The sequence below is a fragment of the Azohydromonas aeria genome, assembly GCF_009760915.1.
GTDB lineage: Bacteria > Pseudomonadota > Gammaproteobacteria > Burkholderiales > Burkholderiaceae_C > Azohydromonas > Azohydromonas aeria.
Window position 1 is genome coordinate 55,037 of sequence record NZ_VIDQ01000022.1, and the last position, 42,002, is coordinate 97,038.

General features: G+C 71.6%; 34 protein-coding genes (1 of these 34 cut by a window edge). 8 read left to right on the forward strand and 26 right to left on the reverse strand.

The annotated features are described in order from the left end of the window. From recB to FJ694_RS15005, 3 genes are all read right to left on the reverse strand, one after another. Positions 1 to 229, reverse strand: the beginning of a protein-coding gene (recB, locus tag FJ694_RS14995) for an exodeoxyribonuclease V subunit beta (protein WP_157268050.1). Its footprint begins 3,431 nt before the window's first position; 229 of the gene's 3,660 nt are visible here — the first part of the coding sequence; its start codon is at positions 227 to 229; its stop codon lies off the left edge, out of view. Beyond that, the gene (gene recC, locus FJ694_RS15000; RefSeq protein ID WP_157268051.1) at positions 222 to 3,680 is read right to left on the reverse strand and encodes an exodeoxyribonuclease V subunit gamma; all 3,459 of its coding nucleotides are present in this window, start codon (positions 3,678 to 3,680) and stop codon (positions 222 to 224) included. The genes recB and recC overlap by 8 nt, the downstream gene beginning before the upstream one ends. Positions 3,681 to 4,204: 524 nt before the next feature. Next, on the reverse strand, positions 4,205 to 4,528 hold the full coding sequence (locus tag FJ694_RS15005; protein WP_157268052.1) for an H-NS histone family protein: 324 nt from the start codon (positions 4,526 to 4,528) through the stop codon (positions 4,205 to 4,207). Between the two features lie 1,118 nt (positions 4,529 to 5,646). Here FJ694_RS15005 and FJ694_RS15010 point away from each other — a divergent pair. From FJ694_RS15010 to FJ694_RS15020, 3 genes are all read left to right on the forward strand, one after another. Further along, complete coding sequence (locus FJ694_RS15010) at positions 5,647 to 5,970, forward strand: hypothetical protein (RefSeq protein ID WP_157268053.1); 324 nt, start codon at positions 5,647 to 5,649, stop codon at positions 5,968 to 5,970. A 283-nt stretch (positions 5,971 to 6,253) separates the two neighbouring features. Then, the gene (locus FJ694_RS15015) at positions 6,254 to 6,727 is read left to right on the forward strand and encodes a GFA family protein (RefSeq protein WP_157268086.1); all 474 of its coding nucleotides are present in this window, start codon (positions 6,254 to 6,256) and stop codon (positions 6,725 to 6,727) included. Positions 6,728 to 6,812: 85 nt separating this feature from the next. Continuing rightward, positions 6,813 to 7,679, forward strand: coding sequence for an SHOCT domain-containing protein (locus FJ694_RS15020; protein WP_157268054.1), 867 nt, complete (start codon positions 6,813 to 6,815; stop codon positions 7,677 to 7,679). 58 nt (positions 7,680 to 7,737) lie between these two features. Here FJ694_RS15020 and FJ694_RS15025 read toward each other — a convergent pair whose 3' ends face one another. The 5 genes from FJ694_RS15025 to FJ694_RS15045 form a co-directional block, all read right to left on the reverse strand. Next, positions 7,738 to 8,769, reverse strand: coding sequence for a lysylphosphatidylglycerol synthase domain-containing protein (locus FJ694_RS15025; protein WP_157268055.1), 1,032 nt, complete (start codon positions 8,767 to 8,769; stop codon positions 7,738 to 7,740). Positions 8,770 to 8,881: 112 nt separating this feature from the next. Further along, entirely contained in the window at positions 8,882 to 10,081 is a 1,200-nt protein-coding gene (locus FJ694_RS15030) for a CaiB/BaiF CoA transferase family protein (protein WP_157268056.1), read from the reverse strand. A gap of 77 nt (positions 10,082 to 10,158) precedes the next feature. Next, entirely contained in the window at positions 10,159 to 12,099 is a 1,941-nt protein-coding gene (gene ggt, locus FJ694_RS15035; RefSeq protein ID WP_157268057.1) for a gamma-glutamyltransferase, read from the reverse strand. 221 nt (positions 12,100 to 12,320) lie between these two features. Continuing rightward, on the reverse strand, positions 12,321 to 13,631 hold the full coding sequence (locus FJ694_RS15040; RefSeq protein ID WP_157268058.1) for a DUF2325 domain-containing protein: 1,311 nt from the start codon (positions 13,629 to 13,631) through the stop codon (positions 12,321 to 12,323). A gap of 18 nt (positions 13,632 to 13,649) precedes the next feature. Beyond that, entirely contained in the window at positions 13,650 to 13,949 is a 300-nt protein-coding gene (locus FJ694_RS15045) for a hypothetical protein (RefSeq protein WP_157268059.1), read from the reverse strand. A 9-nt stretch (positions 13,950 to 13,958) separates the two neighbouring features. Between FJ694_RS15045 and FJ694_RS15050 the strand changes: the two genes are divergently transcribed. Further along, on the forward strand, positions 13,959 to 14,552 hold the full coding sequence (locus tag FJ694_RS15050; RefSeq protein ID WP_157268060.1) for a hypothetical protein: 594 nt from the start codon (positions 13,959 to 13,961) through the stop codon (positions 14,550 to 14,552). Positions 14,553 to 14,751: 199 nt separating this feature from the next. Continuing rightward, positions 14,752 to 15,930, forward strand: a complete 1,179-nt coding sequence (locus FJ694_RS15055; protein ID WP_157268061.1) for a hypothetical protein — start codon at positions 14,752 to 14,754, stop codon at positions 15,928 to 15,930. A 70-nt stretch (positions 15,931 to 16,000) separates the two neighbouring features. Here the strand turns inward: FJ694_RS15055 and FJ694_RS15060 are convergent, their stop codons facing one another. After that, positions 16,001 to 16,441: an acyl-CoA thioesterase gene (locus tag FJ694_RS15060; RefSeq protein ID WP_157268062.1), complete on the reverse strand. Its 441-nt coding sequence runs from the start codon at positions 16,439 to 16,441 to the stop codon at positions 16,001 to 16,003. Between the two features lie 115 nt (positions 16,442 to 16,556). On the opposite strand from FJ694_RS15060, the gene FJ694_RS15065 reads away from it, so the two are divergent. Next, complete coding sequence (locus FJ694_RS15065; RefSeq protein WP_198320845.1) at positions 16,557 to 17,837, forward strand: nucleotide disphospho-sugar-binding domain-containing protein; 1,281 nt, start codon at positions 16,557 to 16,559, stop codon at positions 17,835 to 17,837. Positions 17,838 to 18,031: 194 nt separating this feature from the next. After that, the gene (locus tag FJ694_RS15070; protein ID WP_157268064.1) at positions 18,032 to 19,213 is read left to right on the forward strand and encodes a family 16 glycosylhydrolase; all 1,182 of its coding nucleotides are present in this window, start codon (positions 18,032 to 18,034) and stop codon (positions 19,211 to 19,213) included. Positions 19,214 to 19,469: 256 nt separating this feature from the next. On the opposite strand, the gene paaZ is transcribed toward FJ694_RS15070, so the two are convergent. From paaZ to FJ694_RS15145, 15 genes are all read right to left on the reverse strand, one after another. Continuing rightward, positions 19,470 to 21,515 carry a phenylacetic acid degradation bifunctional protein PaaZ gene (paaZ, locus tag FJ694_RS15075; RefSeq protein ID WP_157268065.1) on the reverse strand — a complete coding sequence of 682 codons (2,046 nt, stop codon included), beginning with the start codon at positions 21,513 to 21,515 and terminating at the stop codon, positions 19,470 to 19,472. A gap of 256 nt (positions 21,516 to 21,771) precedes the next feature. Further along, the gene (locus tag FJ694_RS15080) at positions 21,772 to 22,551 is read right to left on the reverse strand and encodes an ABC transporter ATP-binding protein (protein ID WP_375140219.1); all 780 of its coding nucleotides are present in this window, start codon (positions 22,549 to 22,551) and stop codon (positions 21,772 to 21,774) included. Continuing rightward, entirely contained in the window at positions 22,548 to 24,428 is a 1,881-nt protein-coding gene (locus tag FJ694_RS15085; RefSeq protein WP_157268066.1) for a branched-chain amino acid ABC transporter ATP-binding protein/permease, read from the reverse strand. The genes FJ694_RS15080 and FJ694_RS15085 overlap by 4 nt, the downstream gene beginning before the upstream one ends. Beyond that, positions 24,425 to 25,450, reverse strand: coding sequence for a branched-chain amino acid ABC transporter permease (locus FJ694_RS15090; protein WP_157268067.1), 1,026 nt, complete (start codon positions 25,448 to 25,450; stop codon positions 24,425 to 24,427). Before FJ694_RS15090 ends, FJ694_RS15085 begins: the two co-directional genes overlap by 4 nt. A gap of 68 nt (positions 25,451 to 25,518) precedes the next feature. Further along, the gene (locus FJ694_RS15095) at positions 25,519 to 26,682 is read right to left on the reverse strand and encodes an ABC transporter substrate-binding protein (RefSeq protein WP_157268068.1); all 1,164 of its coding nucleotides are present in this window, start codon (positions 26,680 to 26,682) and stop codon (positions 25,519 to 25,521) included. 241 nt (positions 26,683 to 26,923) lie between these two features. Beyond that, positions 26,924 to 28,090 (reverse strand): ABC transporter substrate-binding protein, encoded by a 1,167-nt coding sequence (locus FJ694_RS15100; RefSeq protein WP_157268069.1) that lies wholly within the window; start codon positions 28,088 to 28,090, stop codon positions 26,924 to 26,926. Further along, positions 28,087 to 28,818, reverse strand: coding sequence for a TetR/AcrR family transcriptional regulator (locus tag FJ694_RS15105; RefSeq protein WP_157268070.1), 732 nt, complete (start codon positions 28,816 to 28,818; stop codon positions 28,087 to 28,089). Before FJ694_RS15105 ends, FJ694_RS15100 begins: the two co-directional genes overlap by 4 nt. Positions 28,819 to 28,825: 7 nt before the next feature. After that, complete coding sequence (gene paaE / locus FJ694_RS15110) at positions 28,826 to 29,932, reverse strand: 1,2-phenylacetyl-CoA epoxidase subunit PaaE (protein WP_157268071.1); 1,107 nt, start codon at positions 29,930 to 29,932, stop codon at positions 28,826 to 28,828. Between the two features lie 22 nt (positions 29,933 to 29,954). Continuing rightward, a complete protein-coding gene (gene paaD / locus FJ694_RS15115) occupies positions 29,955 to 30,488 on the reverse strand; it encodes a 1,2-phenylacetyl-CoA epoxidase subunit PaaD (protein WP_157268072.1) in 534 nt (177 codons plus the stop codon). Further along, positions 30,482 to 31,264, reverse strand: a complete 783-nt coding sequence (gene paaC, locus FJ694_RS15120; protein ID WP_157268073.1) for a 1,2-phenylacetyl-CoA epoxidase subunit PaaC — start codon at positions 31,262 to 31,264, stop codon at positions 30,482 to 30,484. The genes paaD and paaC overlap by 7 nt, the downstream gene beginning before the upstream one ends. 16 nt (positions 31,265 to 31,280) lie before the next feature. Beyond that, positions 31,281 to 31,577 (reverse strand): 1,2-phenylacetyl-CoA epoxidase subunit PaaB, encoded by a 297-nt coding sequence (paaB, locus tag FJ694_RS15125; RefSeq protein ID WP_157268074.1) that lies wholly within the window; start codon positions 31,575 to 31,577, stop codon positions 31,281 to 31,283. Between the two features lie 37 nt (positions 31,578 to 31,614). Continuing rightward, the gene (paaA, locus tag FJ694_RS15130; protein WP_157268075.1) at positions 31,615 to 32,622 is read right to left on the reverse strand and encodes a 1,2-phenylacetyl-CoA epoxidase subunit PaaA; all 1,008 of its coding nucleotides are present in this window, start codon (positions 32,620 to 32,622) and stop codon (positions 31,615 to 31,617) included. A 65-nt stretch (positions 32,623 to 32,687) separates the two neighbouring features. After that, positions 32,688 to 34,007 (reverse strand): phenylacetate--CoA ligase PaaK, encoded by a 1,320-nt coding sequence (gene paaK, locus FJ694_RS15135; RefSeq protein ID WP_157268076.1) that lies wholly within the window; start codon positions 34,005 to 34,007, stop codon positions 32,688 to 32,690. 53 nt (positions 34,008 to 34,060) lie between these two features. Next, the gene (gene paaI, locus FJ694_RS15140; RefSeq protein WP_198320846.1) at positions 34,061 to 34,495 is read right to left on the reverse strand and encodes a hydroxyphenylacetyl-CoA thioesterase PaaI; all 435 of its coding nucleotides are present in this window, start codon (positions 34,493 to 34,495) and stop codon (positions 34,061 to 34,063) included. 19 nt (positions 34,496 to 34,514) lie between these two features. Beyond that, on the reverse strand, positions 34,515 to 35,315 hold the full coding sequence (locus FJ694_RS15145) for an enoyl-CoA hydratase-related protein (RefSeq protein ID WP_232540043.1): 801 nt from the start codon (positions 35,313 to 35,315) through the stop codon (positions 34,515 to 34,517). 326 nt (positions 35,316 to 35,641) lie between these two features. Between FJ694_RS15145 and FJ694_RS15150 the strand changes: the two genes are divergently transcribed. After that, positions 35,642 to 37,402 carry a PHA/PHB synthase family protein gene (locus FJ694_RS15150; protein WP_157268078.1) on the forward strand — a complete coding sequence of 587 codons (1,761 nt, stop codon included), beginning with the start codon at positions 35,642 to 35,644 and terminating at the stop codon, positions 37,400 to 37,402. A gap of 55 nt (positions 37,403 to 37,457) precedes the next feature. Here FJ694_RS15150 and FJ694_RS15155 read toward each other — a convergent pair whose 3' ends face one another. Beyond that, positions 37,458 to 41,075 (reverse strand): N,N-dimethylformamidase beta subunit family domain-containing protein, encoded by a 3,618-nt coding sequence (locus FJ694_RS15155; protein ID WP_157268079.1) that lies wholly within the window; start codon positions 41,073 to 41,075, stop codon positions 37,458 to 37,460. After that, positions 41,051 to 42,002: hypothetical protein (locus FJ694_RS15160; RefSeq protein ID WP_198320847.1), on the reverse strand; the 952-nt coding region annotated here is incomplete at its 5' end. The genes FJ694_RS15160 and FJ694_RS15155, both read right to left, overlap by 25 nt.

A 42,002-nucleotide genomic window follows, 5' to 3' on the forward strand; every position in this document is an offset into this window, starting at 1 on the left:
GGATGCGGTCCGACAGCTCCCGCGTCGCCGCGCGAGTGAAGGTCATGACCAGGATCTCGGCCGGCAGCAGCGGCCTGTGGAAGGCGCCGTCGCCGTCCTGCGGGCCGTGGCCCAGCACCAGGCGCAGGTACAGCGCGGCAATGGTCCAGGTCTTGCCGGTGCCGGCGCTGGCCTCGATCAGGCGGCTGCCCCAGAGGGGCAGGCGCAGCGGGTCGAGCAGTTCAGCCATGGGCCGCCTCCGCGCCGTCGCCGGCGTCGCCGGTGCCTTCGTCATCGTCGCCGGCCTCGGCCAGCACCCGCACCCCGGAGCGGGCCCAGGCGTCGAGCGGGCCGTAGAGCGTGGACGCCAGGTCCTGGAAGCGGCCGTCGGCCGTCAGCGCCTCGAAGTCGGGATAGAGCCGCGCCAGGCAGGGCTCCTCGGCCTCGCCCGCCACCGGGCCGAAGCCGCCGCCCTCGTACACCGCCTGCACCTCGTGCAGCTTGCCGTCGGCGACGAAGGCCAGCGCCGTGCGGCAAGCCAGCGGCAGCGGCGCCTCCATGCCCTGGCGCCACAGCGACAAGAGATCGCGCAGCGTCGCGGCCGCATCGGCCTGCGGCATCGGCTCCAGCGCCAGCACCGCGTCGCGCGAGACGATGCGCGCGCGCAGCGGCACGCCGCAGGCGCTGGCCGCGAGCTGCCGCACCCAGTGATCGACGAACTTGTCGACGCGCGCCGCGCCCTTCTTCTGCAGCTTGCTGGGCGACAGCTGCAGCAGCACCGGCGCGCCGTCGTCGGCCTGGCGCAGCTCGGTGAGCCAGTCCTCCAGCCGCACGCCTTCGTGCTCGAAGCCGAGCGCCTCCTTCGGCGCGGGCTGCCGCAACTCGCGCTGCAGCTTGAGCCACTCGCGGTGCATCCACTGCGCGGGTTTCAAAAGCTCGTCGCGCTGGCGCTCGCCCAGCGCGTTCATCGGCAGCCGGCCGCTGCGCTGGATGCGCCGCGCGCGCCGCGCGATCTCCTCGGCCGTGCAGTGCTGCGCGTCGGCCAGCAGCTCGCTGATCAGCACCCAGGCCTCCAGGCCGTTGATGCCGAAGGGCTCGCAGTCCTCGCCGGGCGCCGGGCCGTCGTCGAAGCTCACGCCCAGGCGCCGCACGAAGTACTCGGACACCGGGTTCTTCACGAAGGCCGCCAGCCGCGCCAGCGTCAGCGGCACGGCCGCATCAGGCTCGAAGCGCGGCAGCGCCGCCGCGGCCGATTCAGCGCCATCGGCCTCGGCATGGTGCGCCGCGCGCCACTCGCGCGCCCAGGTGCGCAGCGCGCCGCCGGACTCGAAGTAGCGGCGGCTGAAGGGCTGCAGCGGGTGCTCGGTGGTCAGCCGCTTCGACAGCTTCTCGCCCCAGCCGGCGTCCAGGTAGTCGCGCAGCTGCGACACCAGCACCGAGGGCGGCTGCTCGCTGTTGTCGCGCACGCTGCGCCCGCTCCAGCTGATGTGGAGCTTGCGCCGCGCCGACAGCAGCGCTTCGAGCATCAGGTAGCGGTCGTCGTCGCGGCGGGAGCGGTCGCCGGGGCGGCGCTGGCCGGACAGGCCCATCAGGTCGAAGTCGGCGCGGTGCGTGCGGCGCGGGTAGTCGCCGTCGTTCATGCCCAGCAGGCACACCACCTCGAACGGGATGGCGCGCATGGGCATGAGCGTGCAGAAGGTGACGCCGCCGTCCAGGAAGCGCCGGCGCAGCGTGGGCTCGTCCAGCCCCGCGAGCCAGCCCTCGCGCAGCAGCTCCAGCGGCACGGTCTCCTCGAAGCCGCCGGCCTGCGCCGCCTCCAGCCAGCCTTCGAGCGCCTCCTGCAGCAGCGCCAGCTGCTGGCGTTCGGCCTCGTCCACCGGCTCGAAGAAGCTCTCCAGGAGCCGGCGCGCGCGCTCGGCCCACTCGGCGGGCGTGGCCGGCGTCACGGCCTGCTCGTGCCAGCGGTGCAGCTCCTCGACCAGCACCGCCAGCGATCCGGCCGCCGCGGCTTCGAGCCCGCCGACCTCGCCGTAGGACTCGATCTCGCCCCAGGCCGCGCCGTCGCCGGCGGCATAGCCCAGCAGCATGCGGCGCAGCCCGAACACCCAGGTGTTCTGCGCGCCGCAGGCGGAAAGGCCCAGCGCGGCACGGTGCCGGTCGTCCAGCCCCCAGCGCACGCCCGCACCGGCCAGCCACTGCGCGATGCGCGGCAGCTCGTCCTCGGTGACGTCGAAGCGCCGCGCCAGCGCCGGCACGTCGAGCAGGTCGCGGATCTCGGTGAGCCGGCAGCGCTGCTGCGGCAGCCGCAGCAGCCACTCCAGCGCCACGAACAGCGGCACGTGGCCGCGCTGCTGCAGGTCCGCGATGCCGTAGGGCACGTGGCGCGCGTCGCCCGGCCCGTACTGGCCGAACACGGCGCGGATCGACGGCGCGAAGCGGTCGATGTCCGGCACCATCACCAGGATGTCGCGCGGGCGCAGCGGCTGCCCGCCCGGCGGCTCGGCCAGCAGCTGCAGGATCTCGTCGTGCAGCACCTCCACCTCGCGCTGCGCGCTGTGCGCGACGTGGAAGACGATGGAGCGGTCGGCCGCCTCCGGCGCGGTGCGCGGATGCTCGGCCAGCGGCAGCAGGTCGCGGATGGCGGCCTGCACCCGGCCCAGCAGCGTGGTGCCGGGGCCGTCCTCGGTGTCGAACAGGTCGATGCGCGGCAGGCTCGTCTCGCGGCCCAGCGCGTGCGCGTCGAAGGCGTCGAGCTGGCGCACGAAGTCGCGGCCCTGGCGGCCCCAGGCCGCCAGCAGCGGATGCGCGTGGGCGTGCATTTCCTCCAGCGACACGGCGGCCAGGTCGCGCCCGGCGCGGTGCTGGAAGCGGCAGCGCTGCAGCCGCAGCAGCTCGCGCCCGTCGATGACGTCGGCCCAGTGGTACTGGCAGGGGTTGACCACCGCCAGCAGCACCTGCGCGTGGCGCGACAGCGCGTCCAGCGCCTGCAGCATCTGCATCGGCAGCTGCGACATGCCGAACACCACCACGCGGCGCGCCACCGGCGCGCGCAGCGGCGCGTCGCCGTCGAGCGCGGCCAGGAAGCGGTGGTGGATGGCGGGACGCACCACGAGGCGCTGTGCGTCGTCGAGCTCCTCCAGCAGCGCGTGCCACAGCAGCGGCTGCCAGCGCTGGTCGTCGGGCAGGGCGGCGAACTCGCCGTCGGCGCGGCGCAGCCGGTCGTGGCCGGCGCCCCAGTCGTCGAGCCAGTCGGCGCGGTGCACCTGGTACTGGTCGAACAGGTCGGCCAGGCGGCGCGCGAGCTGCAGCCGCCGCGCCACGTCGCCGCCGGCCAGGAAGCGCGCCAGCGGCGCGAACTCCGGACGCTCCAGCTGCGCGGGCAGCAGCCGCATCAGGCGCCAGGTCAGCGGGATCTCGTCGAGCGGGGACAGCGACGGCACCGCGGCGCGGCCCAGCACCTGCCGGTAGGTGCGCCACAGGAAGCGCGCGGGCAGCTCCACCCGCGCCGCGGCGCAGACGCCGCGCGAGCGCGCCAGGGCCATCTTCAGCCACTCGGCCACGCCGTTGCTCTGGACCAGGAACACCTCGGATTCCAGCGGTGCCAGCGGCTGGCGCTGCAGCCAGTCCACCACGGCCTCCTTGAGCAACTCCAGCCGGTTGCCGTGCAACACCAGCAACCCCGTGCCGATTTCGGCGCTCATGAAGCCGACCTCCCCGTCCAGTTATTCAACGCGCCGCCGACGCCGTGCCGACGGCTGGCGATTTTGGCAGCCGCCGCCTGCGGCGCCCGTGGCCGATGTCTCGTTTTTGCCGCAATCCCGAGACTTGCCAAGGGCATTGCGGACGGCCCCGCGTGCGGCTTTTCACAACCCCCGGGAAACGCATTCCCGGCCGGGCCCTTCAAATCCAGTATGGCGCCGCACCACGCCCACCGCCGCACGAAGCTGCGCTGGATCAAATTCCCGCCACCGGCCCAGACCGCGGCGCCCAATGCGGCCCGTCGCGCGGGAACGATTGCTTACGGATTTGTCAAGTCGGTGGCCGGCATATCGGACGCGGGCGGCAAGTCCGGGGTTTGCAATCTTGTGTAATCACTGCGTCATGGCTGCGCCCCTGCCGTGAAAGCTGCGACCAAAAGCAAAAAGCCCCGCCGGGGCGGGGCTCTCAACACGGCCGGTGTGAAGCCGCGGTTATTTGAAGCCGGGGTCGGGCTTGCAGCCGGCAATCAGGCCTTGATGGCCAGGTCGTCGAGCGTCTTGCCGCTTTCCAGGGCCTCGGTGACCCATTTCGGCTTGAGGCCGCGACCGGTCCAGGTCTTGCCGGAAGCCGGATCGCGATACTTCGGGGCGACGGTGCCCGTCTTGCCGCCGGATTCACCCTTCTTGCCGCCGCTGCGCGTGTTGCTTTGCAGGTCTTCGATGCTCAGGTTGTTCTGGGCCATCAACTCCTTGATGGTGTTGATCGCTTCCGAACGGGAGCTTTCCTGCAGTTGCTTGATCTGGCGCTCGAGTTCCTCGCGCTGCTTCAGAAGGTCTTGAATGTTTGCCATACGCTTTGCACCTTGGTGAATGTCTTGGACATTTCTGATCTGGGGCGTGGTGCCCTGTCGGGCTTCCGCGCAAACGGATAATGCCACAGCTCAACCAAACGGGAACCCTTGGCACCGAAATTTTTTTCCCGTCACCCGCATTGCGGCGAACCCGCCCGGAATCCGCCAATACGGCATATGCCGCTTCCCGGGCAGTGCTGGCCCGCGTGGGCGCCGGAGTATGAATCGCATATCACGCCGGGTGCACCACCGTTCGGATTGTTGCTGCCTTGTGTGCAAGCGGTGAAGGCGGCCGGTGCCACCGGCAATGGGCGCCGTGGAAACGATCGAATCGAAACCGGGTTTCAAGGCCCGGTGAATCGCGCGGTGCCGGCAATGGTTTACGCAGTGGGGTTTCTCCGGCGCCGTGATTCGAAGGAGGGGCCGGCGTGACCGACGGCAACCCGGCAACGGGATGACGGTCCTGCCCGGGGGTGCCCTTTGCTCCCGGGCAGGACCGCGCCGGCTCGGAGCCGGCGCTGCACCGCGTTCAACCACCCGAAACCGAAATACGCTGGGTCGTCGTGATGGCACGGCAGCCGTGCAGCGCGAAGGCTGGCCTGCTGCCAAGGCCGGGCTCGCGGCACGGCCGGCATTTGCACTGGCTGCGGCAAGACAATTCACGGCCTGGCCGGTATCCCGCTGCCGACACAATTCGGCCAACATTGCGGCTGGCGAGGGCAGCAAGATGCGCTGAATCACCCGGTGCGGCAGGCGGAATTGCAGCGGCGCTTCGGTCGCCCACAGGTCCGCCGCCCCGCCAAAGCCGCGGAGATTGAGCCCGCTTTGGTAACGGTTTGCTAACCTTCGGCATCAGTGAAAGGAAGTCCCGACGCCCCGGATACTCCCGTTTGCACCTTGGTGCCATGGCACCGGGGCGTGAGAAGTTCACGTCGTCGCCGGTCTTGCGGATGTGGGCCGGGAAAATGACGTGGAAGGCGTGCGGTTTCGGGTTGAACGCGCACCACCGCGCTGCTAGGCGTGCGGCGCGGCCGGCACAGGCCATGGCAATCACAGCCCGTCACACACTGCCGCCGGGATGGATGGCGAATCGGGGGCGGCCCTCCCGATACTTGATCTTGAAAGCGCTGAAAGCCCACCGGCCCGGAACCAGGAAGCGTCGCCAATTCGGCGCCGGCCTTTCAGCGCCCCGAGGCATCGACGCAGAGGAAAACATGCGCAACATGGACGAAAGCGCCTGGACCGCTGGCTTCATGGCGGGCGGGATATTCGCCGCCCAGTGTCCCTACGTGCGTGGCTCGTTCGAAGCGCTGGATTGGTATGGCGGCTGGATCGAAGGCGCCGCCACCGCGCTGGACCATGGCGAATCCACGCCACGCTGCGGCGTGGCCGAGGCTGCAGCCCGGCGCCATTCGGACGGCATTCATACCCCGCGCCATTGAGTCGCGGCCGCGCCGCGACTGCGGTGGCGCCGGGGCCGGGCGCTTCCCGCCGCACGCGGCCGCTGCCTGACATATTGCAGCGCAGCAATATGGTCTGGTTCCCGGTCAAATCCGGTAGCCGGACCTGAAACCGGGCCAGGGCAAGGCGGCGAAACCGCCCGAATCCCGGAACAGGACTTCAGGGTCTTTTTCAGCACATTTCCAGCGTCCCTGACGGCAGGGCCCGCCGCCTGAAAGCGGCAAGATGGCGCTCATTCCGGATCTCGACGACGAGGTGCCCGCCATGCGACTCGAAGGTTCCTGCCACTGCGGCGCCGTGCGTTTCTCCGTGGAATCGCACGAGCCCGTTCCATTCATGCGCTGCTACTGCTCGATCTGCCGCAAGACCGCGGGCAGCGGCGGCTTCGCCGTCAACCTGGGCGCCGACCACGCCACGCTGCAGGTGCACGGGCGCGAGCACCTGGGCGTGTACCGCGCGCGCATGGAGGACGGGCGGCGCAGCAGCGGCGAGCGCCATTTCTGCCGCGAGTGCGGCACGGCCCTGTGGCTGTACGACCCGACCTGGCCGGACCTGGTGCATCCGCACGCCGGCGCCATCGACACCGCGCTGCCCGGCGTGCCCGCGGTCACGCACATGATGCTGGGCTCGAAGCCGGCCTGGGTCGAGGCGCACGTCAGGCCCGCAGACAAGAGCTTCGACGCGTACCCGGACGAGTCGCTGGCCGAGTGGCACCGGCGCCACGGGCAGACGCGCTGAGGGGACGAGGTGGCGCGCCGGGGCCGGGGCCGGGGCAGGACGTGCTTGCGGCGACGCACAATGGCGCGTCCATTGAAAGGGTCCCATGCAACAACTCACGCCGGAAGGCCGGCAGGCCATCGACGACATCGCCCGGCGCCACGGCTTCAGCAGCGAGGCGGTGACCGCCATGCTCTGGGCCGTGATCCAGGGCAACGGCAGCATGGCGCAGTTCGGCCATCCCGAGTTCGGCGGCGCCGGGCAGTGGATGCGCGGCGGCATGACCATGGTGTCGGACATGTTCAACAACGCGCTCAAGGCGCGCGTGGACGGCCTGTGCAGCGAGCTCGCTAGCCTGGTTGCCAGCCAGCCCGGGCTGCTGCAAGCCGGCAGTTTCCAGACGCAGAGCCAGGACGGCGGTGGCGGCTACGGGCAGCAGCAGTCGTCGTGGGGCGGCGGCAGCCAGCCGTCGATGGGCGCCGCAGCGCCGGGCGCGGCCAGCCTGTTCGTGCCGGGGCCCCAGGGCGGCGGTGACTGGTGGGGACCCAGCCTGCGCTGGCCCGACGCCACCGGCGCGCAGAACGGCGTGCGTTACGCCTGGTTCTCGCAGGCGCGGCGCCTGGCCATCGAGCTGCACGGCCGCGTCACGATCTACGACACGCTCGACCACCACATCGGCGGCTTCTCGCAGCAGCAGTCCGGCAGCGGCTCGCTGAGCTTTAACAGCCAGTACGGGCTGGTGGACGTGGGCAGCCTGCCAGTGGTCTCGGTGGACGGCCAGGCGCCGGCCGCCCCGGCGCCGGTGGCCGCCGCGCCCGCGCCGTCGGCCTCGATGCCGGCGCCGGCCGCCGGGCTGCCGCAGGGCCTGGACGTGTTCGCCGCCATCGACCGGCTGGCCGAGCTGCATGCCCGCGGCGTGCTCACCAGCGAGGAGTTCGCCAGCAAGAAGGCGGAGCTGCTGAGCCGGCTCTGAGCCGGACCAATGTCCGTTATGTCAATTCCGGCGGATGCCGGCGCGGCGCGGTGCCGGATCAGGACGATCGGGCCTTGGCCGCCTGGACCGCCCCGGCCGTGCCGGCGGCGGGTTGCGGCGCCGGGTGCGCCGCCGCGTAGCGCTCCAGCAGCAGGTACAGCGCGATGCCGCCCAGCAGCGGCAGCAGGTAGTACAGCGCCCGGTAGGCCAGCACCGCGCCCAGGACCGTGCCCTGTCCCAGGCGACCGGACAGCAGCCCCAGGTACACCGCCTCCAGCACGCCCAGGCCAGCCGGGATGGGCGTGACCACGCCGACGATCGACGCCGCCATCAGCACTGCCAGCGTCTGCGCGTAGGGCAGCCGCTCGCCCAGCAGCAGGTACATCACCGCGCCCATGAGCGCCCAGTTCACGGCGGAGAACAGCAGCTGCGCGATGGCGCGGCCCGGGCTCGGCCAGCGCAGGCACCGGCCGCGCAGGTGCCATTCGCGCCCGCGCCACTTCGCGCAGGCCAGCACGTAGCTGGCGGCCAGCCCCAGCATCAGCACGCCCACGGCGCGCAGCGTCCACGGCGGCAGCCCGGCCTGCGCTGGCAGCGCGATCTCGCCGGCGGCGAACAGCGCGCCGGCCAGCAGCCCGTAGCCCAGCCAGTTAGTGGCCAGGCTGATGCCCACCACCTGCGCCACCGTGGTCTCGTCCAGCCCCGCCTTGGCGTAGAGCCGCGCGCGCAGCGCCACGCCGCCCACCAGCGAGCCCAGGTTCAGGTTGAAGGCATAGCTGGCCACCGCGATGGCCCAGCTGCGCCAGCGCGCCACGCGGTGGCGCACGTGGCCGCGGCCGATGAGGTCGAAGCAGCCGTAGACGGCATGGCTGAGCGTGGCCAGGGCCCAGGCCGCCAGCAGCAGCTGCAACGGGTAGCGCTTGAGCGCGGCCCAGGCGCCGGCCCAGTCGATCTGGTGCGCGCGCGACAGCAGCAGCCCCAGCACCACCAGGCCGAAGATCGGCACGGCCCAGCGCCGGATGCGCGGCCAGGCGGCGGTGAAGGCAGCCCAGAACGGGCTGGTCGGCACGGGAGGGGCGTCGCTGAGCATGGTGGCTCATCCTCGCCGCTGCCGCCGCCGCGTGCCAGACGACGCCGCCGCGCCGTGCTGTAGGCGCTGTCCGACTCGCGCGCCGGACAGCGCCGCCCGGGAGCCCTCGCCTTCAGTCCGCGGGGGCTGGCGGCCAGCCCGGGGCGGCGGCCAGCGCGCGGCGCAGCGCGTCGCCATGCTGGTCCAGCCGCGGCGGCGCGCGCCGGGCCGCGGCGCGCTCGCCGTCGAAGCACACCGGCGCCGCCACCAGCGGCATGGACGCCGCATCGCCCTCGCCGCCGCGCTCCACGACCATGCCGCGCGCGCGCACCTGCGGCGCCTCGAACACCTGGGCGATGTCGCGCAGCGGCGCGCAGGGCACGCCCGCGGCGTCGAGCCGCTCGCACCATGCCGCGGTGCCCAGCGCCAGCATCCACCCCGCCACGCGCGGCACCAGCTCGGCGCGGTGGGCCACGCGCGCGGCGTTGGTGGCGAAGCGCGCGTCGCGCGCGAGCGCCGCCTCGCCGGCGAGCTCGCACAGCCGCGCGAACTGCGCGTCGTTGCCCACGGCCAGCACGATGTGGCCGTCGGCCGTGGCGAAGACCTGGTAGGGCACGATGTTGGGATGCGCGTTGCCCATGCGCCGGGGCGTGAGCCCGCCCACGAGGTGGTTGCCGGCCTGGTTGGCGAGCATGGCCACCTGCACGTCGAGCAGCGCGGTGTCGATGTGGCAGCCCTGCCCCGTGCGCTCGCGGCCCTGCAGCGCGGCCAGGATGGCCGTGGTTGCGTACACACCGGTCATGAGGTCCACCACCGCCACGCCCACCTTCTGCGGCTGGGTGCCGGGCGTCCCTTCCGCCTCGCCGGTGATGCTCATGAGGCCGCCGGCGGCCTGGATGGCGAAGTCGTAGCCCGGGCGCGCGGCCTCCGGCCCGGTCTGGCCGTAGCCGGTGATGGAGCAGTACACCAGGCGCGGGTTGAGCGCGCGCAGGGAAGGCGCGTCCAGGCCGTAGCGCGCGAGCTGGCCGACCTTGTAGTTCTCGATCAGCACGTCGGCCTCGGCCGCGAGCGTGCGCACGAGCGCGGCGCCTTCGGCGCTGGCGAGGTCCACGGCGATCGAGCGCTTGCCGCGATTGGCGCACAGGTAGTAGGCGGGCATGCGCTCGGCCGGCGTGCCCCACCACGGCGGGCCCCAGGCGCGCGTGTCGTCGCCGCTGCCCGGGCGCTCGACCTTGATCACGTCGGCGCCGTAGTCCGCCAGCAGCTGCCCGGCCCAGGGGCCGGCCAGCACGCGCGACAGGTCCAGCACCCGCACGCCGGCCAGCGGGCTCATGGCCGGCCTCCCTCGAACTGGTTGTTCATGAAACAGCTCCCATTGACTCCCGGGATTGTGCAATGGGAGCCGGGGCCTCAGGGCGCCAGCAGGTCGCCCAGCGCCGGCAGCAGCGGCTTGCCGCGCGGCAGCACGATCACGGTGCCCTCGCGGCGCTTGTCGGCGCCGCCGTAGTAGCGGCCGGTCCTGGGGTCGATGCCCACGGCCTGCACCGAGCCGATGTCGGCCGGGTTGACGGTGTAGCCCAGCGCGGCCAGGCCGGCGGCGGCGGGATGCCCCGCTTCCAGTTGCACCGTGGGCCCGACGCCGGTGACGGCCAGGCGCCGCGCGTCGATGGCCTGCTGCAGCGTCATGCCGTGGTCGATGAGGTTGAGCGTGACGTTGAGCACCGAGCTGATGATGGTCGAGCCCCCGGGCGAGCCGAAGGCCAGCAGCGGTGTGCCGTCGGCGCGGAAGATCATCGTCGGCGTCATGCTGCTGCGCGGGCGCTTGCCCGGCTCGACGTCGTTGTAGCCCGCGCCCTGGGTCCAGGGGTTGGTGGTGGGCGCGAGGTTGAAGTCGGTGAGCTCGTTGTTGAGCAGGAAGCCGTGGTTGCGGAACGAACCATCGGGCTTGCGGTAGCCGGCGAACACGCCGATGCCGTGCGAGGACTCGATGGTGTTGGTGTAGGAGACGAAGTTGCCCCAGCGGTCGGCCACGGCGAAGTGCGTAGTGGTTTCGCCGGGGCCGTCGATGGGCGCGGCCACGGCCAGCGGCCTGACCGGCTTGATGCCGCTCCACTGGTAGGGGCGCGGATCGCCCGACTCCGGGTTGGGCGCCAGGCGCACGCCCGGCAGCAGCGCCGCGCCGCGCAGCGCCGTGTACTGCGGCGCCAGCAGCCCGCGGCCCGGCACCGACACGAAGTCGGCGTCGCCCATCCACACGGCGCGGTCGGCAAAGGCGACGCGCAGCGCGTCGGCCATCAGGTTGGCGGTCTTGACGCCGCCCCAGCCGTAGCCCTGCGCCGGGTCGCCCAGCGGGAAGCGCTCCAGCATCTCCAGCACCTGCAGCAGCGTGAGCCCGCCCGACGACGGCGGCGACATCGCCTTGACGGTGTAGCCGCGGTAGCGCGCCTCCACCGGCGCGCGCAGCGCCGCCCGGTAGCCGGCCAGGTCGGCGTAGGTCATGCTGCCGCCGCGGCCCTCGGTCTCGCCGGGCAACTGCGGCGCGCGCTTGAACTTCTGGCCCTCGACGATGCCCCGGGCGATGTCGCAGCCCTTGGCCGGCAGGTACAGGTAGAAGCAGTCGGGCCCGTGCGCGGCGATGAGGCGCAACGTCCCGGCCAGCGGCTTGTTGGTGATGAGCTGCCCCACCGCCGGCGGCTTGCCGCCGGGGCAGAAGAAGGCCGCCGCCTCGGGCGAGTTCTGCGCGCGCGCATTGCACGCGACGCTGGGGTCGGCATAGCGCGGCGTGGCGTTGAAGCCCTTGTCGGCGAGCTTGATGGCGGGCTTGAGCACCTGGTGCAGCGGCAGGTTGCCCCAGCGCTCCAGCGCCAGCGCCGTGCCGCGCACCATGCCCGGCACGCCCACGGCCACGCCCTGCAGCGAGGGGTTGGACAGCTTCGTGAACATGGCCGGCGTCGCGCCGGCGGGTGCCTTCTCGCGGCTGTCGATGTAGAAGGTTTTGCCGCTGGCGGCATGGTGGATCATCATGAAGCCGCCGCCGCCGATGCCCGCCGACTGGGGCTCGACGACGTTGAGGGCGTAGGCGACGGCCACCGCCGCGTCGATGGCGTTGCCGCCCTTCTCCAGCACCTGCGCCCCGGCCTCGGCGCCATAGGGGTTCGACACCGCGACCACCGCCTGCTGGCGCAGCAGGCCCGGGGGCAGCGCCGGCAGCGTGCCCAGCTTCAGCTCGACGCCGACCTGCGCCGCCGCCGCCGCCGATGCGGCCGGCACCGCCACCGCGCCGCCGCAGGCCAGCAGCAGCGCGCGGCGCAACCGCGACAAGGCCGGGGACCGGACTTTCCGTACAACCATGGACCGACTCCTCGTTGGGATTGAGTGATGCGACACGGGCGCCCGCGTCGCGCGGGCGCCCGGCCGATTCACTGTGCCCAGCGGGTGCGGCCGGATCAACCGCGCCGCACCGCCCGGATGCGGGCAGCGGGCACGCCGGGGCTGTGGCAGGCCCCCGGCAGGCGCGCCGCGGGCATCGGGCTTGCCCCGAGCGCACCTGGCACCGGCACAGGGCCCCGCGCTCAGGCCCGGGTGGTTGAGTCCGGAACGGTCGTGGCACGTGCTTCGCGGGCCTGCGCCTCCTCGGCCGGCTCGAGCCGCTGCGCCGCCTCGCGCAGGCCGCGCAGCAGCCCGGCGGCGCTGGGCTTGTCCACGAACACGCACTGCTTGCCGGTGCGCTTGCAGTGGTCCTTCACGCGCCAGTAGGCGCCGTGGCTGATGCAGCCGGTCTGGCAGATCACGAGGTCTGCCGCCGCGAGGCTGGATTCGAGCTGCGCGCTGTTCTCCTCCTCGCCGCCGTCGTGGTGCAGGAACTGCCCGCCGGTGCGCTCCACCAGCTGCCGGTACACCGGCACGCTGCCGGCGCGCCCGCCCACGCACAGCACCGAGCGGTCGCGCAGCCGCGGCGCCACGGGCAGCGCCATCACCACGGCGCGAACCGGCGCGCCGGGCGGCGCCGGCGTGCCGGCGGCGGCGCAGGCCGGCTCGGACGCCGCCGCGCGCCGGCCCTCGGCCAGGCGGCGCTCCAGCGCCTCGATGCGCGCGCGCTGGCGCGTGATCTGCTCGGCCTGCGCGCGCCGCGTGCCCAGGTCGGGCATGCCGCGGCGCAATTCCTCCAGCTCCATCCGCGCGGCCTGCAGCGCCGTGTCGCGCGTGATCAGCGCCGCGCGCAGCCGCACCAGCTCGGCCGAGAGCTGCTCGATGCTGGCCGCGCGCTGCGCCAGCGCCTGCGTGCTGCGCTGCTGCGCCGCGGCCAGCTCGCGCACCAGCACGCCGTGCTCGCGCGCCAGCTCGGCAAAGCGCGCGCGGTCCACGCGCTCGGCCGCGCCGGCCTGGTGCTGCAGCATGTGCACGTCGCGCAGCACCCGCTCCTCCAGCACGGCGTCGCAGTGCCCGTGTGTGAGCACCGCCCAAAAGGCCGCGGGCACCGTCACGCCCTCGTCCAGGCGCTCGCGCCACCACTGCGCCAGCGCCGGTGCCGACTTGCAGCGCTGGGCCGCGCCCAGCGCCGCGGCGAAGCGCTCGTCGAGCTCGCGCTGCACCCGCTCGGCCAGCGGCGTGCGCGACTTGCATTCCTGCACCGCGGCCAGGTGCAGCTCGTAGTCGTCGGCAGGCACGGCCGCGCCGAGCAGCTTCTCGGCCAGGCGGCGCAGCAGCGGCAGGGGCAGGCACACGCCCACCACCGGGCAGAAGGCCGTGGGCGCGAGGTCCCACAGCCGGCGCCGGCGCGAGCCGCGCGCGAAGCCCGCCTCGGCGGCCGCCCGCGCATGGCGCTCGGGCAGGGACAGGGACAGCAGCGCGGACAGCGCCGCGGGACGGTGCTCGGCACACATGTTCAGGCGGCTCCCGTGTCAGTGCAGGACCGGCGCGGCCACGGCGGCCGTGCCCGCGGCGCCGATGCCCGCGTCCGGCGCCCGCAGCGCGCGGCCGGCCGACTGCACCAGCCCCGCCATCTCGGCGAAGGCCTCGACGGTCAGGCGCAGCGTCACCGGGCCCAGCTGCAGATGCACCTGGCCGCAGTCGGCGCAATGCAGCACCTTCCCCACCCCGGCCCGCGCCAGCGTGCGCGGCGCGCAGCCGGCGGCCGGGTCCGGGTCGCGTTCCGGCTCGGGTGCCAGGTCCAGGTCCGGGTCGATGTCTTCGCGGTCCAAGTGCGTTCCTTGCTGCTGCGCCGGCGGCGCCGATACGGCACATTATCGCGAATCATTCTCATTTGCAACCAGGATGCGGGGCCGGTGCAGGACCGGGCGGCGGTGGCAGCACGCCGCCGCCACGGCTTCCTGCGGAGCGCCGCGTCCGGTGCCTCCGATGCCGCCGGCATCCCCGGTGCCGAATTTCCCGACGCGGCCTCGACGGGTATTCCAGTGAAAGGCATTGGTTTGAACGGGCTGCTCCACCGGCAGGCCGATTTCCGGGCACCGATGGCAACGGCAAATCACTCACCGGTCAGCCTTGAAGGAACGAACCTCACCTCGAAAACCGAATTCCATGTAACCGGGATACCCGTTTCTGACACGCTTTCTGTAACTTCCCCATTGCAAGACGAGAAGGCATCCCGCGGCCAATGTATCCAGGGCGACCTTGATCCAGCGCAACACATGCCCGTCGATGCCGGGAACTTCGACCTTCCACACCCCGCATGGCCCTGCGATCAACGTACCAGCACGGTGCCAGGGCGCCTGATTCATGAATCCGCCGCCATGTCGTCACCACATCAGCAAATTACTGTAGGTTACTTGGTCTACTTATTTTAACAAACACACATCTAACAGCTTTTTACAGTTCGTCGATAAGTTGCTTGTGTCGCCTGAATAAGGCTGCTTCTGAAAACACAGAGGCGGGAAATCAATCCGGGACCCGCGGCCAATAAATGCTTTTTGCGCCGATCGACCCCGACAAATCCGGCACCGGCCCTGAGGGGGGCTGCCCTGAAATATTGCTGGAAGAACCATCGTGAATACCCATCGACTTCAATTGCGCCCGGCGCTGGCCGGCTCCCTGGCTTCGGCTCTCGTGCTGCTGGCGGCTTGCGGTGGCGGCGGTGACACGCCGGCGTCCGCCGGCGCCACGGCCATGGTGGCCGCGACGGAAGCGTCCAAGACGCTGCCGCCCGGCGACAACCGCGTGAAGTGGAACCCCGGCCACTACATCCAGCTCAACGCGGGTGCGGGCGAGTTCATGATCAACCGCACCTTCAGCGAGATCGCCGCGCTGCCCAACGTGCGCGGCGTGCAGATGCGCTACCAGTGGCGCGACCTGGAGCCGACCAAGGGCAACTACGACTTCTCCCGCATCGAGCGCGACCTGGCCTTCGCCCGCGCCTCGGGCAAGAAGCTGGCGATCCTGGTGGGCACCAAGGCCTTCGCGGCCGGCTCGCGCGCGCTTCCTGACTACCTGCGCACCGACGAGTACGAGGGCGGCGTCTACCGCATCCTCATCGACGGCCGGGACACGCTGGGCACCGAGTCCACCACCGGCGAGAACATGGCGATTTGGGTGCCCGGCGTGCGCGACCGCCTCATCGCGCTGACCCAGGCGCTGGGCCAGCGCTACAACGCCGACAACACCTTCGACAGCATCTCCTTCAACGAGACCGCCTTCGGCAACGCCGTGGTGCCGCTGACCAGCGCGCAGAAGCAGGGCTACTTCGACAACCTGGCGCTGATGAACAACGCCACGCGCCAGGCCTTCCCCAACACGGTGGTGCTGCAGTTCTTCAACTTCCCGCGCATCTACCTGCCCAACCTGGTCAACAACGCCATCAACAACGGCGTGGGCCTGGGCGGCCCGGACACCTTCCTCAACGACCCGGCGCTCGACCTCTCCACCTACCCGTTCTACGACACGGCCGCGGGCAAGGTGCCGCTGGGCCCGTCGGTGCAGGGCGAGAACTACTTCACCACCTACCAGTACGGCCCCTACAACCCGCCGGCGGTGACGGACCTCTACGCCTACGCGCGCGACCGCCTGAAGGCCAACTACATCTTCTGGAACAAGGTGCAGACGCAACCGCTGGTGCCCTACAACAACGTGCTGGCGATGTTCAGGTCGGCGAGCTTCCCGAAGGACGCCGCCGGCGGCCTGGCCACCACCTGCCCGACCAGCCTGCCCGCGTGCACGCCGCAGCTCTGACAGCCGGCCCGCGACTCCGAGCTTCCGCCGCGCATGCGAAACGGGCCCGCCAGGGCCCGTTTTTTTCGTCTCAGCCGTCCGTGCGCAGCCGCTGCAGCACCGCGCGCAGCGCGTCGGGCAGCGGCACCGGGCGGCGCGTGACGCGGTCCACGTACACGTGCACGAAGTGGCCCTGCGCCGCAGCTTCGGCGTCCTCGTTGCGGAACAGCCCGACCTCGTAGCGCACGCTGGAGTTGCCCAGGTGCGCCACGCGCAGCCCGGCGCGCACGCGGTCCGGGAAGGCGATCGGCGCGAAGTAGCGGCAACCCGTCTCCACCACCAGCCCCACCGTCTGCCCGGCGGCGTAGTCGAGCACGCCCTGCTCGATGAGGTGGCCGTTCACCGCGGTGTCGAACCAGCTGTAGTAGACGACGTTGTTCACGTGCGCATAGACGTCGTTGTCCATCCAGCGCGTGGTGATGTCGCACCAGGCGCGGTAGGCGTCGCGGTGCTCGCGGCCGGGCTTGTCCATGTTCGGCAACTCTCCTGTACGGCTTCGGCCCCAGCGGCCGAGGGTCCGCCGGATGCTAGGGTCCGCTGCCGCCGCGGCGCAAGCCGCGCCGCGCGCGCCGTGCCCGCCCGCCGCCATGCCCGCCGCCCCGCCCCGCTACGTCCTCGCCACCGCCGGCTCCACCGGCGACATGCATCCCTTCATGGCCCTGGCCCGGGCGCTGCAGGCCCTCGGCCGCCGGGTGGACATCGTCGGCCCCGCCGCCCATGCCGACCTGGTGGCACCCACCGGCCTGCCCTTCACCGGCCTGGGCACGCACGAGGAGTACGAGCGCGTCATCGCCAACCCCGACCTGTGGCACCCGCGCCGCGGCTTCAAGGTGATGTTCGGGCGCTACCAGGCGGTGCTGCTGGAAGGGTTTCATGCCTTCATGGCGTTTCAGGGCAGCGCGCCGCTGGTCGTCATCGGCCACCCGCTCGCCCTGCCCGCCGCCGCCCTGGCCCGGGAAAAGGGTTCAGGGGCCCGCCTGGTCGGCACCTGGCTGGCGCCCTCGAACCTGCGCAGCCGCCACGGCCCGCTGCAGCTCGGCCCCGTGGCCGTTCCGCGCTGGGTGCCCCCGCCCGTGCGCGGCGCGCTGTGGCGGCTGCTCGACCGCGCGCTGGTCGATCCGCACGCCGCCACCGCGCTGGCGGCGGCACGCGCCGAGCTGGGTCTGCCGGCGCTTGGGCAAAGCTTCCTGCCCCACATGCAGGCCCTCCCGGAGCTGTCGCTGGCGCTGTTTCCCGACTGGTTCGCCCCGCCCCAGCCCGACTGGCCGCGGCCGCTGCTGCAGGGCGACTTCCCTCTCTACGACGCCGGCGCCGACGCCCCCACGCCGCCGCCGCTGGCCGCCTTCCTGGAGGCCGGCAGCCCGCCGCTGGTGGTCACCCCCGGCACGGGCAACACCCACGCCGGCCGGCTCTTCGACGCCGCGCTGCGGGCCGCGCAGTGCCTGAGGCGCCGCGCCGTGTTCCTGACCCGGCACCGCACGCAGGTCCCGGCCACCCTGCCCGACACCGTGCTGTGGCTGCCCTACGTGCCGCTGGCGCGGCTGCTGCCGCATGCCGCCGCGCTCGTCCACCACGGCGGCATCGGCACCACCGCCGAGGCGCTGCGCGCCGGCGTGCCGCAGCTGGTGACGCCCTTCGCCTGGGACCAGTTCGACAACGCCGCGCGCGTGCGCGCGCTCGGCGTGGGCGCCGTGTTGCCGGCCGCGTCGATCGGCGCCGCCCGGCTGCAGCGGCGGCTGCAGGCGCTGCTGTCCAGCGCCGACACGCCGCGCCGCTGCGCGCAGGTTGCGGCGCGCTTTCCGCAGCGTCCCCGGCTGCAGGCGCTGTGCCGCGCGCTGGAGACGGCCCTGGGCCTGGCGGCGCCTTGACCAGCGCCACGGCAGGAGGGCGAGAAGCTGAAGGCCGGAAAACCGCAACATGCCGACATTTCGTTAACAACCGTTAACGACTTCACGTCGCGGGCTTTAACACGCGGCGCGGCTCTCGAAGCGCCGATCAGCGGGTCGATGAACCGGCAAATCATCGATTCGAGAGCGAGGGAGCCGTGAAGAGGGAGTTGTGGATGTGTGCCGCCGCGCTGTGGGCCGTGGCGGGTTGCGGCGGCGGCTCGGCGCAGAGCGCCATGGAGCCGGCGCAGGAGGTCCAGGTGTCGCAGGCAGCACAAGCAGCACGGGCCGGGGCCTCACCCGCCATGTCCGTGCCGCGGGTCGCCGGCGCGGCGGCCGGCACCGAGCAGGCCAAGGCCATCACGGGCACGGGCACCGGCGCCAGCTTCAGCGACGACCTCGATGCCTTCGACGCGAACCGCTGGCAGGCGGCGCAGTGGAACAACGGCGCGCCGTTCCTCAACGGCTGGCACCCGGGCCAGATCGGCTTTGGCGGCGGCGCGATGCAGATCCGTCTCGAAGCCGACCTGCTCGGCCTCACCGGGCTGCCCGCGGTCTCGGGCGAATACCGCAGCTGGCAGAGCCACGGCTACGGCCTGTACCAGGCGCGGATGAAGGCCTCGAACGTGCCGGGCACGGTCAGCGCCTTCTTCACCTACACCGGCCCCAGCGACGGCACGGCGCATGACGAGATCGACGTGGAGATCCTGGGCGACGACCCGACGCGGCTGTGGATCAATTACTGGACCGACGGCGTCCAGCACCCCACCGTCGTGAGCCTGGGCTTCGACGCCTCGGCCGCCCCCCACGACTACGCCTTCCGCTGGAGCGCGCAGCGGCTGCAGTGGTTCGTGGACGGCGTGCTGGTGCACGAGGAGACCGGCAGCCGCGGCCCGCTGCCGCGCGTGGCGGGCAAGATCATGCTCAACCACTGGGGCACGGTCGGCGCCGAGCCGTGGAGCAGCAGCTACGTGGTCGCTCCCGCAACCGCCTCGGTGATGGTCGTGGAGCGCGTGGACTTCACGGCCGAGGCCGCGGCGCCGCTGGCGGTTTCGGTGGGCGCGCTCTCCGGCAGCGCCTGGACCGACGCCAAGGGCTGGCGCGCGGTGGCCACCATCACCGTACGCGACGGCGCCGGCGCGGCCGTGCCCGGCGCCACCGTCAGCGGCGACTTCACGCTGGGCGGCACCGGCTTCACCTGCACCACCGGCAGCGCCGGGCTGTGCAGCGTCACCAGCGCCGCCATCAACCGGCTGCGCACCGCCACCACCTTCACCGTGCGCGGCATCGCAGGCAGCGGCTTCAGCTACGACGCCGCGCGCAACGCGGTGACGTCGGTGCCGATCGCCCGGCCCTGAGCCGGCGCGAGGCCACGCGGCCATGAAAAAGGCCGGTGCCTCGCGGCACCGGCCGAGCAAGCGCGGGCTGCGGGCCCCGCGCGTCCCCTGGGTCAACACGATTGATGCCGGGCTGCAGTCACCAGGGCATCGATGGACCCATCGTAGGCAGGCACCGCCGCGGCCGCACCGGAGCTTTCGACTTCGGACCCGGTCGTTTTGTCCGGCCCGGCATGGGAGCTTTGTCCCGATGGCAGACGCCACGGCCGCGCCGCCCTCAGCCCCGCTTGGCCACCAGCGTCAGGATGTCGTAGCTCGCCACCAGCTCGCCGTGCTGGTTCGTCACCTGCACGTCCCAGGCCACCACGCCCTGGCCCCGGCCCTGGGCATCGACCTTGTTGCGGTCGATCTTGCGCTTGGCCGTGAGCCGCGCCTGGATGGTGTCGCCGATGGCCACGGGCTTGACGAAGCGCAGCGCGTCGAGCCCGTAGTTGGCCAGCACCGGCCCCGGCGCCGGCGACACGAACAGCCCCGCCGCCGCCGACAGCACGAAGTAGCCGTGCGCGATGCGCTGGCCGAAGGCCGTGTCCTTGGCCGCGATCTCGTCGAAGTGCATGTAGAAGAAATCGCCCGAGATGCCGCCGAAGGCGACGATGTCGGCCTCCGTCACCGTGCGCCGGTGCGTCAGCAGCGAGTGCCCGATCTGCAAGTCCTCGAAGTGGCGGCGGAACGGGTGCACCTCGCTCTCGCTCACCTTCGCGCCGCGCACGTACTCGCCCGTCACGGCCGTGAGCATGGTCGGCGAGCCCTGCACCGCCGCACGCTGCAGGCAGTGTTTTACAGAGCGCAGTCCGCCGAGCTCTTCCCCACCACCCGCACGCCCTGGACCGCCGTGCTTGAGCGCCGGCAAAGGCGAGCCATGCCCCGTGGATTCCTTGGCCGCCTCGGCATCGAGCACCAGCAGCCGCCCGTGCAGCGCCGCGGCCACCGGGATGAAGCGCGCGGCCGTGGCCGGGTCCTTCGTCACCAGCGTGCCCACCAGCGAGCCGCGCCCGCGCGCAGCCAGCTGCAGCGCCTCGTCCAGCCCGTCGTACGGCATGAGCGTGCTCACCGGCCCGAAGGCCTCCACGTCGTGCGCCGCGTCGTGGTGGAGCGGGTCGCGGCTCAGCAGCAGCGTCGGCGCGAAGAACGCGCCCTCGGACACGCCCTCGCCTTGCAGAGTAAAGCCGTCGCGCGCGCCGAACACCAGCTCCGCGCCCTGCAGCAGCTTCTCCACCTGCGCGCCCACGTCGCGCAGCTGCTCGTGCGAGGCCAGCGCACCCATGCGCACGCCCTCGATGGCCGGGTCGCCCACGCTGGTCTTGCGCAGCCGATCCCGCAGCGCGGAAGCCACGGCGTCGAGCATGCCGCGCGGCACGATGGCGCGGCGGATGGCGGTGCACTTCTGTCCGGCTTTCACCGTCATCTCCCGCGCCACCTCCTTGACGAAGAGCTGGAACTCCTCGTCGTCGGGCGTCACGTCGGGCGCCAGCACGGCGCAGTTGAGCGAATCCGCCTCGGCATTGAAGGGCACCGAGTGGCGCACCAGGTTCGGATGCACGCGCAACTTCGCTGCCGTGTCGGCCGAGCCGGTGAAGGTCACCATGTCCGAGCCTTCCAGGCGGTCGAGCAGGTCGCCGGTGCTGCCGATGACGAGCTGCAGCGCGCCCGCGGGCAGCAGCCCCGAGCGCTCGATCAGCCGCACCAGCGCCTCGGTCACGTAGCTCGTGGCCGTGGCCGGCTTGCCGATGCAGGGCAGGCCCGCCAGGAAGCTGGGCGCGAATTTTTCGAGCAGCCCCCAGATGGGGAAGTTGAAGGCGTTGATGTGCACCGCCACGCCGCCGCGCGGCACCAGGATGTGCGTGCCGGCGAAGTGGCCCTGCTTGCCCAGCGGCAGCGCCGGCCCCTCGTGCAGCAGGTTGCCCGACGGCAGCTCGTTGCTGCCGATGCTGGCGTAGGCGAAGAGCGTGCCGGTGCCGCCCTCGACGTCGATCCAGCTGTCCGCGCGCGTCGCGCCGGTGTGCGCCGAAATCGCGTAGAGCTCTTCCTTATGCTCGGCCAGGAATTTCGCCAGCGCCTTGAGCCGGGCGGCGCGCTGCTGGAAGTCGAGCGCCAGCAGGTTCGCCAGGCCGGTGCGGCGCGCGTAGGCGACGGCCTCGCCGAAGTCGGGACGCTCGCCATGCGTGGCCGCCACGGGCCGGCCGTTGACGGCGCTGCGCAGGGTCTGCGCCGCTTCCTGGCCGAGCCAGCGGCCGGCGATGAAGCTCTGGAGGACGGGGGTCATGGGGGTGGTCTCCTCTCAAATGATCAGAACAGCCAGTTCCCGCAGGCGGGAGCGAATGCATGAACCCTGAGACGCTGGTCCCAGCTTGCAGGCTGACTGAAACCTATTCGTTCCAGCCGGTGAAACAACGGGCGGCTGGCCGGAGCCGGTAGGAGGCCCGCTTGCGGGCCGAACCCTGCCCAGGCTGCGGATTCGGCCCGCAAGCGGGCCTCCTACCAAGCCTTCGCCCAACGTCCCGGCAGTCCTGCGCCGACAGTCAGGCCGCCTTCTTGGTGCCGAGTCCCAGGTACGTGTCGATGATGCGGCGGTCGTGCAGCAGCTCCGCCGCCACGCCGGTCAGCGCCACGGCGCCCATCTCCAGCACGTAGGCGCGGTCCGCCACCTGCAGCGCCGCGCGCGCGTTCTGCTCCACCAGCAGCACCGACACGCCCAGCTCTCGCAGCGAGGCCACGATGCGCAGCACCTCGCGCACGATCAGCGGCGCCAGGCCCAGCGAGGGCTCGTCGAGCATCAGCAGCTTCGGGCGCGCCATCAGCGCGCGGCCGATGGCCAGCATCTGCCGCTCGCCGCCGGAGAGCGTGCCGGCCAGCTGCGCGCGGCGCTCGTGCAGGCGCGGAAACAGCTCGAACACCTCCTGCATGCGCGCCTTCTGGTCGCGCTGCCCGCGCCGCCAGCGGCTGAAGCCGCCCAGCAGCAGGTTGTCCTCCACCGACATCTCGGCGAAGAGCTCGCGCTTCTCCGGCACCAGCGCCACGCCGTGCGCCACCATCTTCTCCACGCTCGGCCGCGCGATGGTCTCGCCCGCGAGCCGCAGCTCGCCGCGCGAGGGCAGCAGCCCCATCGTCGCCGACAGCAGCGTCGTCTTGCCCGCGCCGTTGGGCCCGATGACGGTGACGATCTCTCCCTGACCCACCGCCAGGTCCACGCGGTGCACCGCCTCGACCTCGCCGTAGGAGACGCAGAAGCCCTGGAGTTCCAGCAGCGGCTGCGGCAACGACGCAGCGCCGTTCATGCCCTTCACGTCGGCCACGCTCATGCTGCCGCTCCCTGGTCGTCGGCGCCGCCCAGGTAGGCGTCGAGCACGCGCTGGTTGCCCTGCACCTGTGCGGGCGTGCCCTCGGCGATGACGGTGCCGAACTCCAGCACCGTGACGCGGTCGGCCAGGTTCATGACGAACTCCATGTCGTGTTCCACCACCAGGATGCCCAGGCCCTCGGCCCGGAGTTGATCGAGCAGCTTGGCCAGCGCCTGCTTCTCCAGGTGGCGCAGGCCCGCGGCGGGCTCGTCGAGCAGCAGCACCGCGGGCTGGCTCGCCAGCGCGCGCGCGATCTCGACGATGCGCTGCTGGCCCAGCGCCAGTGAGGCGGCCGGCGTGTCCATGTGGGCGCCGAGCCCCACGCGCTCGATCTGGCGCCGCGCCTCGGCCAGCACCGCGGCCTCCTCGGCACGGTCCAGGCGCAGCATGGAGGCGATCCAGCCGCGATGCGCGCGCCGGTGCGCGCCCACCGCGACGTTCTCCAGCACCGAGCGCTGCCCCAGCAGGCGCACATGCTGGAAGCTGCGCGACAGGCCCAGCGCCGCGAACTCGCGCGAGGGCTTGCCCGTCATGGCCTGGCCCATCAGCCGCACCTCGCCGCTGCTGGGGTCGTCCACGCCCGAGATCATGTTGAAGAAGGTGCTCTTGCCCGCGCCGTTGGGGCCGATCAGCGCCAGGATCTCGCCGGCGCGCACCGTCAGGTCCACCGCGTTGTTGGCCACCAGCCCGCCGAAGCGCTTGGTCATGGCATGGGCCTGCAGCACCACCTCGCCGCGCGCGGGCAGCGTGCGCTGCGGCAGCGCGGCGGGCACGGGCAGCGACGCCGGCGCCGGGCGCACCCAGCGCCGCACGCGCGCCGCCAGTTGCGGCCACAGCCCGTCGGCAAAGCGCTGCAGCACCACCAGCATCAGCAGCCCGAAGACGATGACCTCGAAGTTGCCGCTGCTGCCCAGCAGCCGCGGCAGCCAGTCCTGCAGCTGCTCCTTGAGCAGCGTGATCAGCGCCGCGCCCAGCACCGCGCCCCACAGGTGCCCGGCGCCCCCGACCACGGCCATGAACAGGTACTCGATGCCGATGTGCAGGCTGAACGGCGTCGGGTTCACGAAGCGCTGCAGGTGCGCGTACAGCCAGCCCGAGATCGCGGCCAGCAGCGCCGCCAGCACGAACAGTTTTATCCGCTGCCGCCCCGTGTCCACGCCCATCGACTCGGCCATGACGCGCCCGCCCTTGAGCGCGCGGATGGCGCGGCCCTCGCGCGAGTCCAGCAGGTTGTTCAGCGCCCACAGCGCCAGCAGCAGCACCGCCCAGATCAGCAGCCCCAGCACCCGCGGCGAGGCCAGCGAGTAGCCGAACACCACCAGCGGCGGCACGCCCGAGAGGCCCGTGTGCCCGCCCAGCCACTCCAGGTTGCCGAACAGGAAGTACAGGCTCAGGCCCCAGGCGATGGTGCACAGCGGCAGGTAGTGGCCCGAGAGTTTCAGCGTGATCGAGCCCAGGAACCAGGCCACCGCGAAAGTGATGGCCAGGCCCAGCGCCAGCCCGGCCCAGGGCAGCAGCGCCGGCGGCAGGCCGCCCAGCACGGCAGCCGCCTGCGGCGAGGTGCAGGCCCAGGCCGTGGCGTAGGCGCCCAGGCCGACGAAGGCGGCCTGGCCGAAGCTGGTCATGCCGCCCACGCCGGTGAGCATCACCAGCCCCAGCGCCACCAGCGCATACAGGCCGATGTAGTTGAGCAGCGTGACGCTGAACTCGGGCAAGAAGCCCCAGGAGGCCAGCAGCAGCGCCACCGCTGCCAGCACCAGGTGCCGGGTGGTCAGGCCGCCGGCGCGCGCGGGCGTCGCTTCCGCCGCGGGCTTGGAGACGATCGGGGACGTGCTCATTCGTCTTCCTCCACGTGGTGGCTGCGCAGGCTGCGCCACCACAGCACCGGGATGATCAGCGTGAATACCAGCACTTCCTTGAAGGCGCTGGACCAGAAGGATGCGAAGGCTTCCAGCTGCCCCACCAGCAGCGCGCCGGCCAGCGCCAGCGGGTAGCTCGCCAGTCCGCCCACGATGGCGGCGACGAAGCCCTTGAGGCCGATGAGGAAGCCCGTGTCGTAATAGACGGTCGTGATCGGCGCCACCAGCAGCCCGGCCACCGCGCCGATGAGCCCGGCCAGCGCGAAGCTGAGGTCTCCGGACAGTTCGGTGGGAATGCCCATGAGCCGCGCGCCCACGCGGTTCATGGCCGTGGCGCGCAGCGCCTTGCCGACGATGGAGCGCTCGAAGAACACGAACATCGCCACCACCAGCGCCAGCGCCGTGCCCACCACCACCAGCGACTGCCCGGTGATGGTCAGCCCGCCCACGTCCATGCGCAGCTCGGAAAAGGCGCTGGTGCGCGAGCCCTCGGCGCCGAAGAACAGCAGCCCCAGGCCCACCATCACGCCATGCAGCGCCACCGAGACGATCAGCAGCATCAGCACGCTGGCGCGCGCCAGCGGCCGGTAGGCCAGGCGATACAGCAGCGGGCCCAGCGGCGTGATCAGCAGCAGCACCGTCAGCGCCTGCAGCACCTGCCCCTCGGGCTTGAGCGACACCAGCGCCACGGCAGCGGCGGGGCTGGCGACGCACCACAGCAGCGTCGAGCGCCAGTCCACCGTGGCGCCGCGCTGCGCGCGCCAGGCCTCCAGCGCCAGCACCACCGCGGCCAGCGCCAGCAGCAGCCACAGGCTCGCCGGCGTGCGCCCGGATTGCAGCAGCGCCATCGACAGCGCCGCGAAGGCGACGAACTCGCCCTGCGGGATGAAGATCACGCGCGTGACCGAGAACACCAGCACCAGGGCCAGTGCCATGAGTCCGTAGACGGCACCGTTGACGATGCCGTCCTGCCCCAGCAGGAGGGCGATCTGGAGGTCCATAGGGTTTGACTTCTTGAAAGGGTCCTGCGAGGGCAGCGGACGCTGCGGATGCCGATGGCCTCAGCCCGTCAGGGCTGCGCGCCCGGCTGGTACTTCCAGGCGCCGTTCTCGATCTTGACCATCACGCGCGCGCGCTGGTCGAGACCCAGGTGGTCGTTGGGCGTCATGCTGAAGATGCCGTGCGCGCCGGCCAGCTCCTTCGTCTGCTCCAGCGCGTCGCGCAGCGCGGCACGGAACTCGGGCGTGCCGGGCTGCGCCTTCTTCAGCGCCGCCGGCACGGCATTGGCCATCAGCAGCCCCGCGTCCCAGGCATGCGCGCCGAAGGTCGAGACGCTGCCCTTGCCGTAAGCCGCTTCATAGGCCGTGACGTAAGCCATGGCGCTCTTCTTCACCGGGTGGTTCGCGGGCAGCTGCTCGGCCACCAGCACCGGGCCCGAGGGCAGGAAGGTGCCTTCCACGTCCTTGCCGCCCACGCGCAGGAAGTCGGCATTGGCCACGCCGTGCGTCTGGTAGTACTTGCCGGCGTAGCCGCGTTCCTTGAGCGTCTTCTGCGGCAGCGCCGCGGGCGTGCCGGCACCGGCGATGAGCACCGCGTCGGGCCTGGCCGCCATGAGCTTGAGCACCTGGCCGGTGACGGAGGTGTCCGGGCGCGCGTAGCGCTCGTTGGCCACGATCCTGATCTTCTTCAGCGCCGCGGCCTTGGCGAACTCCTGGTACCAGCCTTCGCCATACGCGTCGTTGAAGCCGATGAAGCCCACGGTCTGCACGCCCGCGGCGGCCATGTGCTCGGCAATGGCCAGCGACATCGCGATGTCGTTCTGCGGCGTCTTGAACACCCAGCGCCGCTTGGCGTCCATGGGCTCGATGATGCGGGCGCTGGCGGCCATGGAGATCAGCGGCGTCTGCGACTCCGCGGCCACGTCGGTCATGGCCATCGAGTTGGGCGTCGTGGTCGAGCCCAGCAGGATGTCCACCTTGTGCTCGCTCACGAGCTTGCGCGCATTCGACACGGCGGCCGTGGTGTCGGTGGCGTCGTCGAGCACGACGTAGTTGACCTTCTGCCCGGCAATGCTCTTGGGCAGCAGCGCGATGGTGTTCTTCTCCGGGATGCCCAGCGAGGCCGCCGGCCCGGTGGCCGAGACGCTCACGCCGACGTTGATGTCGGCCTGCGCCAGCGTCGCGGCCAGCAGCGCAGCAGCCGCCACGGCGGCGAGCCGGAAGCGCTTGTTCATGTCGTGATCTCCTTCAATGCGGGAAACGGCGGCGGGCGCGCGTCGCAGCGGCGCTGCGGCCGTCAGGGTGCGGGGCTTGGTGTTCGATGCCGCGGCAACGGCCGCCGCGAGGGCGGCCGGGCCCGGCGCAGCGCCGGGCGGACATCGCGTCGATCATAACCAGGCCCCCTCGGCTCAAGGCCTGGCCAAGCTGCCCTGGATCAAGCCGCGGCCACGTCCCGCACCGCTTCGAAGGAAGGCCTCAGGGCTGCGCGCCCGGCTGGTACTTCCAGGTGCCGTTCTCGATCTTGACCATCACGCGCGCGCGCTGGTCCAGGCCGAGGTGGTCGTTGGGCGTCATGCTGAAGATGCCGTGCGCGCCGGCGACTTCCTGCGTCTGCTCCAGCGCGTCGCGCAGCGCGGCGCGGAACTCGGGCGTGCCCGGCTGTGCCTTCTTCAGCGCCACCGGCACGGCCGCGCTCACCAGCAGGCCCGCGTCCCAGGCATGCGCGCCGAAAGTCGAGACGCTGCCCTTGCCGTGCGCGGCCTCGTAGGCCGAGACGTAGGCCATGGCGCTCTTCTTCACCGGGTGGCTCGCGGGCAGCTGCTCGGCCACCAGCACCGGGCCGGCGGGCAGGAAGGTGCCTTCCACGTCCTTGCCGCCCACGCGCAGGAAGTCGGCGTTGGCCACGCCGTGCGTCTGGTAGAACTTGCCCGCGAAGCCGCGCTCCTTGAGCGTCTTCTGCGGCAGCGCCGCGGGCGTGCCCGAGCCCGCCACCAGCACCGCGTCGGGCTTGACCGACATGATCTTCAGGGCCTGGCCCGTCACGGAAGTGTCGGTGCGGGCGTAACGTTCATTGGCCACGATCTTGAGCTTCTTCAGCGCCGCGGCCTTGGCGAACTCCTGGTACCAGCCTTCGCCGTACGCGTCGTTGAAGCCGATGAAGCCCACCGTCTGCACGCCCGACGCCGCCATGTGCTCGGCGATGGCCAGCGACATCATGATGTCGTTCTGCGGCGTCTTGAACACCCACTTGCGCTTGGCGTCCATGGGCTCGACGATGCGCGCCGACGCGGCCATGGAGATCATGGGCGTCTGCGACTCGGCGGCCACGTCGATCATGGCCAGCGAGTTCGGCGTGGTGGTCGAGCCCAGGATCACGTCCACCTTGTTCTCGCTGACGAGCTTGCGCGCGTTGGACACCGCCGAGGTCGTGTCGCTGGCATCGTCGAGCACGATGTAGTTGACCTTCTGCCCGGCGATGGTCTTGGGCATGAGCGCCACCGTGTTCTTCTCCGGGATGCCCAGCGACGCGGCCGGCCCCGTGGCCGAGACCGTGACGCCGACGGTGATGGTGGCTTGCGCCTGCGCCAGCGTGGCAGCCAGCAGCGCGGCGGTGGCCGCGGCGAGCTTGAGGGTCTTGTTCATGCGTCGTCTCCTTCGGTGGATGTGGCCGCCGCGCGCGCGCTGCGCTCCCGCGGGACCTTGTGGGTGTCTTCGTCGTTGTTGTCGTGTTCGTTGCCGCCGCTGGCCTCGGCATCGGCCTCGGTGCGCATGGGCGGCCGCACCGCCGGCACGCCGGCCACGAGCAGGTCGGCCACGATGGCGCCCATGGCCTCGTGCGAGAGCCCGCCGTCGGGCTTGAGCCAGGTGAACATCCAGTTGACCATGCCGAACAGCAGCATCGTCACCGGCTTGACCAGCCCCGCGGCCTGCTGCGCCGGGCACCACGCGGCAATCGCCTCGGCGAAGCCGCCCGTGACGCGGCGCTGCATGTCGAGGATGCGCTCGCAATCGTGCGGCTCCAGGAAACGCACGTCGTCGGTGAGCACGCGGTGCGCATGCTGCGCATGCGCGTACTCGCGCAGGATGCGCACGACCAGCTCGCGCACGCGCGCCTCCGGCGTGAGCCCCTGCTGCGCCAGCACCTCGTCCGTCATCGCCACCAGCCGCGACACGTGCCCCTCGGCGATCTCCACCAGCAGGCTGTACTTGTCGCGGTAGTAGTGATAGAGCGTCGCCTTCGAGAGGCCCGCGGCCTCCGCCACCTGGTTCATGGACGTGGCCGGATAGCCGCGCCGGGCGAAGAGCTCCGCCGCGCGCTCCAGGATCATGTCGCGCTGGTCGCCGTAACTGGCGGCGCGTCCGCGGGCCATGCGGCGCTTACCTCTCGTCGAAGGACAGGATCACGCGCTCGGTGAGCGGGTGCGCCTGGCAGGTGAGGATGAAGCCGGCCGCGACCTCGGCCTTGTCCAGCGCGAAGTTGCGCTCCATGCGCACCTCGCCCTCGACCACCTTGGCGCGGCAGGTGCCACACACGCCCGAGGTGCAGGAAAAGGGCACCTCCATGCCGCAGGCCGAGGCCGCGTCCAGGATGCTGGGCTGCTGCTTGTGGAACTGGATCTCGCGGCGCAGCCCGTCGCGGATGATGACGATGCGCGCGCTCTCCGCGTCGCCCGGCTGCGCCTCGTGCACCACGGCGTCGGCCTGCTGCGCGGTGAGCCCGGCGGCGCCGGCAGCAGGCTGCGCGATGCCGAAGCGCTCGATGTGGATGCGCCCTTCAGGCACGCCCGCGGCCAGCAGCGCGGCCTCGGCCTCGTCGTTCATCTGGAACGGCCCGCACACGTAGGCGTGGTCGATGCCCTCGGCCGGCACCACGCCGCGCAGGAACTCGCCGATCTTGTCGCGGTTCATCACGCCCATGTTCAGCGGCGAGTCCGTCGGGTCGTCGGAGAACACGTGGTGCAGCACCAGCCGCGCCATGTAACGGTTCTTCAGGTCTTCGAGTTCCTCCTTGAACATGGTCGACTGCAGCGAGCGGTTGCCGTAGAGCAGCGTGAAGCGCGAGCGCGGCTCGCGCGCCAGCACCGTCTTCATGATCGAGAGGATCGGCGTGATGCCGCTGCCCCCGGCAATGCCCAGGTGGTGGCGCTGCGCCTGCGGCTCGATCGGCACGAAGAAGCGCCCCTGCGGCGCCATCACGCTGATCTCGTCGCCGGGCCGCAGCTCGGCGTTGATCCAGTTGGAAAAGACGCCGCCCTTGACCTTGCGCACGCCCACGCGCAGCTCGCCGTCGTCCACGCCGGCGCAGATCGAATAGGAGCGGCGCAGGTCCTGCCCGCCGATCGTCTTGCGCAAGGTGAGGTACTGCCCCTGCGTGAAGCCGAAGGTCTCGCGCAGCTCCGGCGGCACCTCGAAGCTCACGACCACGGCCTCGGCCGTGTCGGGCTCGACGGCACGCACGCGCAGCGGATGAAACAGAACGCTCATGGCAGGCAACCCCGGTGCAGCCTCAGATCGGCTTGAAATGTTCGAAAGGCTCGCGGCAGTCCAGGCAGCGGTGCAGCGACTTGCAGGCGGTGGCGCCGAAGGCCGACAGCTGCTCGGTGTGCAGGCTGCCGCAGCGCGGGCAGGCCACTGCCACCTTGCGCCGCGTCACCAGCCGGATCGGCACCGCCGCGCCGGGCTCCACCGGCGTCGGCGGCGCGATGCCGTACTCGCGCAGCTTGCGCCGCCCCTCGGCACTGATCCAGTCGGTGGTCCAGGCCGGCGCCCGTTGCAGCCGCAACTTTACCGGACCCAGCCCGGCCCCGTCGAGCGCCTCGACCACGCTGCGCTCGATCACCTCGGTGGCCGGGCAGCCGGAGTAGGTCGGCGTGAGCACCACTTCCAGCGCGTCGTCGGCCTCGTGGGCCTCACGCACATCGCGCACGATGCCCAGGTCGCACAGCGACAGCGCCGGCACTTCCGGGTCGAGCACGCCGCCCAGCACGTCCCAGGCGCGCTGCACGCGCGTGGAGGACGGGTCCTGCGCCGTGTTCACCACGCACCTCCCGGATAGGCGCGCTGCAGGTGCTGCATCTCGGCCAGGATGTAGCCCATGTGCTCGCTGTGCACGCCCTGCCGTCCCGTGCTGCGAAACGGCTTGTCGTCGGGCGGCTGCAGCGTGGCGGCCTGCAACAGCGGCACCACCTCCGCCATCCACTCCTCGCGCAGTTCGGCCCAGGCCGGGCCCAGGCCGGACTCGGCCGCAGCCGCGTCCACCGCGTCCGCGGCGAACAGCTCCGCTACAAAAGGCCAGAGCTTGTCCAGTGCCGCCTGCATGCGCCGGTGCGACTCGTCCGTGCCGTCGCCCAGGCGCAGCACCCAGTCCGCGGCATGCTCCTGGTGGTAGCGCGCCTCCTTGAGCGCCTTGGCCGCGATGGCCGCCAGCTCCTCGTCGGCCGAATCCTGCAGCCGCTGCCACAGCAGCTTCAGCAGCGTGGAGACGAAAGCATTGCGCAGCACGGTGAGCGCGAAGTCGCCCGGGCGCCCGTCCCCGTTGGGCAGCTCCACCAGCGTCGGGTTGAAGTAGTCGCGTTCCTCGCGCAGAAAGGCGAGCTGGTCCTCGTCCAGGCCCTGCGGCGCGCCGGCCAGCGTCAGCACCGCGCGCGCCTGGCCCAGCAGGTCCAGCGCCATGTTGGCCAGCGCGATGTCTTCTTCGAGCACCGGCGCGTGGCCGGTCCACTCGGAGAGGCGCTGCGCCGAGATGAGGCAGGTGTCGCCGATGCGCAGCAGGTACTGCTGGCGCGCGTCGCGCTGGAGCTGGATGGAAGCTTGCATGGTCAGTGCCCTCGCCTCACATGTGGTCCACCGAGTCCGGCAGCTTGTAGAAGGTGGGATGGCGGTAGACCTTGTCCTCCATCGGGTCGAAGTACATGTCCTTGTCGCCGGGATCGCTGGCCGTGATCTGGTCGGAGCGCACCACCCACACGCTCGACCCCTCCTGGCGCCGGGTGTAGACGTCGCGCGCCATCTGGATCGCCATCGGCGCGTCGGCCGCGTGCAGGCTGCCGCAGTGCTTGTGGTCCAGGCCGGCGCGGCTGCGCACGAACACTTCCCACAGCGGCCATTCGTTCTTCGTGTCGGTGCTCATCGGGGGTCTCCTTGGATTCGTGTCGGCTTCGGACTCGTCAGGCGGCCTGGGGCTCGCGCTCGCGCTGCTTGGCCGCATGCGCCAGTGCCGCCTCGCGCACCCAGGCACCCTCGTCCCAGGCCTTCACGCGCGCGGCCAGGCGCTCGCGGTTGCACGGGCCGTTGCCGTTGACCACGTTCCAGAACTCGTCCCAGTCGATGGCGCCGAAGTCCCAGTGGCCGCGCGCCTCGTTCCACTTCAGCCCGGGGTCGGGCAGCGTCACGCCCAGCACCTTGGCCTGCTCGACGGTGGCATCCACGAACTTCTGGCGCAACTCGTCGTTGGAGACGCGCTTGATGCCCCAGCGCATGCCCTGGGCGCTGTTGGGCGACTGGTCGTCGGGCGGGCCGAACATCATCAGGCACGGCCACCACCAGCGGTCCACCGCGTCCTGCACCATCGCGCGCTGCGCGTCGGTGCCCTTCTCCATCATCACCAGCAGCGAGTCGAAGCCCTGGCGCTGGTGGAAGCTTTCCTCGCGGCAGATGCGGATCATGGCCCGCGCATAGGGCGCGTAGGAGCAGCGGCAGATGGGCACCTGGTTCATGATCGCCGCGCCGTCCACCAGCCAGCCGATCACGCCCACGTCGGCCCAGGTCAGGGTGGGATAGTTGAAGATCGAGCTGTACTTGGCCTTGCCCGAATGCAGCGCCGCCAGCAGCTCGTCGCGGCTGGTGCCCAGCGTCTCGGCCGCGGCGTACAGGTACAGGCCGTGGCCACCCTCGTCCTGCACCTTGGCCAGAAGAATCGCCTTGCGCTTGAGCGTGGGCGCGCGCGAGATCCAGTTGCCTTCGGGCAGCATGCCCACGATCTCCGAGTGCGCGTGCTGGCTGATCTGGCGGATGAGCGTGCGGCGGTAGTTCTGCGGCATCCAGTCCTTGGCCTCGATGAAGCCGCCGTCGTCGATGGTGGCGTCGAAGCGCTGCTGCAGGTGCGCCTCTTCGAGGCTGCGCACGTTCCTGTCCTCGGGCTCGCGGCCCTGCGTGTCCATGGCTTGGGTGTACATGGCGTTTGTCCTTCGGAAAGTCTTCAGGCGTCCGTTGAGGGCTCAGCTTTTGGGGCGGCGGTCGCTCAGCCCTTGGGGCGGCGGTCGATCACGCGGCGCGCCTTGCCGGTGAGGGTGCGCTCGATCGACTCGGGCACCAGCACCTCCACGCGCGTGCTGATGCCCACCAGCGTCTTGATGCGCTGCTGCAGCCATTGCGCGATCTCGTCCATCGCCGCCGGCGACTGCGGCGGCGTGCCGGGCTGCAGCTCGCAGCGCACCAGCACCTCGTCGAGCAGCCCCTCGCGCATGACCTGCACCTGGTACTGCCCCGAGAGCTTGCCGTGCTGCAGCACGATCTCCTCGATCTGCGTCGGGAAGACGTTGACGCCGCGGATGATGAGCATGTCGTCGCTGCGGCCCACGATCTTGCCCATGCGCCGGAACGCGCGCGACGTGGGCGGCAGCAGCCGCGTGAGGTCGCGCGTGCGGTAGCGGATGACGGGCATCGCCTCCTTGGTCAGCGAGGTGAAGACGAGCTCGCCCTCCTCGCCGTCGGGCAGCACCTCACCGGTCTCCGGGTCGATGACCTCGGGATAGAAATGGTCCTCCCACACCACCGGGCCGTCCTTGGACTCGACGCACTCGCTGGCCACACCCGGGCCCATCACCTCGGACAAGCCGTAGATGTCCACCGCGTCGAGGGCCGCCTTGCCCTCGATCTCGCGGCGCATGGCCTCGGTCCAGGGCTCGGCGCCGAAGATGCCGACCTTGAGCGAGCTGTCCCGGGCATCGAGCCCCTGGCGCGTGAACTCCTCGATGATCACCTGCATGTAGCTGGGCGTGACCATGATGATGTCGGGCCGGAAGTCGCGGATGAGCTGCACCTGCTTCTCGGTCTGCCCGCCCGACATCGGGATCACGGTGCACCCGAGGCGCTCGGCGCCGTAGTGCGCGCCCAGCCCGCCGGTGAACAGGCCGTAGCCGTAGGCCACGTGCACGATGTCGCCGGCGCGCCCGCCCGCGGCGCGGATGGAGCGCGCCACCAGGTCAGCCCAGTGGTCGATGTCGTTGCGGGTGTAACCCACCACCGTCGGCTTGCCGGTGGTGCCGGAAGATGCGTGCACGCGCGCCACCTGCTCGCGCGGCACGGCGAACATGCCGAAGGGGTAGTTCTCGCGCAGGTCGCGCTTGGTGGTGAAGGGAAACTTCGCGATGTCGGCGAGCGACTTCAGGTCCGTCGGGTGCACGCCGCGCTCGTCGAAGGCGCGGCGGTAGTGCGGCACGTTCTCGTAGGCGCGCTCCAGCGTGGCGCGCAGGCGCTGCAGCTGCAGCGCCTGGACCTCGTCGCGGCTGGCGCGCTCGATGGGCTCCAGGTCGCCGGGGGCGGGTTGCTTGACGGGCATGGCGTGGTCTCCTGTCTTGTGCTGTCTGGGGCGCGCGGCCGGCGCTGTCCTGCTCAGGCCTTGACCGCGGGCCGGCCCTTGGCCGTGTACGAGCGGCCGCGGAACACCGCGATGCGCTCGCCGCGCTGGTTCTCCACCGTCACGTCGTAGACGCCGGTGCGCCCGGCGCGTGACACCTCGGCGCAGCGCGCCGTCAGCACGTCGCCCAGCCGGCCCGGGGTGACGAAGTCGATGGAGAAGCCCGAGGCCACGGTCAGCTCGTCGTAGGAGTTGCAGCCGTAGGCGAAGGCCGTGTCGGCCAGCGTGGCGATCAGCCCGCCGTGGCAGATGGCGTGGCCGTTGAGCATGTCCTCGCGCACGGCCATGGTCAGCGTGGCGCGGCCGGGGCCGATCTCGGTCACGGCCATGCCCAGCGCCTGCGCGGCGCGGTCCTCGGCGAACATGCCGGCGCGCACGCGCTCGGCGACTTCCTGCGGCGTCGCAGTCATGGGCAACAGCTCCCGGATGTCAGCGGTCGGTGAAGACGGGCGCGCGCTTGGCGCCGAAGGCGGCCACGCCCTCCTGGTAGTCGTGCGCGAAGCCCAGTTCGCGCTGCAGCCTGGCCTCGTGGTTCAGCGCGTGCGTGAGGTCCAGCTGCTGCGCCTCGTCCATGGCCTGGCGCGTGGCCACCAGCGCCCTGGTCGGCATCGCAGCCAGCCGCTCGGCCAGTGCCAGCGCCTGTGGCATCAGCTCGGCGTCGTCCACGCAGCGCCAGACCAGGCCGATGCGCTCGGCCTCTTCCGCCGGCAGCTTGTCGCCCAGCAGCGCCAGGCCCAGTGCGCGCGCCCGGCCCACCAGCCGCGGCAGCAGCCAGGTGCCACCGCTGTCGGGCACCAGGCCGATCTTCGAGAAGGCCTGGATGAAACTGGCCGAGCGCGCCGCCAGCACCAGGTCGCCGCACAGCGCCAGGTTGGCGCCCGCGCCCGCGGCCGCGCCGTTGACCGCCACCACCACCGGCACCGGCATGCTGCGCAGCCGCCGCACCAGCGGCGCGTAGTAGCGCTCGATGGCCACGCCCAGGTCCTTGGGCGGCTGCCCGCTTTCGGGCGGCGCCACCAGCGGGTCCGACAGGTCCTGCCCGGCGCAAAACGCCCGCCCTGCCCCGGTCAGCACCACGCAGCGCACGCCGGCATCGGCCGCCGCGCTCTCCAGCTCCGCGCGCAGCAGCGAATGCATCACGCCGTTGAAGCTGTTGAGCGCCGCCGGCCGGTTCAGCGTCAGCACGCGCACCGCGCCGGTCTGGGATTTCAGGATCGGGGTCTCGGACACCTTGGCAACTCCTGCGGCAGTTCCGGCCGGCGGCGCCTCGACCCAGCGCCTCAACATATACCGACCGTTCGGTAGATGATAGTTTTGGACGATGGTTTGAGCCAGATCAGCCGCACTCGGACAAACCCGGGGAATCAATGCCCCTACGGGAAAACCCGCACGCTCAAGTGTGAAATAGTGCCGGCCCGCCATGTGCTCGCCACGCAGGCGCAGGGCCCGCTGCCGCCGGTGGCGGGAAGATGGAACGAGGGACGCGGCCCGCGAAGTGGAAATGAAGGCGGCGCCGCGCGGCCCTCACAAGACAAGCCAGGACGGAGACAAAGCACATGAATCAGCCATCCGCGCCCGACAGCACCCAATGGTTCAGCGAGCTGCTGAAGTCGCAGCAGGCGGCGTTGGGGCCCTTCGCCGCCGACCAGGCCTTCGCGCCCTGGATGCAGGCCGCCACGGCCTTCACCTCGTGGCAACAGGAGACGATGAAGGCCATGACGGCCTTCTGGCCGATGTCGATGGCCGCGGCCATTCCCGGCTTTCCCGGTGCCGTGAACGTGGCCGCCGACCAGGGCGACCGGCGCTTCTCGGCCGAGGCCTGGACCAGGAATCCTGGCTTCGACATGCTTTCGAAGAGCTACCTCACGCAGGCGCAGGGCCTGCGCCAGGCGCTGGAGGCCGCGCCGATGGACGAGCGCACCAAGGCGCAATGGGGCTTCCTGCTGCGCCAGGTGGTGGATGCGCTCAGTCCCGCCAACTGCCTGCTCACCAATCCCGAGGCGCTGCAGACCGCGGTGGACACCGGTGGGCGCAGCCTGATCGAGGGCGCGCGGCTCTTCCTGGAGGATTTCGCCAAGGGCCGCGTCTCGATGACCGACGAGACGGCCTTCGAGGTCGGCAAGAACGTGGCGCGCAGCCCGGGCAGCGTGGTGTTCGAGAACGAGATATTCCAGCTCATCCAGTACGCGCCCAGCACCGAGCACGTCAAGCGCACGCCGCTGCTGGTGGTGCCGCCGTGCATCAACAAGTTCTACATCCTGGACCTGCAGCCCGAGAACTCGCTGGTGGCCTACGCCGCCAGCCAGGGCCACACGGTGTTCCTGGTGTCCTGGCGCAACGTCGATGCCTCGCTGGGCCACCTGACCTGGGACGACTACCAGCAGCAGGGCGTCATGAAGGCCATCGAGGTGGCGCGCGAGATCGCCGGCAGCGACCAGGTCAACGCGCTGGGCTTCTGCATCGGCGGCTCGCTGCTGGCCACGACCCTGGCGGTGATGGCCGCCAAGGGCGAGGCCGACAAGGTCGCCAGCATGACGCTGCTGACCACGCTGCTGGACTTCAGCGACACCGGCGAGCTGGGGCTGATGATCACGCCGCAGTCGATGGCGCTGCGCGAGTCCACCATCGGCAAGGGCGGCGTGCTGCACGGGCGCGAGCTGGCGCACATGTTCGCGGCGCTGCGCGCCAACGACCTGATCTGGCCGTACGTGGTCAACGGCTACCTGCAGGGCAAGGCGCCGCCGCCCTTCGACCTGCTGTACTGGAACGCCGACGACTCCAATCTGCCCGGCCCGCTGGCCTGCTTCTTCATGCGCCAGGGCTACCTGGAGAACAAGCTGCGCGTGCCCGGCGCCGTGAAGCTGTGCGGCGTGCCGCTGGACCTGCGCCAGGTCAAGCAGCCGGCTTTCCTGTACGCCTCGCGCGAGGACCACATCGTGCCGTGGAAGTCGGCCTATGCCAGCACGCAGCTGCTCGGCGGCCCGCTCACCTTCGTGCTGGGCGCCAGCGGCCACATCGCCGGCGTGATCAACCCGCCGGCCAAGAAGAAGCGCAGCTACTGGGAGCTGCCCCCGGTCGATGCCGATGCGGCCGCACCCTCGCCCGAGGCCGAAGTCCAGTTGCCGCTGCCGGCCGACCCCGAGCACTGGTTCAAGCAGGCCCAGCAGTACCCGGGCAGCTGGTGGACCGCGTGGAGCGACTGGCTGGCGCTGCAGGGCGGCGACGACGAGGTGCCCGCGCGCGCGGAGCTGGGCAACGCGACGTACCCGCCGATCGAGCCGGCGCCGGGGCGCTACGTGAAGGCGAAGGCGACCTGACTCCGCGCTGAAGCACGGTCGGCCGGGACGGCAGCGTCCCGGCCGTTCTCGCTCCTCAGGGCCTGAACACCACGTCCACCCAGTAGTTCGACGCCTGCCAGGTCGACGCCGGGAACAGCACCGACGTGCCGCCGTAGGCATAGACGCCGTTGCCGCCGCTCTCGCCGTCGCGCAGCAGGTGCAGCGGAGCGCGGCTCACGCCGGTGTCGGCGAAGTAGCCGTTGTCGGCGGCGTAGCGGCCGTTGGGCGCGCGGTACGAGGCCACGTACACCGTGCCGGCCGCCACCGGCACCGGGCTGGCGAAATTGGCCTGCTGCCAGCCGGTGGCCGTCTCGTTGACGAAGGTGGCCGTGGCCAGCAGCGTGCCGTCGGCGCGCCACAGCGCGCCCACGTGCGTGCCGGTGTTGCCCGCGCCCTTGTAGAAGCGGATGGCGGTGACGAAGCCGCTGCGGTCGCTGCGGAACTTGACGCCGAGGTTGACGGTGGCCGCATCCGGGTCGCTGGCCACCGCGGGCGTGGCCGAGGCCGGGAAGGCCGTGCACGGGCAGGCCGCCGCGGCCACCGTCACGCCGCGGCTCGCGGGCGTGGCCTGAAGGTTGCCGCTGTCATCGACCGCGCGGCTCATCAGCGTCACCGGCCCCGTGGCCGTGGGCGTCCAGGCGTAGCTCCAGCTGCCGCGGCCGCTGGCCGGGTGCCAGCGCGCGCCGCCGTCGGTGGACACCTCCACGCCGCCGACCACGCCGCCCCCGGTATCGCCGGCCGTGCCGGTGATGGTGACGCTCGTGCCCGCGGCCACGCTCGCCCCGGCCGCCGGCGCGGTGATGACCGACGTGGGCCGCGCCGTGTCGGTGGAGGCGCTGGCCGCCACCAGCGGCGCGCGCAACGACGCCGGCTGCACGCCCATGTCGGCGAACAGGTTCACGGTGGCCTGCTGCATGCGCGGGTCCGCCGGCGTGCCGGCGTTGTCGTGCGTCGCGTCGAGGCCCCAGGACCACTGGATCGTGCCCGCGCCGAAGACGCGCGCGCCGCTGGCATGCCGGTAGAGCGTGAGGTGGTGCGTGACGGTGCCGTTGCCGTAGCTCGACCCCCAGTCGAGCAGCTTGCCGTTGGAGGTGATGCTGGTCTGCGACAGCCGGATCAGCCCCAGCGGGCGCGCGCCGTTGTCGAGGTCGGCGTCCCACTCGTAGCCCAGCACCCCGGTGGGCAGCGTGGCCACCGCGCCCGCGGCCTGCGTGGCGATGGAGGTGTGGCGCCAGAAGCGCATCTTCCCGTCCGCAGCCGGCACGCGGATGGCGTAGGAGCTGCCGGTCCAGTTGTTCATGAACGCCGTGCCCGTGAGCGCGTTCTCGGGCCGCCCGCCATCGGCCGGCGGCGAGAAGCGCGGGTCGCGCCACGTGCCCGTCCAGATGCCCGTGGGGTCGATGCGCGCGTTGGCGTGCGTCTCCTTGTAGCTCACCAGCGTGCGGTTGGCGGCTGCCGTGGCGTCGATGCCGGGCTCGAAGCGCGTCTTCCAGAACGCCTCGTTGCCGCTGAAGAAGGCGAGGTTCACGCCGGCATTGCGCGCGGCCTCGACGTTGGCGCGCTGCTGCGCCGACCAGTACTCGTCATGCCCCACCGAAAGGAACACCTTGTGCGAACGCAGCAGCGCGCCGGCGCGGTGCGTATCGATGCCGCTGAGGTAGCTCACGTCAAAGCCGTTCGCTTCCAGCCAGCGCACCATCGGGTACTCGGCGTGGAACAGCCAGTCCTGCCCGCCGTCCACCGCGCGCGTGTTGAACGGGCGGTTGTAGCTGACCTTGTAGGCCCGGTTCGGGCTCGTGCCCGGGCCGCCCTTGTAGAGGCTGTTGCCGCCGTAGTCGTTGTAGGCCTGCCACGTGGTGTCGGAGGTCTGGAACAGCAGCGCGGCGTTGCCGGCGTCGTTGCGCACCACGAACACGACGTGGCTGGCGCCGCCGGTGTCGTTGCGCACGAGCCGGGCGATGTAGATGCCCGACGTGGCCGTGGCCGGCACCGCCCAGGACGCCGAGACGGCCCAGTTGCCGCAGTCCACCAGCCCCGTGGCCGCTTGCGTGAGGCAGCCCGGCTGGCTCTGCGGCAGCCGCGCCGACGGGCTGACGCCGGCGACCTTGCGCGCGCCGCTGCCGCCGTACCAGCCCAGGCGGTAGAGGTCGATGCGCCAGCTCGCCGCAGGTGTCTTCACCTTGAAGAACACCGTGCCGCCGCGGTTCACGCTCATCTGCGTGGCGAAGCCCTGGATCGACGCGTCGCCGGCACCGCTCACGTCCCACTCCGAACGCGGGCTGCCCGGCAGGCAGTTCTCGGCCACGATGGCGTTGCCCGGCGCCGCGCACTCGGCGCCAGCCGCGGCAGTGGCCAAGGCGGCCGCGAGATCGGCCGCACCGGCCGCCACGGGCATGAGAAGGCCCGCGCCGGCGCCCTGCCCCGTGCCGACCGCCGGCACGCGCTGCGGCGGCGCGGATGGTGACGGCGCGGCCGCCACCGCCGTGGCCCGCTCGGGCTCCGCGGCCGGCGCGGCCGCCACGGTGGCGGTGGCGTTGAACACCACGTCCACCCAGTAGTTGGTGGACTGGAAGCTCTGCGACGGGAAGCTGGAGCTGCTGCCGTAGGCATAGACGCCGTTGCCCCCGCTCACGCCGCTTTGCAGCAGGTGCACCGGGCCGTTGCTCACGCCGCGGGTGGCGAAGAATTCGTTGTCGCCGGCGTAGCGGCCGTTGGGCGCGAAGTACGAGGCCACGTACACCGTGCCCGCCGTCACCGCCACGGGCGAGGCGAAGTTCACCTGCTGCCAGCCGCTGGCCGTCTCGCTGGTGAAAGGCGCCGTCGCCAGGCGCGTGCCGTCGAGCGTCCAGAGGTTGGCGACGTGCGCGCCGGTGTTGGCCGTGCCCTTGTAGAAGCGGATGCCGGTGACGAAGCCGCTCACGTCCACGCGGAACTTCACGCCCAGCTCCACCGCGCCCGGATCGGCCACGGAGGGGTTCGCGGGCATGGCCGTGGCGCTCCAGCCGGTGCAGGGGCAGCCCGAGATGGGCGAGGACGCGCCGGTGGTGAAGCTCCAGACCCGGCTGGAGGGCATGGGGTTGCCCGCCAGGTCGCGGATGCGCGGCTCGGCGCCGCCGCCGCGTACCGTGGCGGTGTAGCGCGTGCCTGGCGCCAGCAGGCTCGTGGGCTGCAGCAGCGCGGTGCGCGTGGCCGCGTCCCAGCGCACGGTGGCCGGCACGACGGCGCCGGCGGCGTTGCGCAGCTCGAAGGTGGCGTTGCCCACGCTGGCCGGGTCCAGCGCGTCGTTGAAACGGGCCTGGACGGTGGCGTCTGCCGCCACGCCGGTGGCGCCGGCCGCCGGCGTGGTGGTGGTGACGGCGGGCCCGGTGGTGTCGGCCGCGTAGGTGGCGGCATAGGTGCCGGGGTTGGCCGGGAAGAAGGCGTACTCCACGCCCTTGACGCTGCGCACCGTCAGCCCCACGGGCGTGCCGCCGCGCGTGAGCGTGCTCAGCAGCCCGCTGGTCGAGCGCCGCGGCAGCATCGCCTGCAGCCCGCGCGCGTTGGCGCTGCGCGTCAGCGAGAAGTTGAGGACGCTGCCGTTCCAGCTGAAGCCGCTGAAGGAGGAGGCATTGCGCGCATCGACCCACGTCAGCAGCTGTTTGGCGCTGACCACCGGCACGCCGCGCGCCAGGCCGAGGCCACCACCGTCTCGGACTCCGTGATGATGGCCTCGTCGGTGTGCGCGTTGACGACGTAGGCGCCGTAGTAGCCCTCGGGCCCGACGGCGCGATCCAGCAGCGTGTCCACGGTGTAGGGATAGCTCTGCCCGGACTCGTCGGTCATCTGCGTGGCCGCCTGGTACACGTCCAGCAGCGAGCCATCGAGCCGCGCAAAGCGCATGGGCATGGCCGAGCCGGTGAAGACGCCCGGCACGTCGCCAACCCAGCCCGGGGGCCAGAAGTAGTAGTTCGTGTCCAGCCGCATGCCGTACTTGGCCTGCACCTCCGGGCCGCTGGTCCAGTCGCTGTAGACGATGCAGTGGTGGCGCTGCGTCGCCGGCGCGGACAGCCCGGGGTAGCGCAGCTGCAGCTCGGCGATCTGCGCGGCGTAGCGCCCATCCAGCCAGGCCTTGCTGTAGTCGTAGCAGTCGGTGTTGACGTGCAGCCCGATCTCGAAGCCCTGCGCCTCGAACTCCAGCGCCTTGGCCGCGGACAGCGGCGTGTGCGGGTAGATGTAGGAGGTGCCGCGCACGCACTGCCAGTCCGCCACCGAGCAGCCCGCGGGGCTTTGCGCCAGGAAGCGGTTGAAGCGCCCCTCGGTGCCGTTGTGCGCGTGGTCGTCGCCCGTCATCACCACCACGGCCTTCTTGCCGTGGGGGAAGTACCAGAAGCGCGGCAGCGGCTTGCGCGCCAGGTTCATGTGCGTGATGAGGTTGGCCAGCAGCCGCTGCTGCTCGTCGGCCTGCGGGATGGCGACCTTGGTGAGGTCCACCCAGTCCGCACGCGGGTCGGCCGCTGCCGCGCCGTAGAACTTGTCGTCGGAGCGGATGGGCGGCAGCCCGTCGCGCTCCTGCGCGGCCCACGCCGGGTTGCCCTGGCGC

Bases quoted from the DNA above. Each gene is read 5' to 3' on its own strand.
- recC (WP_157268051.1), bottom strand. From the start codon at position 3,680: ATGAGCGCCGAAATCGGCACGGGGTTGCTGGTGTTGCACGGCAACCGG.
- paaC (WP_157268073.1), bottom strand. From the start codon at position 31,264: ATGCAAGCTTCCATCCAGCTCCAGCGCGACGCGCGCCAGCAGTACCTG.
- FJ694_RS15105 (WP_157268070.1), bottom strand. From the start codon at position 28,818: ATGGCCCGCGGACGCGCCGCCAGTTACGGCGACCAGCGCGACATGATC.
- FJ694_RS15020 (WP_157268054.1), top strand. From the start codon at position 6,813: ATGCAACAACTCACGCCGGAAGGCCGGCAGGCCATCGACGACATCGCC.
- FJ694_RS15080 (WP_375140219.1), bottom strand. From the start codon at position 22,551: ATGAGCGTGGCCGACGTGAAGGGCATGAACGGCGCTGCGTCGTTGCCG.
- FJ694_RS15150 (WP_157268078.1), top strand. From the start codon at position 35,642: ATGAATCAGCCATCCGCGCCCGACAGCACCCAATGGTTCAGCGAGCTG.
- FJ694_RS15025 (WP_157268055.1), bottom strand. From the start codon at position 8,769: ATGCTCAGCGACGCCCCTCCCGTGCCGACCAGCCCGTTCTGGGCTGCC.
- paaE (WP_157268071.1), bottom strand. From the start codon at position 29,932: ATGAGCGTTCTGTTTCATCCGCTGCGCGTGCGTGCCGTCGAGCCCGAC.
- FJ694_RS15040 (WP_157268058.1), bottom strand. From the start codon at position 13,631: ATGTGTGCCGAGCACCGTCCCGCGGCGCTGTCCGCGCTGCTGTCCCTG.
- paaI (WP_198320846.1), bottom strand. From the start codon at position 34,495: ATGACTGCGACGCCGCAGGAAGTCGCCGAGCGCGTGCGCGCCGGCATG.
- paaB (WP_157268074.1), bottom strand. From the start codon at position 31,577: ATGAGCACCGACACGAAGAACGAATGGCCGCTGTGGGAAGTGTTCGTG.
- FJ694_RS15085 (WP_157268066.1), bottom strand. From the start codon at position 24,428: ATGAGCACGTCCCCGATCGTCTCCAAGCCCGCGGCGGAAGCGACGCCC.
- FJ694_RS15095 (WP_157268068.1), bottom strand. From the start codon at position 26,682: ATGAACAAGCGCTTCCGGCTCGCCGCCGTGGCGGCTGCTGCGCTGCTG.
- FJ694_RS15030 (WP_157268056.1), bottom strand. From the start codon at position 10,081: ATGAGCCCGCTGGCCGGCGTGCGGGTGCTGGACCTGTCGCGCGTGCTG.
- FJ694_RS15090 (WP_157268067.1), bottom strand. From the start codon at position 25,450: ATGGACCTCCAGATCGCCCTCCTGCTGGGGCAGGACGGCATCGTCAAC.
- ggt (WP_157268057.1), bottom strand. From the start codon at position 12,099: ATGGTTGTACGGAAAGTCCGGTCCCCGGCCTTGTCGCGGTTGCGCCGC.
- paaA (WP_157268075.1), bottom strand. From the start codon at position 32,622: ATGTACACCCAAGCCATGGACACGCAGGGCCGCGAGCCCGAGGACAGG.
- paaK (WP_157268076.1), bottom strand. From the start codon at position 34,007: ATGCCCGTCAAGCAACCCGCCCCCGGCGACCTGGAGCCCATCGAGCGC.
- FJ694_RS15060 (WP_157268062.1), bottom strand. From the start codon at position 16,441: ATGGACAAGCCCGGCCGCGAGCACCGCGACGCCTACCGCGCCTGGTGC.
- FJ694_RS15070 (WP_157268064.1), top strand. From the start codon at position 18,032: ATGTGTGCCGCCGCGCTGTGGGCCGTGGCGGGTTGCGGCGGCGGCTCG.
- FJ694_RS15100 (WP_157268069.1), bottom strand. From the start codon at position 28,090: ATGAACAAGACCCTCAAGCTCGCCGCGGCCACCGCCGCGCTGCTGGCT.
- FJ694_RS15015 (WP_157268086.1), top strand. From the start codon at position 6,254: ATGCGACTCGAAGGTTCCTGCCACTGCGGCGCCGTGCGTTTCTCCGTG.
- FJ694_RS15065 (WP_198320845.1), top strand. From the start codon at position 16,557: ATGCCCGCCGCCCCGCCCCGCTACGTCCTCGCCACCGCCGGCTCCACC.
- paaZ (WP_157268065.1), bottom strand. From the start codon at position 21,515: ATGACCCCCGTCCTCCAGAGCTTCATCGCCGGCCGCTGGCTCGGCCAG.
- FJ694_RS15005 (WP_157268052.1), bottom strand. From the start codon at position 4,528: ATGGCAAACATTCAAGACCTTCTGAAGCAGCGCGAGGAACTCGAGCGC.